The organism is Streptomyces sp. JLSY215 (assembly GCF_059682825.1).
In genome coordinates this window covers 110,460-159,512 of the sequence record NZ_JCASPU010000002.1, presented here as the reverse complement: position 1 = coordinate 159,512, position 49,053 = coordinate 110,460, and the positions used below count along the sequence as shown (strand labels likewise).

General features: G+C 69.5%; 47 protein-coding genes and 1 pseudogene (1 of these 48 cut by a window edge). 34 read left to right on the top strand and 14 right to left on the bottom strand.

All coding sequences use genetic code 11. The features are described 5' to 3' along the window. On the top strand, nt 1-493 hold a 493-nt coding region (locus tag AC5677_RS41675; protein WP_497197126.1), incomplete at its 5' end, for a hypothetical protein. 59 nt (nt 494-552) lie between these two features. After that, nucleotides 553-3,279 carry a helicase associated domain-containing protein gene (locus AC5677_RS41670; RefSeq protein ID WP_497197125.1) on the top strand — a complete coding sequence of 909 codons (2,727 nt, stop codon included), beginning with the start codon at nt 553-555 and terminating at the stop codon, nt 3,277-3,279. Between the two features lie 27 nt (nt 3,280-3,306). On the opposite strand, the gene AC5677_RS41665 is transcribed toward AC5677_RS41670, so the two are convergent. Beyond that, the gene (locus tag AC5677_RS41665) at nt 3,307-3,573 is read right to left on the bottom strand and encodes a hypothetical protein (protein WP_497197124.1); all 267 of its coding nucleotides are present in this window, start codon (nt 3,571-3,573) and stop codon (nt 3,307-3,309) included. A 495-nt stretch (nt 3,574-4,068) separates the two neighbouring features. Here AC5677_RS41665 and AC5677_RS41660 point away from each other — a divergent pair, with 495 nt between their 5' ends. Next, nucleotides 4,069-4,407: a hypothetical protein gene (locus tag AC5677_RS41660; RefSeq protein ID WP_497197123.1), complete on the top strand. Its 339-nt coding sequence runs from the start codon at nt 4,069-4,071 to the stop codon at nt 4,405-4,407. A gap of 119 nt (nt 4,408-4,526) precedes the next feature. Here the strand turns inward: AC5677_RS41660 and AC5677_RS41655 are convergent, their stop codons facing one another. From AC5677_RS41655 to AC5677_RS41640, 4 genes and pseudogenes are all read right to left on the bottom strand, one after another. Then, a complete protein-coding gene (locus tag AC5677_RS41655; protein ID WP_497197122.1) occupies nt 4,527-4,991 on the bottom strand; it encodes a hypothetical protein in 465 nt (154 codons plus the stop codon). Nucleotides 4,992-5,069: 78 nt separating this feature from the next. Beyond that, the gene (locus AC5677_RS41650) at nt 5,070-6,734 is read right to left on the bottom strand and encodes an alpha/beta hydrolase (RefSeq protein WP_497197121.1); all 1,665 of its coding nucleotides are present in this window, start codon (nt 6,732-6,734) and stop codon (nt 5,070-5,072) included. Nucleotides 6,735-6,781: 47 nt separating this feature from the next. Next, nucleotides 6,782-7,474 carry a hypothetical protein gene (locus tag AC5677_RS41645; protein ID WP_497197120.1) on the bottom strand — a complete coding sequence of 231 codons (693 nt, stop codon included), beginning with the start codon at nt 7,472-7,474 and terminating at the stop codon, nt 6,782-6,784. 443 nt (nt 7,475-7,917) lie between these two features. Beyond that, a pseudogene (locus AC5677_RS41640) lies at nt 7,918-8,286 on the bottom strand (DUF6009 family protein); the annotation flags it as partial. A gap of 764 nt (nt 8,287-9,050) precedes the next feature. Here AC5677_RS41640 and AC5677_RS41635 point away from each other — a divergent pair. After that, on the top strand, nt 9,051-9,278 hold the full coding sequence (locus tag AC5677_RS41635) for a hypothetical protein (RefSeq protein WP_497197119.1): 228 nt from the start codon (nt 9,051-9,053) through the stop codon (nt 9,276-9,278). A gap of 77 nt (nt 9,279-9,355) precedes the next feature. Here the strand turns inward: AC5677_RS41635 and AC5677_RS41630 are convergent, their stop codons facing one another. Continuing rightward, complete coding sequence (locus tag AC5677_RS41630) at nt 9,356-9,916, bottom strand: Tn3 family transposase (protein WP_497197118.1); 561 nt, start codon at nt 9,914-9,916, stop codon at nt 9,356-9,358. A gap of 707 nt (nt 9,917-10,623) precedes the next feature. After that, nucleotides 10,624-12,012, bottom strand: coding sequence for a replication-relaxation family protein (locus tag AC5677_RS41625; protein WP_497197117.1), 1,389 nt, complete (start codon nt 12,010-12,012; stop codon nt 10,624-10,626). 1,745 nt (nt 12,013-13,757) lie between these two features. Between AC5677_RS41625 and AC5677_RS41620 the strand changes: the two genes are divergently transcribed. The 10 genes from AC5677_RS41620 to AC5677_RS41575 all read left to right on the top strand — a co-directional run bounded on the left by AC5677_RS41620 (nt 13,758) and on the right by AC5677_RS41575 (nt 25,324). Further along, nucleotides 13,758-14,618, top strand: a complete 861-nt coding sequence (locus AC5677_RS41620) for an RNA polymerase sigma factor (RefSeq protein ID WP_497197116.1) — start codon at nt 13,758-13,760, stop codon at nt 14,616-14,618. 109 nt (nt 14,619-14,727) lie between these two features. Continuing rightward, nucleotides 14,728-15,009: a hypothetical protein gene (locus AC5677_RS41615; protein WP_497197115.1), complete on the top strand. Its 282-nt coding sequence runs from the start codon at nt 14,728-14,730 to the stop codon at nt 15,007-15,009. Nucleotides 15,010-15,163: 154 nt separating this feature from the next. Further along, entirely contained in the window at nt 15,164-16,204 is a 1,041-nt protein-coding gene (locus AC5677_RS41610; RefSeq protein ID WP_497197114.1) for a conjugal transfer protein, read from the top strand. Continuing rightward, nucleotides 16,201-16,521 carry a hypothetical protein gene (locus AC5677_RS41605; RefSeq protein ID WP_497197113.1) on the top strand — a complete coding sequence of 107 codons (321 nt, stop codon included), beginning with the start codon at nt 16,201-16,203 and terminating at the stop codon, nt 16,519-16,521. Before AC5677_RS41610 ends, AC5677_RS41605 begins: the two co-directional genes overlap by 4 nt. Then, the gene (locus AC5677_RS41600) at nt 16,518-17,150 is read left to right on the top strand and encodes a hypothetical protein (protein ID WP_497197112.1); all 633 of its coding nucleotides are present in this window, start codon (nt 16,518-16,520) and stop codon (nt 17,148-17,150) included. Before AC5677_RS41605 ends, AC5677_RS41600 begins: the two co-directional genes overlap by 4 nt. A 74-nt stretch (nt 17,151-17,224) precedes the next feature. Continuing rightward, nucleotides 17,225-19,687, top strand: a complete 2,463-nt coding sequence (locus AC5677_RS41595; protein WP_497197111.1) for an ATP-binding protein — start codon at nt 17,225-17,227, stop codon at nt 19,685-19,687. Next, a complete protein-coding gene (locus AC5677_RS41590; protein ID WP_497197110.1) occupies nt 19,684-22,128 on the top strand; it encodes a hypothetical protein in 2,445 nt (814 codons plus the stop codon). Before AC5677_RS41595 ends, AC5677_RS41590 begins: the two co-directional genes overlap by 4 nt. Continuing rightward, nucleotides 22,125-23,093, top strand: coding sequence for a C40 family peptidase (locus AC5677_RS41585; protein ID WP_497197109.1), 969 nt, complete (start codon nt 22,125-22,127; stop codon nt 23,091-23,093). Before AC5677_RS41590 ends, AC5677_RS41585 begins: the two co-directional genes overlap by 4 nt. 421 nt (nt 23,094-23,514) lie before the next feature. After that, nucleotides 23,515-23,934: an effector-associated constant component EACC1 gene (locus AC5677_RS41580; protein ID WP_497197108.1), complete on the top strand. Its 420-nt coding sequence runs from the start codon at nt 23,515-23,517 to the stop codon at nt 23,932-23,934. Further along, nucleotides 23,927-25,324 carry a caspase family protein gene (locus AC5677_RS41575; protein ID WP_497197107.1) on the top strand — a complete coding sequence of 466 codons (1,398 nt, stop codon included), beginning with the start codon at nt 23,927-23,929 and terminating at the stop codon, nt 25,322-25,324. Before AC5677_RS41580 ends, AC5677_RS41575 begins: the two co-directional genes overlap by 8 nt. Nucleotides 25,325-25,501: 177 nt before the next feature. Here the strand turns inward: AC5677_RS41575 and AC5677_RS41570 are convergent, their stop codons facing one another. From AC5677_RS41570 to AC5677_RS41550, 5 genes are all read right to left on the bottom strand, one after another. Next, a complete protein-coding gene (locus tag AC5677_RS41570; RefSeq protein WP_497197106.1) occupies nt 25,502-27,325 on the bottom strand; it encodes an ABC transporter ATP-binding protein in 1,824 nt (607 codons plus the stop codon). Between the two features lie 262 nt (nt 27,326-27,587). Continuing rightward, on the bottom strand, nt 27,588-28,016 hold the full coding sequence (locus tag AC5677_RS41565) for a lasso peptide biosynthesis B2 protein (RefSeq protein WP_497197105.1): 429 nt from the start codon (nt 28,014-28,016) through the stop codon (nt 27,588-27,590). After that, nucleotides 28,013-28,321 carry a PqqD family protein gene (locus AC5677_RS41560; protein WP_497197104.1) on the bottom strand — a complete coding sequence of 103 codons (309 nt, stop codon included), beginning with the start codon at nt 28,319-28,321 and terminating at the stop codon, nt 28,013-28,015. The genes AC5677_RS41565 and AC5677_RS41560 overlap by 4 nt, the downstream gene beginning before the upstream one ends. Beyond that, nucleotides 28,315-30,072: an asparagine synthase-related protein gene (locus AC5677_RS41555; RefSeq protein WP_497197103.1), complete on the bottom strand. Its 1,758-nt coding sequence runs from the start codon at nt 30,070-30,072 to the stop codon at nt 28,315-28,317. The genes AC5677_RS41560 and AC5677_RS41555 overlap by 7 nt, the downstream gene beginning before the upstream one ends. 96 nt (nt 30,073-30,168) lie before the next feature. Continuing rightward, nucleotides 30,169-30,339 carry a hypothetical protein gene (locus AC5677_RS41550; protein ID WP_497197102.1) on the bottom strand — a complete coding sequence of 57 codons (171 nt, stop codon included), beginning with the start codon at nt 30,337-30,339 and terminating at the stop codon, nt 30,169-30,171. Nucleotides 30,340-30,577: 238 nt separating this feature from the next. Between AC5677_RS41550 and AC5677_RS41545 the strand changes: the two genes are divergently transcribed. From AC5677_RS41545 to AC5677_RS41530, 4 genes are all read left to right on the top strand, one after another. Beyond that, the gene (locus AC5677_RS41545; protein WP_497197101.1) at nt 30,578-31,996 is read left to right on the top strand and encodes an NsdA family TPR-like regulatory protein; all 1,419 of its coding nucleotides are present in this window, start codon (nt 30,578-30,580) and stop codon (nt 31,994-31,996) included. A 255-nt stretch (nt 31,997-32,251) separates the two neighbouring features. After that, nucleotides 32,252-33,304, top strand: coding sequence for an NsdA family TPR-like regulatory protein (locus tag AC5677_RS41540; protein ID WP_497197100.1), 1,053 nt, complete (start codon nt 32,252-32,254; stop codon nt 33,302-33,304). 645 nt (nt 33,305-33,949) lie between these two features. Beyond that, the gene (locus tag AC5677_RS41535) at nt 33,950-35,380 is read left to right on the top strand and encodes a hypothetical protein (RefSeq protein ID WP_497197099.1); all 1,431 of its coding nucleotides are present in this window, start codon (nt 33,950-33,952) and stop codon (nt 35,378-35,380) included. A 42-nt stretch (nt 35,381-35,422) separates the two neighbouring features. Then, the gene (locus AC5677_RS41530) at nt 35,423-35,614 is read left to right on the top strand and encodes a hypothetical protein (protein WP_497197098.1); all 192 of its coding nucleotides are present in this window, start codon (nt 35,423-35,425) and stop codon (nt 35,612-35,614) included. 72 nt (nt 35,615-35,686) lie between these two features. Here the strand turns inward: AC5677_RS41530 and AC5677_RS41525 are convergent, their stop codons facing one another. After that, the gene (locus tag AC5677_RS41525) at nt 35,687-36,154 is read right to left on the bottom strand and encodes a type II toxin-antitoxin system VapC family toxin (protein WP_497197097.1); all 468 of its coding nucleotides are present in this window, start codon (nt 36,152-36,154) and stop codon (nt 35,687-35,689) included. Continuing rightward, the gene (locus tag AC5677_RS41520) at nt 36,151-36,429 is read right to left on the bottom strand and encodes a hypothetical protein (protein ID WP_497197096.1); all 279 of its coding nucleotides are present in this window, start codon (nt 36,427-36,429) and stop codon (nt 36,151-36,153) included. Before AC5677_RS41520 ends, AC5677_RS41525 begins: the two co-directional genes overlap by 4 nt. Before the next feature lie 238 nt (nt 36,430-36,667). On the opposite strand from AC5677_RS41520, the gene AC5677_RS41515 reads away from it, so the two are divergent. The 16 genes from AC5677_RS41515 to AC5677_RS41440 all read left to right on the top strand — a co-directional run. Then, nucleotides 36,668-37,159 carry a hypothetical protein gene (locus tag AC5677_RS41515; protein WP_497197095.1) on the top strand — a complete coding sequence of 164 codons (492 nt, stop codon included), beginning with the start codon at nt 36,668-36,670 and terminating at the stop codon, nt 37,157-37,159. Continuing rightward, nucleotides 37,156-39,426, top strand: a complete 2,271-nt coding sequence (locus tag AC5677_RS41510) for a type IV secretory system conjugative DNA transfer family protein (protein WP_497197094.1) — start codon at nt 37,156-37,158, stop codon at nt 39,424-39,426. The genes AC5677_RS41515 and AC5677_RS41510 overlap by 4 nt, the downstream gene beginning before the upstream one ends. 45 nt (nt 39,427-39,471) lie before the next feature. Continuing rightward, a complete protein-coding gene (locus tag AC5677_RS41505) occupies nt 39,472-40,212 on the top strand; it encodes a hypothetical protein (RefSeq protein ID WP_497197093.1) in 741 nt (246 codons plus the stop codon). Beyond that, nucleotides 40,202-40,831 carry a hypothetical protein gene (locus tag AC5677_RS41500; protein WP_497197092.1) on the top strand — a complete coding sequence of 210 codons (630 nt, stop codon included), beginning with the start codon at nt 40,202-40,204 and terminating at the stop codon, nt 40,829-40,831. Before AC5677_RS41505 ends, AC5677_RS41500 begins: the two co-directional genes overlap by 11 nt. Next, nucleotides 40,821-41,096: a hypothetical protein gene (locus AC5677_RS41495; RefSeq protein ID WP_497197091.1), complete on the top strand. Its 276-nt coding sequence runs from the start codon at nt 40,821-40,823 to the stop codon at nt 41,094-41,096. The genes AC5677_RS41500 and AC5677_RS41495 overlap by 11 nt, the downstream gene beginning before the upstream one ends. A gap of 471 nt (nt 41,097-41,567) precedes the next feature. After that, on the top strand, nt 41,568-41,942 hold the full coding sequence (locus AC5677_RS41490; protein ID WP_497197090.1) for a hypothetical protein: 375 nt from the start codon (nt 41,568-41,570) through the stop codon (nt 41,940-41,942). Beyond that, nucleotides 41,936-42,916 (top strand): ATP/GTP-binding protein, encoded by a 981-nt coding sequence (locus AC5677_RS41485; RefSeq protein WP_497197089.1) that lies wholly within the window; start codon nt 41,936-41,938, stop codon nt 42,914-42,916. The genes AC5677_RS41490 and AC5677_RS41485 overlap by 7 nt, the downstream gene beginning before the upstream one ends. A gap of 35 nt (nt 42,917-42,951) precedes the next feature. Then, nucleotides 42,952-43,632 (top strand): SAF domain-containing protein, encoded by a 681-nt coding sequence (locus AC5677_RS41480; protein WP_497197088.1) that lies wholly within the window; start codon nt 42,952-42,954, stop codon nt 43,630-43,632. A 5-nt stretch (nt 43,633-43,637) separates the two neighbouring features. Further along, on the top strand, nt 43,638-44,507 hold the full coding sequence (locus AC5677_RS41475) for a P-loop NTPase family protein (protein WP_497197087.1): 870 nt from the start codon (nt 43,638-43,640) through the stop codon (nt 44,505-44,507). Continuing rightward, a complete protein-coding gene (locus AC5677_RS41470; RefSeq protein WP_497197086.1) occupies nt 44,500-46,062 on the top strand; it encodes a TadA family conjugal transfer-associated ATPase in 1,563 nt (520 codons plus the stop codon). The genes AC5677_RS41475 and AC5677_RS41470 overlap by 8 nt, the downstream gene beginning before the upstream one ends. Further along, nucleotides 46,059-46,982, top strand: a complete 924-nt coding sequence (locus AC5677_RS41465) for a type II secretion system F family protein (protein WP_497197085.1) — start codon at nt 46,059-46,061, stop codon at nt 46,980-46,982. Before AC5677_RS41470 ends, AC5677_RS41465 begins: the two co-directional genes overlap by 4 nt. Before the next feature lie 5 nt (nt 46,983-46,987). Next, on the top strand, nt 46,988-47,878 hold the full coding sequence (locus AC5677_RS41460; RefSeq protein ID WP_497197084.1) for a type II secretion system F family protein: 891 nt from the start codon (nt 46,988-46,990) through the stop codon (nt 47,876-47,878). 51 nt (nt 47,879-47,929) lie between these two features. Then, nucleotides 47,930-48,142, top strand: a complete 213-nt coding sequence (locus AC5677_RS41455) for a hypothetical protein (protein ID WP_497197083.1) — start codon at nt 47,930-47,932, stop codon at nt 48,140-48,142. Nucleotides 48,143-48,188: 46 nt separating this feature from the next. Next, the gene (locus tag AC5677_RS41450) at nt 48,189-48,560 is read left to right on the top strand and encodes a TadE family protein (RefSeq protein WP_497197082.1); all 372 of its coding nucleotides are present in this window, start codon (nt 48,189-48,191) and stop codon (nt 48,558-48,560) included. After that, entirely contained in the window at nt 48,557-49,006 is a 450-nt protein-coding gene (locus AC5677_RS41445) for a hypothetical protein (RefSeq protein ID WP_497197081.1), read from the top strand. The genes AC5677_RS41450 and AC5677_RS41445 overlap by 4 nt, the downstream gene beginning before the upstream one ends. Nucleotides 49,007-49,008: 2 nt before the next feature. After that, a protein-coding gene (locus AC5677_RS41440; protein WP_497197080.1) for a TadE/TadG family type IV pilus assembly protein crosses the window boundary here: on the top strand, nt 49,009-49,053 show its 5' portion. Its footprint extends 414 nt past the window's final position; 45 of the gene's 459 nt are visible here — the first part of the coding sequence; the start codon lies at nt 49,009-49,011; its stop codon lies beyond the right edge, outside the window.

Below are 49,053 nucleotides of genomic sequence, written 5' to 3'. Positions count from 1 at the left end.
TGCGGGGATGCCGGCGGCGCGGGTTGCTGAGGCGGTTGCTGAGGCGGCGGTGCGGGAGCGTGAGACGGCCGAGGAGCTGCGGTCTCCGGGGCCGGTGGAGCGCGGTCTGGTCGCGTCGGATCCGGAGGAGCTCGCCGCGATGTGGGCGGCGCGGCATGCGGAGTGGCGGCGGGTGCAGGCGCTGATGGAGGCGTCGGGCTGGGCGGTGTACGAGCCGGAGCGGGACAGCGCCGGCTCGGCGTGGGCCGCTGAACGGCAGGCCCGGCGGGAGCGGGCCATCGCCGCGCGTACCGCGTACCAGGAGCGGCGCCGTGAGGCTGCGGACGAGGTGCGGGGCGAGGTGTGGTTGGCCGCGGAGCCGGGCCGGCTGCTGCGGCAGGCCGCGTCCCGTGCCGGGCTGACCCCGCACGAGGTACTGGCTCAGCTGGCGTCGCGGGTGGTTGTCGGTGAGAACGGTGCGGTGTCCGTCGAGCCTTTTATCCCGTCGCGCTGATTTCTGGCGGAGTTGCGGATTTGTTGAATTTCTGGATTGTGGAATCGGAGGGTCTGGGAGTGAGTAGCAAGACGGGTGAGATTCCGCTCTTTCCGCATCAGGTGGAGTTTGTTGATGCGGTTATCCGGGGTCTTTCGGGGCCGCTGGACGGGGTGATGCCTGCCCGGGGGTTGCGCGGGACGGTGGTGTCGGCGACCGGCACGGGCAAGACGATCTCGGCGGCCACGGCGGCGTTGCGGATGGTGCCCAAGGGGCTGGTGGGGGTGTTGGTGCCGACGCTGGATCTGTTGACGCAGACGGTGGAGGCGTGGCGGGCAGTGGGGCACAAGGGGCCTGCGGTGGCGGTGTGTTCGTTGGGGGCCGACCCGCTGCTGGAGGCGTTGGACGTGCGGTGCACGACCAATCCGACGCAGCTGGCGCTGTGGGCCGGTCAGGGACCGATGCTGGTGTTCGCGACGTACGCCAGCCTGGTGTCGCAGGGCTTGGAGGACGACCAGGACGGCGACGGGGAAGGTGCGGCCGACTGTGGGCGGGCGGGGGCGCCGGGGTGCCTGGAGCAGGCGCTGCGTGGCTCGTTTGGTCAGCAAATGGGCCCGTTTGACCTGTTGGTGGTTGATGAGGCGCACCGAACAAGTGGGGCAATTGGTAAGGCCTGGGCGGCGATTCACGATCAGGAGCGGATCCCGGCGGCGCGGCGGCTGTACATGACGGCCACACCGCGGCTGTGGGCGCCTGCTGTAGCGTCCCCCGGCGGATCGAGCCCGGAGGGCGCTGAGAGCGGCTCTGAGGGTGGTTCAGGGGCGCTGGGCGGGCGTTTGGTGGCGTCGATGGATGACGTCGAGTTGTACGGGCCCGTCCTCTACGAGCTCGGACTGATGGAGAGTATTGAGCGGGGCATCCTTGCCTCGTTCGAGGTGGATGTCCTGGAGATCCGCGACCCCGAGGCCCTGGGCGAGGGCGCCGATGCCGAGGAGGTGCGGGGCCGGCGCCTTGCCGCTCTGCAGGCGGCGCTGCTCAAGCACGCGGATGCCACCGGTGCGCGGAATCTGATGACGTTCCACTGGCGCACGATCGAGGCGATGGCGTTCGCGCGGGCGCTGCCGGAGACGGCCGCGGAGCTGTACGAGACGGACCCGGCGGTCTACCCGAAGCGCGTGGGGGCGGAGTGGCTGTGCGGGGAGCACCCGGCGGCGCACCGGCGGGTGGTGCTGGACCGGTTTGCGGACGGCCTGGACGCTGAAGGCTGGGTGACCGACCTGGGCATCCTGGCCTCTTGCCAGGTACTGGGCGAGGGTGTCGACATCCGCGGCAAACGCGGTGTCGATGGCGTGGTGTTCGCGGATACTCGCTCCTCGCCGGTGCAGATCGTGCAGATCACCGGGCGGGGCCTGCGCCAGGCGCCGGATGAGGGGAAGGTGGCGCGGCTGGTCGTGCCGGTCTTCCTGGGGGCCGGTGAGGACCCCGAGGACATGATGGCCTCCGCCAGTTACCGGCCTCTTGTAGCTGTTTTGCAGGGGCTGCGTGCACACGATTCCCGGCTCATCGAGCGCATGGTCCTGCGAGCGGCCACGTCTCGCGGGAAGGCCACCTCCGTCGTTGCCCTCGACCCTGTGCGCGAGGAGGACGAGGAGCAGCTGGCCGCCGACGAGGACAGGACGGACGGTGAGGCCGGCGAGGAGCAGGTCCAGGCGGCCGAGGAGCAGGGCGAGAGGGTTGAGCCCGCGGCCACCGGGAGCGCCAGCCTCGGTGGCGAGGACGAGGTAGACGGGGGCGAGGGTGTGCCGTTGCTGCGGTTCTCCCTGCCGCGCAACCCCAACGTCATCGCCGCGTTCCTGCGCACGCGGGTGCTTCGGCCGGACTCCGAGGTGTGGCTGTCCGGGCTCAACGCCCTGCGCAAGTGGGTTGAGGACGAAGGCCATGCCCAGGTGCCGATGGACACGGTCGTGCCGATCTCGGCGACCGAGAGCAATGGCGAGGGCGGCAACGGCGGCACCTACGCGTTGGGGGCGTGGGTCAGCGAGCAGCGCCGGGCGTTCCGCGCAGGGACGTTGAAGGCGTGGCGGGCGGAGCTGCTGGATGAGTTGGGCATGGTCTGGTCGGTCGTCGACGCCCGCTTCTACAAGAACCTGTCCGCGGCCCGGGACTACTTCGCGGTACACCGCACTCTGGCCGCGCCCAAAGACGCGGTGATCGACGGGGTGGCGGTGGGCCAGTGGCTCGCGAATCTCCGGAAGACGGGTGGCCTGGGCAAGGACGAGGAGCGCGCGACGGAGCGCCGGCAGGCGCTGGAACGAATCGACCCCTTCTGGAATCCGTCCTGGCCGTTCGAGTGGCAGCAGCGGTATGCCGCGCTCGCCGCGGTCCTGGCCGACGGAGCCACGCTCGCGGAGATCCTGCCCGGCGTCATCGTCAACGGCCAGGACATCGGCGCCTGGCTGCACGCCCAGCGCGTCGGCTGGGAGCAGCTGGGCGAGGGGCAGCGCGAGCGCCTGGCCGACCTCGGCATTGAGCCGCTGCCCGCCGCCGAGGAGACGCCGGTGAAGGAGGTGAAGGCCCGTAAGGGGGTCTCGGCGGCCTTCGAGCGGGGCGTCGCGGCCCTGACCCAGTACAAGGACCGCGAGGGACATCTGAAGGTCTCCAGGGGGCACGAAGAGGCCGTTGTGGTCGACGGTCAGGAGCACCTGGTGAAGCTGGGCGTATTTCTCTCGAACGCAAAATCGAGGCGCGGCAAGCTCACCACGGACGCGCTCCGGCAGCTGGCAGAACTTGGGCTGGAGTGGGCGTAGCCGGGCCGGGCGTAGACCGAAGGCGGTCTACGCCCGGTAGGTGGCATCGGCGTGGTCGATGTACGCGGCGGCCATGAGCGCGACGCCCTGGGCAGGGACGCCGCGTACCAAAAGCTCCACTCTCTGCTTGTTGACACTGATGCGGACCAGCCCGGATCCCCATAGCGACATGGCGTCACCTTCCTGGATGGGTCCGATCTTGGTCTGGATGATGCCGTCGTCGTGGAGGGGGCAGCGAGTCCGTGCCGTGTGGATGTGCAGTCGGCGTCCGGTGTCCTCTTCCAACTCCTGCATCGAGTACCAGGGACCTCCTTCGAACCCCGTCTTGACTGCGACTTCATCAAGTGCCGCAGCGACCTCCGACAGCCACGCCCGTGGGGGCGGGACCAGATCCAGATGCGGTTCCCAGGAGCAAGGGCGCCGGGGCGTACGTGTAGTCATGCTCGGAGATTGTGCCCAGCGCGGTGACCCAGGTCCGGCAGACTCTCCGCGGTGGATCTGGGCTGGTGGGCCAGTGCGGTGTCGAGCAGGATGCGGTCGACGGTCTCGTGCGGGGTGCTGTCGGCAGCGATGTCGGTCTCGATTCCACCGGGCAGCAGATCGAGGGGGCGGTACCAGTCGGCGCATCTGCGCCTCGCCGTACTCGCTCGCCTGCGGCTTGGGTGGCGTGGCGGACGAGGGTCTCCTCGTTCGGTACGTCCAGGGTGGAGTGGGTGAAGGCTCTGCGCGCCCCGCTGTGGCGCTGAAAGGCTCGGTCCGTCGTGATCGCCGAGAGCCAACGGAGGACATGTGAGCCAGCCGGAACAGCCCTGGCAGCCGGGCCCGAACGACCTGCTCTTCACCACCCACCTGATCAACCCGCACGGCGACCGGCACCTCGGGTTCAACGACGCAGACGGCCGCTTCTACCGACTGTGGCAGCACCGCCGGCCCGAGCCGCTGCACACCGGAGACGCGATCCTGCTGCGCCCCAGCGACGTCGACCAGATCATCAAGTTCTCCATGCTCTGGGTGAAGAGCCACCCGGCCGACCCGCGCAGCGACGCCCTGGCCGATGAAGTCGCCGCCGGGGCCAAGGCCGTCGTGCTGCACTTCGCCCAGGCCGCCCAGGCGCCAGTGCAGCGTTAGACCGGCGTCCCGTCCGCCGTGCCCCAGCCTCCGAGGAAGTCGGCCAGGGCACGGTCGCGACGGCTTGCCGCCCTCCCAGGCGGCAAGCCGTCCCAGCACGGAAGTGTTCCCGCACTGACTTAGAACTTCTGCTGTTCGGCACCGGGGGGTAGGAAACAGCTGGTGCTGACTGCCAAGAGGAGCGTGTTCGCGGGCTTGATGGTGTTGTCGGCGGTGATCAGAAAGCGTTCCTTGCGGTTCTTGGCGTACAGCGTGACTGTCGGACGACCCGGATCCTCCGTGTAGTCGGAGACGTCCACCCCGTGCTTCTTCAGTTCGTCTCGTAGATTCCTGACCGCTGCGATGTGGTCATGGGCGGGGAGACGGGCGTAGGTGGCGTAGGTGAGGGTGAACCTTCCGTCGTCCGCTACCTCGTCACCCTTTCCGACGCAGTCCTCGAAGTGCGTTTGAGGTGCCGGGTCATCGGCGATGTCCACCTGTGCGTAGTGAGCCATGGTCGAGGTGTACTGCTTGGCCCAGGCCAGGGTGTCCGCACGGCTCTTGCGTGGCAACGGTACGTTGGGGTTGTCATCGGGCTGGGACATGCAGGCTCCCGTCAGCAATGTAGTCAGAGCTATCAGCGCGAAGGATCGAACTCGGTTCATGTGGTGGACCTTCATCGGCTACGGGTGCGGCCCCATCGGCACGTCAGGGACGTCGGGGTTGTCCACAGGCTTCTTCGGGGCCGGGGTTGGGGTGACTCCAGCAATGATCTTTCCCTGGTTGAGGAGACTCTGACTCGGCCCGTGGTCGGTCTCGTCCCAGTACCCGCTGTGTCCGTGGGTGTCCACCTTGAATCGGTGTCCGCCGAAATTCTCCTGCACCGGATCAGGGCCAAGAGTTGCACCGGCCGCCATCTTGATGCCGTCGTCTTCGGCGCGGCCGATATAGACATGGTCGGGGTCGATATTCAGGTCCGAGGCCTTGTCGACGGTCATCCCGGGACTGCCAACGACAGCAATGTTGTCCGCGTCCAGCCCGCCGTGCTCTGATGCCGCAGCCCCGACTACCGTTGAGCCGTAGCTGTGCCCGATGACACTGAGGTTGGCCGGCCCGCCTTCGTGCGAGGCCCGCAGCCCGTGCGTGAAGTTTCGCAGCGCGGGCGCTGCGTCCTCGGCACGGCCTGTGCCAGCGACATCCAGGTTGCCTGCCTGGGAGACGGGAATTTCGGGAGCGTCGTAGCCGAGCCAGTAGACCATGGACGTCTTGGCATCTCCGTCGGCGATCTTCGCGGCATTCTGCATGCTGTCGATCCGGCTAAGCTGTCCGCCGGTGGATTCCATGCTGGTCGAGGTACCGGGCACGTTCACTCCGACATTGTCGGCCGTATCCGGATTCCCCATGGCGACAATCGCTTTTCCGTCGCCTTCGGAGTCGAAGCCGAGAACATAGAGCTGCTTTTCCCCGGTCACGCCGTCGCGCTTGTCCAGTTGCTCCTGCAGCATTTGCAGGTTGCTGTACCGCTTGTTGTAGTCGTCCTCAGAGTACTTGTCGTGGTACTCGTAGTTCTCCATCGCGCTCAGCTCTTGCTCCAGGGCGAGGCGGTTGGCGTCGTCACGGGTGGTGGACGGTAGCCCGTCGGTTCGGCCAACGATCTCCGGGTGCAGAGCCGTGTACGACTCTCGCATGTCTTCCGGCAGGAGCTTCCACCACTCTGCGGCAGCCTTGGGATCACTCGGCGGGTGAGGCTTACCGATATCGGTGTGCAGGTCCTTAGAAACCTGCTTGACATCCTCGCGCGCCTCTCCCGCCCGATCGGAGATATCGCCCGACAGAATGTCACCGCTCAGGCGCCCCAACGCCTTGGCAGCCTCATCACTCGCCTCCCGCGCCCGGTTCACGCAACGATTGATCTCTTGCTGGTAAGACACTATCGTGCCGAACGACTCCGCCTTGTCATTCTCTCCTTTACCCGGGAATACAGGGCCCGGGGACTGGCGAACATAGCCCGTGTCGTCCACCCACAGGCCCTCGCTCTCGCATTCCTTGACGGTACTGCGCAAGTGAATCTGCGCAGCGAGCATCTCGGACGCCGCGTCTCTGATCGTTTCGGATATTGCCATCGCTTCAGTGCGGACGATACCGAACCGGCTTTCCAGGTCTTCCAGGTAGAAAAGCGCGCTGTCGGCGTCATCCCCGGACCAGTTCGCATGGAGTGGCCCGGTTACCTTTGTTCGGTGCCGGTTGTCGAGCTCGTCCATGTGCATGGACAGCCGATGCCACGCCGTCGTTGCTTCATCGCAGTCCGAGAAGTCCTGCTTCAGCAGTCGCAGATAATGACTGGTCAATTCTTTGATGCTCCCCCGTTGGAACAGTTGTCACCGTCAGTCGATTCTCACCCGAAGGGGGAGTCACCGGTCGGCGCCCTCATTGGCTTGGCGTTCTGCATCTCGTCGGCGGTCCATTCGGCGCCAGCATCGCGACCGGGATGCGAAGCGTCCCCACGGTCCACAAACGCGGGGTTTGCCACCGGTGATGTCCCTTCGGACCCGACTGCTCCAGGGCCACCGGCACCGGCTCCGTCCGAGAGGCTGTCGCGCAGCGACGAGGCACCAGGCATGGCGTGCCGGCCTTCGGACCCGACTGCTCCGGGACCGCCGATCGTGGAGTCCGGTTGGAGACTGTCGCGCAGCAACCCGGAACCCGGCATCGCGTGCTGCCCCTCCGACCCAATGCCCCCCGGTCCACCGAATGCGGACATGGTTTGCGGCGCCGACTGGGCCTGAACACCCGTCGTCTCAAAGTCCTTGGACGCCGCGGCGTCGTTCCATTCGTGGCTGTCGGCACAGATCCTGAGGTTGGAGGCGCCTGTTGCGGCACGCTGGCGCATACCGTCAAGCGACGGCCCCCAGGTGTCGGCCACAGTCTGCAATGCCTCCGACAACGACCAGCCCCTGAGCGACGCCCCCGCGTCCTTGGTGGTACTGATCGCCTTGCGATTCTTGTCCGTCATGTCCTGGGAGATCGAGTCCTCCGCGTGAGCCGCGGCACGCAATTCCCCCGGATCGACAGACGTCTTCGACGACACCCTCGCACTCTCCCCCCTGAGCCTGCTGTCACATCGACAGTATCAACATTGCGTTGACGCGAGGTGGCGCTGCGTGCCGCAGCCAGGACCCGCGCGGCATCCAGCGCTGATGGCGAACGTGCAGGTCACATAGGCGATGACTCTCGCAGTGCCTCTCACGATGCAGACCCGAGGCAACGACTCGGAGGCTGGCGATTCGGCCATTGATCAGCTGGATTCCGATCCCGCCAGCCGCTGGCCGAGGCGGGCCACCTCCTGGCGCCGCTGGGCGCCAGGAGGGCTACAGAGTGGGGACCTGGCTGAAGCACGCGCGGGCCCCACCCGCAAGGCCGACGTGAAAATCTGCAGGTCAGAGTGTTCTGTTGCAGCGATCAGGGACTGAAGCGTCTGAACTTCGGGATTGCGTTGAGCTTTGTGGCGCGGGTGTCAGCCTTTGGGCAGTGCTATACCCATTTCGCGCATTGCGTCGGAGGCGGGGCCGCCTTCGGAGCGTTCGGTCTTGTAGCCCTTGGTGCGGGGGGGGCGAGGGTCCGGGGGTCGATGACTTCGGAGGGTGCGCCGGTGGTGTAGAGGCCGTCGGGCGGCTGGTCGCGGTCCTGCTCGCCGAGCGCCAGCCACAGCCGCCCGTACAGGACGCACAGCCATCCGTACCCGTCATGGGAGACCTGCCGCGGCCGCGCCGGCGGCGCGTCGATGGCGGGCAGGACGTGCTTGTGGGCATGCAGGCCCCCGACGTACCGGGTCAGCGGTAGCACCGCCTTGCCGTTGCCGGAACGCTGCGGCACCGGAATGCGCGGTCCGGCCGCCGCGGCGGGTGTCGGCGGCGGCCATCTCGTGCAGGGAAGAGGCTCCGACGCTGCGTTCGGTGAAGTAGTACCGGCCGTCGGCGACACGGCCGCTGTCGACCTGTTCGGGAACCGGGTACCCGGCGCCGGCCAAGCGCCGAGTCAGCTCGGCTTCCTCGAGCAGCTCCGGACCGCCGGTGCGCTTGAACAGACAGCCGTCGCTGGAACGCCACACGGCACCACCGTCGGCGACAGTACGGGCCTTAACGAACTCCCACGTGCTCACAGCTGGCTTCCCCCTCAAAGAAACCGGGAACACCCGTGGTGTATCAGCGCACACGGGACGACCCCCGCGGCGCGGGCCGGTGGTTCGATACAGCCGGAGCCGCCGTTCACCGTTGGTTCCCAGCTGCCTTGCTCCCGCTCAGCAGTACAGCCGATGAGCGGGCTGCGGCCCACCTCCGTCCTGGTCAGTGCGCCGCAGCCCTCGCCAGCCGGAGAAGAAGGCCGCACAAGGAACCTAGCCGTACAGCCGCGCGGCGGCGCGGCAGCGGGGCCGTACGACTAGTGGCGCCCAGGGCACGCGAGGGGCAGCGCGACAGGGCCACGCCGGCCATGGACCGGAGACGACAGCAACGCCACGCCGCCCCACCCGTTGGCTCCGTTCACTTTAAGCAGCAGCGCGTGTCCATGACCTTCAGCAGCAGTTGCCGGTCCGCGAACTCGCGAATGTTCACGAGGAATGACGGCCGCGTAAGGTTGCGGCCGTCCCCCAGCACGATGGAAATAACATGACGCAGTCTGCCCCACCCCCGCCCGACGACCTCCAGCGCCACCAAGAGGCCCTGATGCGGCTGAAAGACCTGGGTGCCGACGTAACGGCTTGCCGGGGCACGGGCGTCAGCCCCGAGATGCTGGAGTTCATCGTCGAGCTGATCGAGAACCACGACCCCTCAGCGCCGAGACGTCACACCATCGCCCGCCCCGACCTCGCCAGTCCCTCGGTTGACCAGCAGTAACGGAGCACCCGGCCCGGACGTCATGGTCGTGTGCTCCCACCCGGGTGATCACAGGCACGCTCGACGCATCTGGCCCGCTACCCCGACGACGCTGCCGCGTGACGTCGGTCGGCGGCGTCTGCCGACGTTCGGGGACGGGGCGCGGTGGCAGTTGCCCCCAGGTCGAGGCGTTTGCTCATGTCCAAGCGGAAGGTGCCGTACGGGTTGATGTTGGACCAGAACAGCGCGGTCAGGCCGCGCTGATCCTCATCGGTGAGCTTCTTCGCCCACTTCGGATCGGCCAGGACTTGCTGGAGCACAGCGTGTTGATGTGTACGAGGCTGGACTGAAGCAGGTGTAGCGCGACCATTGATGTCTCCGCATGCTCCTTGGTACGGGCCGATCAGTGCGCCGTCCTTGCCGTAGTGGAGCACGGTGTTCGCGCTGTTCCAGTTCTCCACAACCTGGAGCCCACCGTGGATCTCGCGGCGCAGGCCGGGACTGGCCAGGTAGCCGCAAGCGAAGACTGTGCGCACCGCCCGGCCGAGTTCTTCGAGAGCCTGGCAGGTGGGGTGCTTGGGGCCGCCGCGGGTGAAGCGCCGCAGCACCTGCTCGGCCTCCGCCGTCCCCAGGCGGAGCGCGGTGGCGTACTTCACCATCTGGTCGTAAGACCCGGGTTGGGCCCGGCGGCTCGATCTTCCGAGCTCGGTATTCGACCAGCAGGGCCTCATGCCGCCGGTCCTCCACCAACTCGACCGGACAGACCTCCACAGCCAGCCACTCGGTCAGTGCCTTCTCGTCCGCGACCGTCGACGGCCGGAACCCCAGGGCCTGACGGATCTGCTTACGGTGGTACTCGGCGGTCCGGCCGACCAGCGTGTACTTCGCGACGGCGTGCGAAAGCGAGAGGGGTGGCCTCGCGGCCACCCCTCACAGCTCACGCCTCCCGGCTGTCGATCAAACGGAACAATCCCGGTGCCCGCACCCACGCTTCGCATACGTCGCAGTCGCAAGAGTGCATGCACCGCCCGCACGACAGCTCATCGCAGAACGGATCCGGTCCGTGCCACTGATGCGCGGGATCCGGGTCCGGGCACCCCCATGTGGCACAGCTGCGGTCCTTCGACCACGTGGGGTAGATAACGTGTTCGCGCTGCCCTTCGGCCCCGTGAGCCAGCGGCACACCGGGGCACTCGAACCGGGAGGCCTGGCCGCCCTCCCTCGTCAGGAAGGCGGCCCGGCACCGTGAGCACCGGTAACGCTGCTCCGGGCGCCTGATCAGGTCGTGAGTCACCGGACTACATCCTGCTGGGGCCGGGGGCCGGGACGTCGCGGCTGCAGCCGAGCCGCGCGGCGGCTGCGCTGGTCACGAGCGCAGGCGGGAGAGGAAGCCGCGGGGCTTGGGCACGTCTGCCGCGGCCGCAGCGTCCCGCTCTTCGAGGGCTTCGGCCTGGAGGCGGTCGGCTTCCAGAGCTTGGGCCTTGCAGCCCTCGCACAGCTGCTGGTGCCTGTGTGCGCCGTGCCACTGTGCTGCCTCTTCGACGCTGCGCCACCGTTCATCGGTGAACTTCGTGCCGCAGTCGGCGCACACGGGCCGCCGCGCCTCCCGCTCCTGTTTCTTCTGCTCGGCCTCACGTTGTTTCCCGGCCCGGTACGCGGCCGCCTTGGCCTTCTCCTCGGCCTGGTAGCGGGCGTCGGCAGCGTCCCGGCGCGGATTGCCAATCGCCTCCAGGAGCGGCTGCATGTGGTCTCGGCCAAGGCGCAAGAACGCAGGCCCCGCCGGGCCGTGCTCCCGCAGCAACTGCAGGCCGGTCACCACGATCGGGATCTTCCCGTCATAGGTGTGATGGTCCCTGTGCGCCTGTCCCTGCCAGTGCTGGCGGGTAAGGTCGGCGAGCTGCTGAGCGGTGGTGTCCGGGTTGCGCGGGCCGAGCTTGTTGAACACCAACAGGACCGGTGGATGCACTACCTCCCCGTACTGGCCGGCGGGCGCCGACCAGCGGGTGCGCCACATCGCCTTCTCCCTGCCGTCGGTGTCCTTCACCTGTCGCCGGTAGAACCGCATGTACTTGTCGAACTTCTCGGCGATCTTCGCGGGCGTCTCGAAGCAGTTGTCGACTTCGATGAACAGCAGTGGCAGCCCGGCCTCCGGCGCGGTCAGGACGATGTCGGCCTGCACGCCGCCCTTTCCGGGGCTGGCCCAGGTGCCGCTCGAGGGCAGCGGCACCTCCGTCGCGTAGGAGGCGACCTGGCCGATCCCGGCCGGCGCCGCCACCGCCGCCTCGGCCGCGACCATCGCCTCGGCTGGCTCCCCGTTCAGCAGCGCCAGGTCCGGCTTGGGGCGGATCAGCGCGAGGATCGTCTCGTTGACCGCCATCGGATGCGGCGCACCCGCGCGTCCCGCGCCACGGGCGGTGCCGCCCATCTCGTCCATCGGCCGCCCCAGCTCATAGGAGGCGGCCTCCAGCCCGAGCGGCGTCAGGCTCCGCAGCACCTCCCCGCCCTTGGTACGCCCGCCGTCCAGCGTCAGGCCGTGCCCTCGCAGATCCGCGAGGGCACCACGGTGCGCGGCGGTCCGCGCCTCCTTGCGCTTGGCCTCCGTGTCCTTGGTCGTGTGCCGGTAGGTCAGGTGCGGAGACGAGGCACGCTGGATCTGTTCGGCGGTCGCGACCTTCAGCACGCCCAGCACCCGCAGCACGTCCGCGCGCAGCGGATTCGACGACCCGCCCGGGTTCGTCTTCCTCTTCCCAGCCATCAGCCCTGCCCCTCCCGTATCCGTTCCGGCATGGCCGGCGTGGAGGCGTCCGCCCCCCGGAACCCGATGGTCTCCTCTCCAACTGACAAAGAGAGGAGAGAAGAGGGTTATGACGGCGCCGGTCAGGCCCAAAAGTAGACGCTGACCAGGAGAAATGTAAGACATCCGCAAGCCGGGCACGGAAGTGGGTACGGCAGTAGGAACGGAAGCGCTCCCGGCAGGAGACCTGGACGGCTTACCCCGGCCCTCCCCGCCCCTGTCAGCCTCCGCGGGGCCACCACGGTCGCCGTGGACTGGGCGACGGTGGTGCCTCTCCGCCGGCCGTCGATCGGTCATCTCCCCACATACGTCAGCCCCGGGGCAAGATGGCGGCCGTCGGGGCTGACGTGCGTCACGCAGGGGACGCGAAACTGCATCTGCCTCCGGGGCGGCGAGCGCCCCGCCTCGATGTCATGGCCGCCAGCCGCACGGAGTCGACGGTGATCGGCGTAGCCAGGTGACCGGGTTGCGGCGCACCTCGGGGAGTGCGCCGCAACCCTCGCAAGCCGGGCTCGGCTGCACAGCGAACGTAGCGGTGCGGTTGTGCAGGTGCGAGGCAGTGAAGACCGGACGAGTGGGAAGCAAACTCAGCAGCGCATCGGTCACAGGGGCCGGTCACGGCGCATCGGCGAGGCACCTATCACAGCGGATACCCCCTCGCACCCGCCCCGGAGACCCTGGCGCCAACCCACAGCAGTTGGCCTGCCGTCGTGCGCTGCACCGTCGCCCGGCCATCGGTCATGGCCGACGAGCTGCATCGGCCATCGGCCATCGCCCATCGGCCACCACTGCGACGCACAACGTCTTGGCCGTCGGCCACCCCTCGTTGTTCGACGACGGCCGATTCGGCCGACGCCGACGTCGTTGCTCGCCCAGTGCCCGTGACCGGTGCGGTCGGAGCCGTCCGGCGAGCTGTCATGGTGCAGGCGGCCTCCTTAACACCTCAGGTCAGGCGCTGGGGTAAGCAATCGGGTATCCGGTTACCCAGCGCGCGGGAACAGCGGATACCCGCAAAGGATCGAAGATTCCGTGCGCACCGAACACGGGAGGCCATACTGCAGCAGCAGATTGGTCACCGGGCGTCCGCTGCTGTCGGCGACGGCCGTGGCCGACTGCTGGCACTGGCCACCGCACCAGACCGGCCATGACCATCGCCGAGAGCAGCGGCGCGCACTGCTGACGGGGGGACTCGAACCCCGAACTGCGGGCGCCGTCATCCAGGCTGTCCGCCGGCCACTCGCCCCGTGGCCCCTGGCGTCGCCTTGGCCGACCGGTTGGCATCAGCCAATGGCACCGGACCAGTCATGACCGATGGACAGCGGCCACGACGCTCTTCGATGTCCGAACGGCCATCGGCCGCGAGAGAAGTCCGTCCACGGGGCGTACCGCCGGGGCAGCGTCCTGAACGCGGGCGACCTGACGGACGCCACACACCCTGCCCTGCATCGGCCCGATCCGCTGTGGAAACGGTGGTGACCAGCACCGCAGGCGCGAGGGGCCCCTGTGTCGACCGCAGCGCCAACAGGTTGCCAGCCGCCCTCCGGAAGGTGCCCCGTGGGCAGATACCCGCGCCGGGCGGTGCGGATACCCCACCGGTTACCCCACCGCATACCCCGATTGACCTGCTCTTTTGTCCACTCGGGGTAAGCAGTTTGGCAAGGGGTGGTGAGCAGAGTTCACGGCAGTCGATCCGAAAGGAGCCTGCCGTGGATGCCGTACAGCCGACGCTGGTCACACGCCTGAATGCTGAGTGGGAGTGGCTGTGCGCCGGCCGTGGCGGCGCCGAACGCGTGCGTTCCTGGATGCTCACCGCCGGCGTGCTGGACGCAGACCAGGCCCCCGCTGATCTGGATGAGCTGTGTGTCCTGCTGCGGGAGCGGGCCGAGAGCGACGGGCCGGAATTCAGCGACGCCTGGATGGGCGTCCTGCTGCACCGGGTGAGCGCGGGCGACGGGCCGGATGCCCAGTTGGCCGCCCGCGTCCTGGTCCAGGCGATGCTCCCGTGCGCGCAGCGCATGCTGCGCCGCTGCCTGCGCGACGGCGAGTGCGTCGAGGACGTGGCGCAGTTGGTGATCGCCTCGCTGTGGGAGGTGGTGCGCCGCTACCCGGTCGCACGGCGCCCGCGGCAGCTGGCGCGGGGCCTGCGCATGGAGCTGTGGCATCGCGTCTCGCGGGAGCTCAAGAAGGAGCTGGCGCCCTCCACGCTGTGGGACGAGGAGTTGTTGGCGGACTACCCCAGTGGCGACGAGACATGGCGCGCTGCTGCGCCGGCGCTGTTGGCGCGAGCCGCCGAGGAAGCAGGCCTGAAGGCCGCGGCGGGTGCGGTGGAGGAGCTGGAGGGAGTGCGCGGCGAAATGGTCGCGCTCCTGGTGTGGGCACTGGACCGCGAGGTGCTCACCACGGAGGCGGCTTGTGGGATCTGCGATCACTACCGCGAGGGCGCGCCGCAGGACGTCGCCGCAGCGCAGGCGTTGGGCGTGAGCCCGGCCGCGCTGCGGCAGCGGCGCAGCCGGGCGGTAGCGCGTCTGCGCCAGGCGGCGGCGCCGCAGTGGGTGGAGGCCGCGTGAGCAGGTCAGCAGAAGTTTTTCGGCTCCGGTGTCACATCAGGGCCGATCCGGTTCCCCTCTCTGTGGTGTGCGGGGATTCCGCGCACCGAGCGCAGCGGAGGGAGCCGTCGTGACGGAGGGGCTGGGACATGAGGGGGATGCGGTGGAGCTGAAGGAAGAGGAGCTGCGGCTGGTGGCGATCCGCCGGCGGGCGACGCAGCTGGCGGTCGCGTTGGTGACGGAGCCGTTCTCGGCCGACACCCACGAGCAGTTGCGGTCGTACGTGGAGCGGGACGCCGATGAGGCGCAGGTCCTGGTGCGGGAGGTGCTGGCGCTTCCGCCGGCGCGACTGCGCGAGCGGATCGCCGAGCTGACCCGGACCAAGACCGGGCAGAGCGGGGTGACCGCGTGAAGGCGACGTTCGGCCCTGCGGGCCACGGAAAGAGCGCGCTGATGAAGGCGGCCCTCGAGAGCCAGCTGGCTGCCGCTCACCGCGACGGCCGACGTGTCTGGGTTCTGGACCCGACCGGCACGTGGGGACATCTGCTCCGGAAGGGGCCGCGGTCATGAAGTGGCGCCGCAAGGAAGAGCAGGCGCCCCCGGCGGAGGAATCTGCGGTGCCGGACACCGGATGGGCCACCACGTCGATGTCGACCGGCGCCATGGCGAACTGGACGGCTGTAGTGCGGTGGAGCGCCTGGGGGCTGCTGCTGTCCGGTCCGCTGCTCGGCGGGTGGGCCCTGGCCTCCACCCCCCAGCCGGTAGCCGTGTCCACACGAGCGGAGGCGCCGCATGCGCAGCCGGCGTCGTCGGATGCGGTGGCACCGGCAGGCTTTGCCGAGCTGTACGTCGCCGCCTACGTGAAGGCCGGCGACAGCGACGCGGCAGCGGAGGAGCTCGCCGCGTTCTACCCGGCGGCCCGCTCCATGACGTGGACAGCCGGGGACGGGGCGGAGCGCGCGGAGTCGGCGTCGGCGGTGCAGGTGCGGCAGATCTCCGTCGGCTACTGGTCGGTGACCGTGGCCGCACGGATCACCGGAACGGCGAAGGAGAGCGAAGGCCACATCCGGTACTTCCAGGTGCCGGTGCGTGCCACAACCGGGACCAAGGGCGCGGCCTCGGGATGGGTCGCGGCCGCGCTGCCCGCCGAGGTAGCCGCCCCGACCGGCGGCAAGGGCGCAGCGCCTGAGCTGTCGTACGGATCGGCGCATGCGCCGTTGGCATCCGACCCGGCGGTCCAGACGGTCAACGGCTTCCTGGCCGCGTACCTGACGGGCCGGGGTGAGTTGGACCGCTACCTCTCCCCCGGTACGACGCTGCATGCGGTGCGGCCAGCTCCGTACATGGCGGTGACCGTCACGCAGATCGCCGACCACGGGCCGGGCCCGGCCGAAGGTGCCGAAGCCCAAACACCGCCCGACGGTGTCCAGCGTCGGCTCCTGGTCGACGTCGAGGGCGAAGGCCAGCACACGAGCGGCCGCCCGATGACGTACGCCATCGAACTGCGCGCTCGAGACGGCCGGTGGGAAGTCGCCTCGCTCGAGGCCGCACCGGCCCTGACGACGCCCGACAACAACTCTTCAAATCAGGAAGGACAGGGCTCATGAACGGGCTCATGCAGATGGCAGGGGCCATCTCCGACGCCAACAGCCTCGTTGGCCAGCTCAAGAACTTTTTCCTCGTGGGCGTGCTGGGGCTGATGTATGTCGTCTCAATCGCCGTGGTATGGGGCCAGACCAAGAGCGTGATGAAGGCCGGAGTAGCGGCGCTCGGCGGGGCGGTGGTCCTGGCCATCGTCGTCAACATGACCTCGGTCCGAGACAAGATCGGCGAGGACATCAAGAACCCCTCCGGCAAGACGAACGCTGCCGCTGCGGTCCGCGTCATCGACCACATCGACCCGCTGGACGGTGGCCGGCGATGAGCACCACCGCTGCTGCGCCGGAACCGCTGATCGGCCGCTGCTACACGAAGGCCCGCCGGCACCAGAACGTCGTCGGCAACTGGCCCGGCGGCGGCCGCATCTGGGGCGGCCCCTACACCTGGCCGCAGATCGTCGTCGCAGCCACTGCCCTCGCGGGGCTGCTGCTGACCGCCGGCCTGTGGGCGCACCATGGCCTGCTCGACGTCTTGGTGCTGGTCGGTGTGCCCTACGCCCTGGCGCTGGTCGTGGGACGCATCCACATCGACGGTCGCAACCCGCTGGCCGTTGCGGCCAGCGCCCTCGGCCTGGCTGTGAGCGGAAACTCCGGCCGGATGGACGGCCGCCCTGTACGTCAGCCCCGGCGTGGCGCCGCGATGGGTCTTTGCACGCTGACCTGGCAGCCGACAACCGGGACGGGCATCACGACCGCCCGGCAGGCGGCCGGACCCGCTCTCACTAAGCCGATGCGCGCTGTTCCCCCAGTTGATGACCCCAAGATCCCGTCGGCCATCAGCCGCCCGGTGGGCAGTGCTCCTGCGGTGCGGGTGACGTCGGGTGTTGGGGCTCTGCTCGCCGCCCGCGCCACCGGCCAGGCCACCGCCACGGACACGAGCGAGCGGGGGCAGTAATGCGGATTCCTGTACGGCACATCGCCGGGAACGTCATCTGGACCCGGCACGGCACTTGTTGGGCACTGTGGCGGGTGGAGGGCAGCGGTCACGCGCAGTCCTCCCGCACCGTCAAGGAACGCCGTCTGCGGGCCCTGGAATCTCTGGTCAAGCAGCTGCACGGCGAGTCGATGCTCCTGTCCCTGTGCCCGCAGGTCGACCCGGCCGAGGTGGTGCGCAAGATGACCGACGACGTCGACCTGGCCGCATCCGAGCGGTATGAGCAGTTGGCGACGCGGGTGTGGGACCAGCTGGAGCGCATGGAGCTGACCAGCCGCGTGGACTGGCTGGCCGTCCCGCTGCCCGCTGGCAGCAAGAAGCAGGCGGCCGGCATGGCGTTCGATGCGACTCGCGCGGAAATCGCCCTGCAGCTGGGCCTGCTGCCTGCACCGGTCAGCGCACGCGAAGAGGAGCGCCGGCTGAAGCAGGCGCGCTCACTCGCCGGGACCTGGCCCTCCACGATCGCTCTGCGGGCCGCGACCGAGGCGGAAATCCTGTGGATCTACGGACACAGCGCGCGGCGTGGAGTGCTGGAGCCTCTGCTGCCCGAACCGGACCAGGGCACCGGGCGGGGCCGCGGCCGTGGAGCTGCGGCCCTGGGTCAGGTCATCCTTGCGGAGGGCGCCGCTCCGGCCGCCGAGGCCGGTAAGGAAGACGACGCGCACACCAAGGGTCGGTTCGGACGGCGCTGGCTGCAGGTTTCCACCGAGTGGGGAGACTCCTACCAGACGTTCCTGTCCCTTGCCGAGATGCCGGAGCGGTTCGTCTTCCCCGGCTCCGAATACCTCGCCGCGCTGGACGAGTTCGCCTTTCCGGTGGACTGGGTGATGCGCCTCAAGGTCACCCCCGGTGCCGTCGCCAACGCCAAGGCCCGCCGGCAGGCCAATGAGCTGGCGAACCAGCCTGGTGAGTACGAGGGGGAGGTCTCCGGTGTGCCATCGCACGTGCACGAGGCCGCCGACGACATGGCGGACTTCCGCAGCGCGGTGACCCGGTCGAAGTCCGAGGTCGAGGTCCAGGCCATGGGCACGCTGTGTGTCTGGGGCACGAGCCCGGCCGAGGCCGAGGCCCGCGCCGCAGACCTGAAGACCCACTTCGGGGAGAACGACTACACCTTCATCCGCCCCGTCGGGGAGCAGGAGCACCTGTTCTACGGAATGCTGCCGGGCGCCCGCACACCCAAGATCATGCTCAGCTATGCCCAGGTGCTCCTCGCGAGGGACTTCGCGATGGCCGGGGCCTTCGCCGGATCGGCGCTGGGGGATGCCAAGGGGCCCTTGTACGGGCTGCAGCTGTCCGGCGGCGGAACCCGGCCCGTGCTGACTGACTGGTCGCTGGGCCCACAGAAGTCCGCGTCCGCAAGTGCGGCGTACGTCGGTGAACTCGGCGGCGGCAAGAGCGTCGCGATGAAGTCCGCCGTCTACGCCATCCTCGCCGCCGGCCGCAAGGCGGGACAGCCGGGCAGCCGCGGCCGGGCGGTCATCGTCGACCGCACCCCGCAGCAGGAATGGGTCCGCTTCGCCACGGCGTGCCCCGGCACCACCCAGGTCATCACCATCGACGACCACGCGCAGGTTTCCCTCGACCCGCTGCGCACCATCCGCGACGCCGGCCAGGCGCAGCGCCGTACGGAGTCGTTCCTGACACTGTTGCTGGGCATCGGCCCGATGAGCGAGCAGGGCATCGCGTTGTCGGAGGCGATCGAGGCGACGCTGGCCGGGCCGGCGCCGTCCATGGCTGCGCTGGTGGGCGAACTGCAGGCGCGCGGCAAGCACGATGCGACCTCGAACGCCGTGGCGCGCAAGCTCACCTCGGTGGCCCGCAAGGACCTGGCCCGCACCATCTTCGACCCCACGCTGCCGGTGGTGGACACCACGCGGGCCGATTCGATCGTGTTCGCCACCGCCAACCTGGCCCTGCCCAAGGAACACGAGCTGGCCGCCGACCGGCTGTCGACGCTGGAGTTCGAGAAGGTCTTCGGCCGGGCGGCGCTGTATCTCATCGCGGCGCTGTGCCGGGAAGTGTCCTTTGCCAATCCTCGTGAGTTCTGCGTGGCGGTGTGGGACGAGTGCTGGTGGCTGACCTCCTCCCCCGAAGGCATGTCCCTGCTTCTGGAGCTTGTCCGCGACGGCCGCAAGCACAACGCCGGCTGCCTGGTCGGATCGCACGACGGCGAGGACATCGGCCCGGAGGGCTCGGCCACCGGTCAGGTCATCCGCGGGCTGTTTCCCAGGAAGTTCTTGTTCCGGCAGACCGACGTCGCCCTCGCCAAGCGCGGCCTCGCCTTCCTCGACCTCGACCCGGACGACGCGGACCTGGTGGAGCTGGTCACCACCGGCCTGTCCCCCATGGACGTGGCCGACGAGGTCCGCGCTCAGCGGGCCGGCGAGTGCCTGCACCGCGACCTGTATGCGCGGATCGGCGGGATGCAGGTCATCATCCCCGCCGACCCCGAGGCTGCTGCCGCCATTCACTCCGACCCGGCGCTCGCGGCATGAGGTGGCTGCGCCTGGCCGGGCAGACGGCGAGCATAGGGCGGCGCGGGGCCTGGCGGCTGGTGCTGGTGCTGTGCGCCGCGGGGGCCCTCACCATGGGGGTGGCTGCGCACGCCGCCGCGGCTCCCGAGCCCAAGCCCTCCGCGTCGATCAGCGCGCAGCCCACCCCCTCCGATTCCTCCAAGCACACAGCGGATAGCCAGCGGCCGACGCCGGACGGGCGCATGGGCGTGGCCTATGAGGACACCGCACAGGGCAAGACGGCCGCGAAGAAGGCGCTGCGGGAGCAGAAGGAGAGCCTGCGTAAGAAGCTGAAGCGGATGGGGATCGGCAAGGACGACCTCCTCGACTCCTTCCATGTCACTGATGAGCACGGCATCCCTGTCAGCGCGTTCAAGGTGGATTCCGAGAGCGGCGGGTGGTCGGACTGGGATCTGAAGGTCGAAGAGTGGCTGACCAGCCTGCTGTTCATGTGCACCAAGTGGCTGGTGGCCTTCGCCTGCTGGCTGCTCACCTGGGCCCTCGGCTTCAAGCTGGCCTCGCTGCTCCTGAAGCCGGCTCTGGCGGTATCGGACTCCCTCTATAACAGCGTCCTGCTTCAGCTCGGCTTGCCCGGCCTGTTCCTCGCCTTCAGCGGCACCGTCGCGGCGTGGCACTTCTTCTTCGGTGACCGCTCCCGCGGCTGGGGCGAGCTCACCGCGTCCCTTTTGATCTCCGCGCTCGCGGTCACCAGCCTTGCCTCGCCGCCGCAGACGCTGCTCGGCCCCGACGGCGCGGTGGGCAAGGCGCGCGATCTGGGGGTCGCCGTGGCGGCCATCGTCATGGGCAACGAGGACCCCACCGGACGTTCGGCGACAGACTCTGTTGCCGGCATCACCACGCCGATCACCGACCAACTCGTCAACGCGTTCGTGGTACAGCCCTCACAGGTGCTCACCTACGGCCAGACGTTCACCGACGACAAGCACAAATGCGCCTCGCGGTTCACGACCTCCCGGATCGAGACGGCCTTCGTCAACCAGCAGATCGCCCAGCAGACCAAGCAGCTCCGGAAGATGCCGGGCGTTGGCGACATCCTCCTGCCAGGGGTCGGCGGGAAGATCGAGGACTTCGTCCGGGACAAGGCAGCGCAGTGGGGCACGGATACCTTCGGGCCCAAGCCCGACGCCGAGTTCGAGAAGGCCTGCGTCAGCGGCAACGCCAAGGAGGCGAAGAAGGCCTCCGTGGACAAGCTGGCCGGAGCCTTCTTCATGCTCCTGGCAGCACTGCTGGTCTGCGTGCTGATCATCGGGCTCGCCGGCGGCTACCTGGCCGCCCAGGTCTGGCTCGCCGCCGAGGCGATGCTGCTGCGCTGCGCGCTTATCGTCGGCACCCTGCCCGGACCGGGCAGGGCATGGCTGTGGTCGCGCGGCGCAGCCATCGCCCGCGGCCTAGCCCTGCTGATTCTTCTCGTGCTGGGCCTCGCCGTATTCACAGTGGCCGTGACCGCCGTGGTCTCGGCCGCGCCGAAGGACATCCCTGATGGCATCGTCGTCCGGTTCGTCATGGTCGACATTCTGTGCGTCGGAGCGATCCTCTTCCGCAAGCGCCTGACCCGCGCCTCGCACCAGATGGCGGCTCGCCTCAAGGGACGCGTCGGAGCCTCCAAACTCGGCGGCGCGGCCGCCCCCTCCGACCTCGGCTCCGGTGGCGGCGGTGGCCGGCGCGGCACCCTGGGCAAGATCGGTGGGGCCGCGCTGATGCTCGGCATGATGGCCGCCACCGGCGGCACCGCCGGCGCGGTCGGCGGCCTGGGCCGAGCCGGCAGTGCCCGTGCGCTGACCGGGCGCCTGGCCAAGGGCGTCGGAAGTCTCGCGCGCGGCGCCGAGAAGACCGTGCGGGCCGGAGGACGGGCCGGCGTGCGCATGGCAGGCTTCGGGCTGCGCTCGACAGTTGGACTGCCGGTGTACGGGCCACGCGCCGTACGTCGCACCGCCGCCGCGGCACAGGCCATCCCCGGTCAGGTCGCCTCCGCGGCCACCCAGCTCAAGGACCGCCTCGATGTCGCGCGCGAGACCTATGAGCCGCAGGTGTACAACTTCGCCGACGAGTACTGGCGCAGCATCGGCGGCCGCTGGGCCAGTAACCGGATCCGCGCTCGTCGCGGTCTGCCTCCCGTGCTCTCCTCCCACTGGAGGCGCAGTCCGACCACCCCGGCACCAAGCCGCACTGCGGGCCGGCCGTTCACCCCGCCGCCCGTTGCCGCACCACGGCGCAGCCGACGGACGCAGATGGTCCCGCAGCGCCCCCTGACGCCGCCGGCCTCCAGCCAGCAAGCGAACCTGCAGCAGCGGTTGCACCGCATCCGCAACCGCGCCGCCGCCAACCGACCAATCACCCCGTCCGTGCCGACCCGCCGTCAGCCCACGCCGCCCCGGCCCACCCGGCCCAGGAGGCGCTCGTGAAGAAAACCGTCATCGCCGCCACCACCTTCGGCGCTGGGGCGGTCGCACTGATCGGGGTCCTGGTGCTGTTCGTTGCTGCTGTGGCCAACGGCGCCGCCGGCCACCAGGAGAAGGAGGAAACGACCGGCTCGCAGATATCGGCGCAAGGGGGCCAGGTTGGCGACATCCCCTCGGGAATGCTGGCTCTCTACCAGGAGGCGGCGCCGGCTGCGTGCCGCGGGCTGGACTGGTCGGTGCTCGCCGCGATCGGCAAGGTCGAGACGGACCACGCCCGCCACCCCACCATGCGCAGTTCGGCCGGCGCGGTCGGGCCGATGCAGTTCCTGCCGTCGACGTTCAAGGGGTACGCGTATCCGGTGCCGCCCGGCGGCGCCAAGCCGCCCAGCCCGTGGGACCCCACCGACGCGGTCTATGCCGCGGCACGGATGCTGTGCGCCAACGGCGCCAAAACCGGCACCAGCAAAGGCTTGTACAAGGCGATCTACTCCTACAACCACGCCGACTGGTACGTGAAGAAGGTCCTCGCCCAAGCCAAGACGTACGCAGCCGCGCAGCCAAGCGGGGCCGACTCGAACGCTGACGTTGCCTCCAACGCGATCGTCAAAGCCGCCTACACCCAGCTCGGCGTCCCCTACATGTGGGGCGGCGGCACCATCGACGGAAAATCCGGCGGAGGGTTCGACTGCTCCGGGCTGACCTCGTACGCCGTCTATCAAGGCACCGGTCACAAGGTGAAACTGCCACGCACCTCACAGGAGCAGCGCCACGTCGGGACATCCGTCCCACGCGATCAGATGCAGCCGGGCGACCTCATCGTCTTCAACAAACACAACTGGGGCCACGTGGGGATCTACGCCGGCGGAAACCGCATGGTCGACGCCCCCAGGCCCGGCAAATCAGTCGAGATCATCAGCCTGGCCGGGTACTGGGAGCAGTACGAGTGGGACATCCGGCGCGTCGGATAAATGCTCGGTTTTGACTGGCTTCCGGTCTTCGCTCCGCCAGAATTCGTCGCAGAGCTTCAACGCCTCCGCGGAAGGCTACCCGTGCCTGGGCCCGACACGCCGTGCTTCGACCGTCCCGCCGTTGTAGGTTCCCTGTTTTTGTGCGCGCTGTTTCCTGCGAGAGCATCGGAATCCGAGCTTGATGCGCAGCGCTGATGTCGGCCGAGGGTGCGCAATCTTCGTCTAGGAGGTCGCTTGGAGGCCACCCTGAGTAAGTGACACCGGCTTGTCTCGGGCGTGACGTTGCTGTCTAGGGCTCTTATGGTCGGGGGGGCCGCTCCAGTCTGGCGTCTTGCGCCGTCGCCGAGCGGTATGGGGCTGTCAGGTGGCGCGCACCTCGTGTACAAACGGCGTGGGACCGGAACACGGGGAGGGCGGAACCATGCCCGAGGTTCACTTAGAGGCTCGGAGCGACCGCTTCGACGAAGACGACGACCGCTGGCGAAGCCAAGTACTTCTCCTGCATACGGCACTGGAAGAGGCTGCGGGTCCATTGGAGCGTCGCTCCGAACCGGTCCCGGGAACCAAAGGCACCCTCTCCGATGTGATTCTCCACCTCACCGGCCCTGGGATCGTCGCGGGCGTCGTGGCAGGGCTCACCGCATGGCTCAAGCGCGATCGAGGGCGCAGTGTGCGTCTCACCTGGACTGTGGACGGCCGCCGCGGCGAGTTCACCGTAACCACCAGCACCAGTGACAACGAGACCGTGCGCAGTGCGCTGGAGCACGGCCTGCGCGCGGCAGCGGGCGATGCTACGGCTGTCGATGAGCTAGCCGATCCGAACGGTGTACCGGGTGAGTGAGTCGGGGAGGGCCTACCGGGCGCTTCTGATCGGCAATTCCGAGTTCCCCGGTGACCCCGAGCATCTGCGAACCCTCCTGGGGCCACCGACGGATGTCCCCCTCCTGGCCGCGGCTCTGACGGACCCTGACACCGGCCTGCACCAGGCCGACGCCGTGAGGACGGTCCTGGAGGAGACCACCCAGAGCATCAGGGACGAACTGGCGGAGTTCTTCGATAGCGCGCTGCCGCACGAACAGCTCTTCCTCTACTACAGCGGGCACGGCCTCCTCGACCTCCGCAACAGGCTGCGCTTGTGTGCGCGCGACACCACGGTCGGACGTCTTCAGGCACGTTCCGTCGAGCTTGAGTTCATCGACGGTCTGATCGCAGGGTGCGCGTCACGGTCGATCGTTGTCGTCCTGGACTGCTGCTTCAGCGGCGCTGCCGCCGTGAAGGGGGACGATCCGGTCGCCAAGTTGGAGGGGGACGGCCGGTTCGTGATGACGAGCTCCAGCCACGGGGACACCTCAGCCGACGCCGAGGCGGCGGGTGTGGCCAGCCCCTTCACCCGGCATCTGGTCACGGGGCTGAGATCCGGTGCCCCTGGCCGGGACGGCCTTGTCACGACGTATGACATCTACCGGTATATCCATGGCCAACTGCGGGCCTCTGGGCAGGTTCCGCACATGAAGATGGACGCCGGCGTCGGCGCCATTCCGCTCGCGCGACGCCCGCCGCGGCCGGCCGAAACGGCTGCGACGGACGATCCGGCCCGCGTCGGTGATGACGCCGCTCCCTTCGACGCGCGCCCCGTCTTGAGCCCCGCACCCGAGGAGTACAAAGCCGACAGCGGCTACCGGCGCCTCCGGCGGGCTGCCTTGCGGGTTCCGCTGTGGTTGTCGACTCTCGTCCCCGAGACGTTGGCGCAGGGCGCTCTGACCGGTCCGACGTGGTACGAACGCGTCGGCACCGGAACCTTCACGCTGGCCTTGGGCGTCTCAGTGATCTTAGCGCTCTGGGCGCTCGGGGACGTCTGGACGTTCCTCAGAATACGCAGCATGCTGCGAAGCTCTGGGCTGTACGCCATCTCGATGGTGATGGAGACGGGGATGGTGGAGGAGGCCATCGTCAGCAGCTTCGATTTCACGTCTGACTCCGGACCGTGGGCGTGGCTGCGGTACGAAGACACGTCCCTGGTGCCGCCACCCACGCAGGATGAACTCAGCGGAGTCCCGCTGGAGGAGGAAGGGGTCAAGCGACCAGAACTCTCGGTACCGCTCCAGCACTTCCACCGCGGGAACATCGCTCAGTGGGCACACGTCAAGGTCATCGGCACCCCGAGACCCGGGTGCTGGGTGGTCATCCACACCGCGAATGGCATGCTCTGGCCGCGCGCCAGGGCCCGGTGAGGTGCTCCTGGTGAGGACAGTACGGAGCACGGGCAGCGCACGCCCAGAGAAGAACGACAGCTACGGGCCCTAATAAATGCGCACCAGTCCCGAGATTTGCGCATTCACTGCGCATCCTCAACCGACATTGCGCATCGACTCGCGGATCCTAGAGCCGAACGCGGTGTATGTCCGAATTTACTCCTGGAGCTGGTGAAGCTCGGCGAACAGCCCTCCGGCGTTCAGCAGCTCGGAGTAGGTTCCGGCTTCTACGACACTCCCCTCCCGCATGACCAGTACCCGGTCGGCAGAGCGGGTACTGGCGAGCCGGTGGGTGATGAACAGGGCGGTGCGTTCCCCGCTGGCTAGTTCTCGGAGCCGGCTGAGGACCCGATGCTCGCCACGGGCGTCGAGGGCTGAGGTCGGTTCGTCCAGCACGACGACAGGTGCGTCGCGGTGGAACGCGCGGGCGAGGGCGATGCGCTGCCACTGGCCCCCCGAGAGGTCGTGTCCGCCCCACCAGGAGCGGGCGAGGGAGGTGTCGAGCCCGTCGGGCAGGGTCCCCAGGACGGTGTCGGCGCCGGCCTGCTCGGCCGCGGCGTGCACTGCCAGGTCCCCTCCCGGCCGGGGCTGGCCGAGGGTGATGTTCTCGCGGGCGGCCAGGGGCCAGCGGGTGTAGTCCTGCGGCACCATCGCCGTGGCCCGCCACACGCTCTGCGGGTCGAGGTCGCAGAGCGGCACGCCGTTCCACGTGACCGTGCCGCCCGTGGGCAGGTAAAGGCCAGTGAGCAGCTTGGCGAGGGTGGTCTTGCCTGAGCCGTTCTCCCCGACCAGCGCGACGATCTCCCCGCGCCGGATCGTCAGGTCCACCCCGCGCACCGACGGGTACTCCTTGCCGGGGTACGTGTAGCTCAGGTCCTGGGCGTGGATGACCTCCGGGCCGGCGGCCGGGGCCGCCTTGCCGCCCCGGCGCATGGCCCACGCGCCAGCGCCGTCGATGAACTTCGCCCAGTCGGCGACGTAGAGGCTGGTGGCGAACAGGCGGGCGGAGGCCCGGACGCTGCCGGCGAGGGCGGCGTTGGCGGTGCGGACGACCAGGACGGTGGTGGCCGCGGTGGCCACCGGCATCCGGCCGGTGAGGGTCAGGAAGAGGACCCCGGCCCAGACCGCGGCGAGCGCCACGGTGGCCAGCAGGTCCCCTGCGCCCTGGGTGAGGGCGGCGCGCCGGGCGGCTGTGAGCTGTTCGCGCTCCAGGCGGCCGGAGATGACCCTGTACTGCTCCAGCAGGAAGGCGCCCATGGTGCCGGCGCGCAGCTCGGCGGCGGTGCCCCGGTCGGTGGTGTACTGCGCCAGGACCCGGCGCAGGCGGGTGTCGGCGGCGCCCCGGTGCGCGGTTTCGTGGTCCAGGCGGGCGGCGTGTACCGCCCCCCACACCCGGGGGAAGACGGCGAGGAGCAGCAGGGGCAGCAGGAGGGCGTTGAGGGTGGCGACGACGATGACGGCGGCCAGGAGCTGGGCGGCGGAGGCGATCAGGGTCTGGGCGCCAGTGATGAGCTCCGGCATCTTCTCCGCACCCTTGGTGGCGTTGAACCGCCCGTCCTCGAACGCGCTGTTCTCGTACGCGCCGAGTTCGGCACCGACGCTGGCGCTGATGACGGCGAGATCGGCTTCCCGGTTGACCTGCGGGGCGAGCCGCTCGGCGGCCAGGCGGGCGCCGGCGTCGGCGAGGTAGCCGCCGCAGGCGGTGACGGCGACCAGGATGAGGGCGGGCAGAGCCTGGTCCAGGCGGTGGGTGGCGCTACCCGCCCCGAGGAGGGCCGCGAGGAGGGTGGCGGTGGCCCGCAGGGCGGTGGCGGTCAGCGCGGCGCAGGCCAGGGTGCAGGCCGCGAGGGTGAGGACGGCGGCGCGGTCGGCTCGCCAGCTCAGGCGGAACGCCCGCTGGAGGGTGGCGGGCAGGCGGGCGGCGATCGCCCGAGTGCTGATCCGCGTCTCGGCGTGCTCGTCTTCCGTCAGTCGCATCATCGGCGGCGCCCCGGGGGCCGGGGACGTCGCTGGCGTGGTGACGGGTGGCGGGGTGGCGGCCGGAACCGCGGCGGTGGTGGTCGGGGGAATCACCCGACCCATTGGCGGGGAGCAGGGCGGGGGCGAGCAACCGCATTGGTGATGCTGCGGCATGTCGCGGCTGTTCACGCCCCCGTGAGGTCAACTCGCGATAGTGCGGCTTCACTCGTTTGGGTGATTCGGGGGCGGGCGGGGAGGCTCAAGCGTGCCCGCCCCCGGCGGTTCAGGGGGTGGTGTAGACCGGTGTCCAGGGGTGATCGTGCCCGCCGGCCTCCTCGTCTCCGATCGACGTGCCGTCGGCGGCAGCGACCCAGGCGTGGAACGCGGCCGGCAGGCTACGTGCCCCAAGGACGAGGTGGCAGCGGCGCCCGGTCAGGGCGGTGGCCAGGACGGTAGCCAGGGCCCGTTCCTTGCAGTCGATCTGGCCGCGCCACCAGAGCGGTTGGCAGGCGATGACCGCCTGGTAAAGCTCGCGCACGTCGTGCGAGGCGGCGGCCGGGAGCGGGCGGGTGCAGCTCACCAGGGCGAGGCGGGCCCGCATCCGCCGGGCCTCGGGCAGCGCCTTCACGCACAGGGCCGCAGTCATCGCGAGGTGGGCGGGGAGCCGGCGGCGCCACGGCGGGCGGGCGGGGGCGTAGATCATGTCGGTCATCGCCGCCACCGCCGCTTCCGAGGACGGGTGGGGCGGGTGGGGCGGGTGGCCGCAGTCAGCAGGCCCATGCCCAACAGGGACATCACATAGGTCTCAACCGCGTTGCGGGTGGTGCCGAGGTCGTAGCCGTACGGAATCGCGATCTCCTCGGCCAGCCCATCCACCCCGCCGCGCAGGGTGATGGCGTCCCAGATCCGTGCGCCGGTGCCGCTGAACATGTGCCACGTCCCGGTCCGCAGGTCGAGCACCGCGGTGCCGCCGTCGTCGCAGCGGGCCCAGTGGACGTGGCCCGGGACGCTCAACACGTCTGCGCCATCTGCGGCATGGTGCCGGCGGCGAGCCAGTGGCAGGACATCACCAGCCGCTGGAGGTCATAGAGCGCCGGGGCCTGTGTCCCGCCGACGGCTGCCAGGGCGGTGAGGGCCAGCTCCGGATCCAGCAGCCCGGCGGTGACCAGGGGGCTGGTGCGGATTAACTCGGCCAGCGGGCCGCGGTGGTGCAGCATCCCGGCGGTCAACTGCCGCGAGAAGGACCCCTTGGAGTGCCGGGAGGTGAGCCAGGTGGGCAGGGACGGCACGGCGGCCGGCAGCAGCGGCTTGAAGGAGCTGACGCCATGCCGCTCGATCGGGCTGATCGCGAACGCCGCCCGGACGACTTGGTTGTCCAGGTAGGGGTGCACCTGCCGGATGCGCCAGGGGGCGGTGAGCGGGATGGTGTCGCGCGCGTCGGCCCCGACCAGCCGCAGAGAGGACCGCTGCTCGACCAGGTCCGCCCGCGCGTCGGGCTCTGCCGCACCGGCGGCCTCCCGCAGGAGGGCGGCCACCGCCGCACGGCCGGGCTGGGTCAGCCACGCCCCGAACTGCCCGAGGTGGCACCAGGACCACACCCCTGAGCGCTGCGTCGCGAAGTCCCCGCGTTCGACGCGGTCAGCGGCCTTCTCCAGCGCCCCGGCGTGGCCGGTGCCGGCCGCGGCGGTCACCGCTCGCCACAGCGCCCGCGGGGAACGGTTGCGGGCCCGGGCCCAGCCCGTGACCTGCCGGTGGGCCGACCGCCGGTCCCCGCACTGAACCCGGCCGATCCACGCCGCGCTGCACGAGTCCAGCACCACGTCCCCGCCGTTGCCCGTGAAGTGCAGCGGCAGGCCCGCGGCCGGGCCCAGGTAGAGGGCGTGCTGCGCGGTGGTCAGGCTCACCGCGGCCGGCTGATCGGTGAGCGGCTGGTCCGCTCGCCACCTGAAAGGTAGTTGCTCCCGCCCCCCGGTGCCGACCTCCAGCTCCACGCCCATGTGCTGCGCGGCCCGGCGGGCGTAGCGCAGGTCCTCGGCGGAGGTGTAGGCGTCTGCGTAGGTGAGGGCCCGGACTTCACCGTGGTGGGCGGCGAGGATGGCTAGGGTGGAGGAGTCCAGGCCGCCGGAGACATCGGCGCTCGCCAGGCCTCCGGCCGCCCGCATCCGCCACCGCACCGCCCGCTCCAGCGCCTCCCTGAAGGCCGGAGCGCCCTGCGCCAGCGTGGCCACCGGCTCGATCCCGCTGACCTCGACCATCTCGGGCCGCTCGCCGCCCAGCAGGAGTCCGAAGCCCGGTGGCACGGCGCGGATCCGGTCGTAGACGGTTCGCTGCGGCCAGTGCTCCGGGCCGGCAGCGATCCGGGCCGCCACCATCGCCAGGTCCGGCGCCGCGCCGCACTGCTCTGCCAGTCGCCGGGCCCCGGTCGCCCACACGGTGTGCGGGCCCTGCTCGGCGTGAAAGACGGTGCGGAAGCCGGAGAGGTCTCCGCACACGAAGCGGGACCGCTCGCTCTGGGCGACCACCCAGTACGAGCCGGGCAGGTGCGTCAGTTCCGCCCACCGTCCGGCCGCCGCCGCCTCCAGCAGCGTGCGTTCCTCCCGGCGCTCCAGGCAGAAGTCGCCCACCAGGGCGACCCGGGCCCGGTCATCGGACATCACTCGGGCCCGGCTGTCGGGCCCGACCCGTACTCCCGGCATGCCCGCCACCTGTTGCCCTGTGCTCCAGGACGGGGCCGCGGTGCTGCCGCCGGTGATCCACTCCTCGTTCATGAGCCTCCCCTTCGAAACGGGCCGGGGGCCGGCAGAGCCGGCCCCCGGGGTTACCGTGCGACTGTGGCTACGCGAGCCACATGCGCCCGACTGTGGTTACTCGAACCACATCGCGCCGGAATTGTCCCCGTCGTTGCTCGACTGGCGGCCGAGGGTGACGCCCTCGACGGGGAAGTCCTCCGGCAGGGCGATGGCCGGAGCGACGGCCGGCGCCTCGACGGTCTCGATGTTCTCGACATGCTTGGCGCTGAGGATCGTGGAACGCATCGGTACCTCCGTGATGGTGGATCCGGATGGTGCTGCCGCGGCCTGTCGCCGTGGCATGACCAGATCACCACCCCGGCCACGCCTCCGGCACCCGCCGAGAACCGCCGATTCCGCTCGTTCGCCCCGCCGCGCGCCCGCCCGGCCCCTCGCCGAATACCGCCGAAGAATTCGCCCAGCTACCTCGCCTCGAACTCCCGCTCTAGGGTGGGAAGTTCGACGGCACGGCACTGGAGGACGCATGGCAGCAGGTAGGCCCCGGACCGTGAAGAAGCCGAACGGTGAATTGGCCTTCTGGCTCACGAGGGCCGGCGTCTCCAACGCGGCACTGGCGCGGGAAATCGCCCGGCGCGCACATGCCGCCGGAGAGCGGGGTATCAATCCCAGCGAAGGGCGGGTGAGAGCGTGGCGAGCAGGCGAGGTGCCGAATCACCCCGTACCGCAGCTCATCGCCGACCACCTTGGCGCATGCACGGGACTCCCGCTCACGCCGACGGACCTCGGTATGCCGGACCGCTCGGTGCAGGTGTCGGCGGGGCCCGAGATGGCGTGGCAGGCAGCCACCACCATCGCCGCGATCACACACCTCACCCGGAGCGAGATGATGGTCCCTCACAGCCGTGACACCGACGATGCCCATGCCGTCCACGTCGGAGAAGACCTTCTCGGCCCACTGCACCGCTGGGCCACCGCCACCCCCTCCGCACTCGTAGAGCGGGGCGGCGGCCGACTCGGCGCCTCGGACGTCGCCGGCATCCGCGCGGTGACCGCGATGTTCCGCGACACCGACAACCGCCACGGCGGCATCCTCTCCCGCAGAGCCGTGGTCGCGCAGATGGCCGACGCCAATGCGCTCCTGGAGACCGCCTCGTACGACGAGGCTACCGGCCGGGCCCTCTTCGCCGCCGTCGCCGACCTGGGCTCGGTCGCCGGATGGATGACCTTTGACGCCGGGGCGCACCGCCGGGCCCAGACCATCTTCATCGCTGCTCTGCACGCGGCGAGCGAAGCCGGCGACAAGGCACTCGGCGCGCACATCCTCCAGTGCATGGCCCGGCAGATGTCCCACCTGGAGCACTACGAGGAGGCCCTGGACCTGGTCAACCTCGCGCAGTACGGGGCTCGCCGGCACGCCACCCCCGCGACGCGGTCCATGCTCGCCGCCCTCGAAGCCCGCTTCCACGCCATCCTCGGCCAGGTCGCGGAGAGTGAGCGTGCCGCCGGAACGGCCGAGGAGCTGTTCGCCACCGTCGACCCGCATTCCGAACCCGAGCACATGGCCTTTTACGACGAGGCGGAGCTGTCCGCGACCATCGGCGTCGCCCACCAGATCGCCACCAAGCACGACCAGGGCCCCGGCCGCTCCCGGCGAGCTGAGAAGTCCCTCACGCTGCTCGGGCGGGCCCTACAACTCCGCCCGGACCACCGGGTCAGAAGCAAGGCATTCGACCACCTGGGCCTTGCCCGCACGCACCTCGTCGTCGGCGAAGTCACCGGAGCTCACCAGGAGACTCAGACCGCACTCGCGCTGTTCGGGACGATCGGCAGCACGCGGGTGGGGGACCGGCTCGCCGAGCTGCACGACGAAGCCGAGCCCTACGCAACCGCGCCTGAGGCGGCGGAGCTTCGGGAGCAGATCCACGTCGCGGTCACGGGATGACTTCAAGATCATCGCGCCTACAGAACACCTCGCCGCCAATCCGTCCAGGCAAGGGCCAGCCCAGGCCGCGGCTTGCGAGGTGCGGAGGGAGTCAACTTCCAAACGGCAAGCCGTCTGAGGGCCCTCCCGGAGCGAGGAAGCGGGCGCCCATGTTGTCCATCGGGCTGAAGAAAACCATCGCCGTGATGCGCACGCCAAACCAGCAGCTCAGAGAGCTCGTCGCCGAGTCCGGCCTGAATCTACGCCCTGCTGCCGATGTGGAGGTTCGAGTTGGACCGGCGCCATTTCCTCACCACCTCCGCATACTCGGTGGCCGCCGCTGCCCTTCCCTTGAACTACGTGCAGGAGATCGCCGACCGCACCGCCGCGGCCCGCACCGGCCGCACCCTCGGGATGGCCGAGGTCGCCGCCGTACGCGACATGGTGCGCGTCTTCTCCGAGATGGACGAACGCCACGGGGGCCAACACGGCCGCAGTGCACTGGTGCAGTACCTGCGCGACGACGTCGCGCCCCTGTGCCGGGGGCACTTCCGCACGGGTGAAATCCGCCAGCACATGCTCTCCGCCGCCTCCCGCGGCGTGCACCTGCTGGGCTGGAAGTCCTACGACGCAGGCCAACAAGGCGCAGCACAGCGCTACTACCTGCAGTCCTACGCGCTCGCCGTCGAATCCGGCGTCACCGGTCACGACGGATTCGTGATGCGCACGATGGCCATGCAGGGGCTCAAGCTGCACCGGCCCGAACACTGCCTCGGCCTGGCAGAGACGGGACTGAACCGCGCCAAGGGCAAAGTCGACGCCCAGACTGAATCCCTCTTCCGTGCCGTCCACGCCCACACCCTGGCCAAGGCCGGACAGCGCACAGCCGCCCTCGCCGAAGCCGAACGGGCGAGCGCCCTGCTGACCGCCGGCCCCGGCGACGAAGTGCCGTTCTGGGCTCTGGCCTGGGGCCCTCCGGCCGCCTCGGTGTACTCGCGGAACGCGAAGGTCTACGAAACGCTCGGCGACCACCGGACCGCTGCCGAGCAATACGGCCACGCCGCCGGCGCCCGCCCCGCAGGCACCTACGCCCGCATCGTCGCCCTGGACCTGGTCGCGGGAGCCGAAATGCAGCTCAAGCGCGGCCAGATCGAGCAGGCGTGCGCCACCTGGGACCGGGCGCTGGACCACATGGACGGCGTACGGTCCGTCCGCACCCGCAAGGCCATCGCCCGGATGCGCGCCGACCTCGCCCGCTTCCGTGCCCGCGGCGTACGCTGCGCGGCCGAACTGGACGAACGCGCCATGGGCTTCCTCGCCAGCGCCTGACGGCCTGGTCGCTGCATCGCGACCAGGCCGTCGGGTAGGAGAGTTCCTGGCCAGGTAGCCGCCCGGCCAGCCTCCTGCTGACTACTGCGAAGACCGCAAGGCCACCGCCGACGAGATGCCCGCAGCGGCGAGCGCTGCGAGCGGACCGGCGTAGAGCGGTAGTCCGATAACAAGCGTGACCACAGTGCCGGCGGCGGCGATGACCGCAAATGCCCCTGCGGCACTCTGGCCACAGACGCGGAGACGTCGGCGCCTCCGAGCTCGCTTCGCGGTGCGGGCTGCACAGTCCGCACATGCCGCTGGCTCGGCAACTTCAGGCGCAGTACGTGGTTCCGTGGGAATGTTGGACATTGGGCGTCCTTTCTGACTGGTTGCCCCGCGCCCGCTGCCCGGGAGGCCAATCCAAGGAGCAGCGGGCGCATCAGCAGGTGTGGGAGACGTGCCAAGTGGCACGACGTCAGTTTGGCCCGTGTCCAGGGGCAATATGACGGTCCGGCTGTCTGGAGATTGTCTGGAATGGCAGCCAGCAGCCGTGCGCTGGTGGGCCGACAGCGAACGGGAGGGCAAGGGATGGGAACACCGAGCGGCAACGGCACCCGCCGGGGAGAGGGATCTCGGGCACCGATCAAGGCAGAGCCCGGTCCGGTGCGTGATCTGATCCAGCGGATGCGGGATTTGAAGGAGGCAGCCGGGAACCCCAGCCTCGCCGAGATCGAGAAGGCGATCCCCTTCGCCCGACCGACCATCGGGGCGGTGTTCACCGGGCCAGAGCTGAGCAGCCGCGAGGTCACCGTGGCTGTTGCGGGGTACCTGGGCGGGGACGCGGAGGACGTCGAGGAGGAGTGGGTCGCTGCTCGGGCCTGGGTGGACGCCCGCCGACGGTGGGCTTCAGAGAACCCGTTGCTGGCCTCCTGGCCCAAGGACGAGGCGGGGCTGCCTCAGCCCCCGCAGCTGCGGCAGACGGTGAAGGGGCTGAACGAGAAACCCGCGGGTCGAGCGACCTCTAACCCGGTTCGCGACCGCATCCTGGAGATGCAAGCCGAGATCGACCAGTATCTGAGAGCCGTGGTCCAGGCTTGCGGGCTGGATTCCGCGATGGAGCCACGCGACGTCTTCCGCCAGTTTGCAGAGGATGCAGCATTTCCTGCCGACATCTACCGCTTCCGCCGCCTGGCCTCCATGATCGACGATTTTGGCGCGGTAACCACGAGCCTGCTTCATGACCTCAAGGCGAAGCGGATCGCGGTGCTCGCAATGGTCTTCCAGTCCTATCTCTCCCTGTCGGAGCACTTCGTCGAGGCCATGGACTCGAATCTCCGCAACCTGGTCGAGAGCAGAGCCCTCCGCGAGCGCCAGGTACGTCTCGGCGTCCGCAGCGTGATGCGGGGGGAGCCGCGCCTGAAGGCCAAACGGTTTGAGGACTACCTGGCCTCCCTGATGCTCACCCGCCATCCCGAGGCACGGCCTCCCCTGCCGGCTGATGAACAGCAAGCGGCCGACCAGACCTTCGAGGAGCTCTTGGACAACCACGGGATCATGCTCCAGTGGAACAACCAACAGCTCTACCGGCTCAAGGACGAGATCGAAGCCGAGGAGGCCAAGGGAGCAAGCCGCCAAGAAGCCGAAGGCGTGGTCCGTGGCCGTATGAACGGCCTCATCCGCCGACGCGCGCTCCAGCCAGATCTTCTGAGGGCCGAAACCACGCCGCTTGATGACGGCCACGATTTCGCCAAGCGCTTTGTGGAAGCAACCAACTTCGATGATCTCTCGACCGACCCGGCCCCACCCGCGCCGCCCGGGGTGCGCGATGTGAATTTCGATCTGTCGTCCCTAGGACTGTGGCGGGCTACCGTTCCCGGCCCTGAAGGTCAAGAAGAGATCATCCAGGATCCCTCCCTCATTACTGCCTGGGGCCGGGCGCTACAGGCGGCGGAGCGTCTGTGGTCCGACGAAGAGCCACCGCTGCGGTACACCTATCGAGGCCAATCGGGTGTCGTCCTGCTCGGCGCGATGTTCGACGAGGCACAGCGGAGCGTGCTTGAGCGGTGGGAGAGAGTCGAACGCCCGCCGACCTGACGTACAGGGGCGGCCCCGGCAGCGACCCGTCGTGTGGTGTACGTGCCTGTCGAGAGGGACGAGTTGCTGCGCCGGCGGAACGAGCGCAATCGGCGCGCGGGTGATGCGAACTCGCTGACCTTCTTCCCCGAGGCGCTGGCTGACTTCTTCGCCCGCTTCGAGCCTCCCGGCGACGACGAGGGAGCGGTCGTCTACACCGGCGACGTGGACGCGGTGTACGCACCGGCCCGCTAATGACCCATCGAGCTCCGGACGCCCGGCAGGGAGCGTGACGGCCCCTGCCGGGCGTCCGGCCTGGTCACGGGCTCAACGACCACGGTGCGACGATGGGCCGGGGATGACTTCAAGTCGGGGTTCACTGCGGGTGCGCGGCGCAAGAACGTCCGTGTAGTGATGGTCCATGGTCAGGATGACTGGACGGTGCAGCCGCCAGGCCAGAGCAGCGTTGATGCAGTCGGTGAGTCCGAGTTTGTGCCCCATGTACGTGCGCATCAGCTGCTCGGCCTCGCCGAGCAGCCTGCCGTCAACGGTGGGGATTTGGAGTGATCCTGTACGGGCGAGCGCGCCAAGTCGGGTGACTGCCTCGACGGCGATGCGTTCGCCGGCGCGGCCGTTGAGCAGGTGGTCGAGTTCGTCCAGGACGAGCGGGGATGCGATCAAGATGCGTGGGGTGGCGAGTGCTGCCACTGCGGCGTGGTGATGGTGGTCTTTCCGGTTGTAGGCAGCAAGCCAGACGCAGGTGTCGACCACCGCGATGGCCGGTGCAGTGGTCACCGGCCCAGCTCCTCACGCAGATGTTCGTGAGTGTGGGCCGAGAGGTCGGTTGGTCCGTCGAACAGCCCCCAGTGATCGGGGGGCACGGTCTCTCCGACCGGGGCCGTCGGGATGTGCAGTGCTCCTGCGGCCCATTCGATGGCGAGGGCCTCGGGGGTCCGGCCGAGGACGGCCGCGAGATCACGCAACAGTGCGGCCTGGCTCCCGGTGACGGTGACGCTCGCGGTGATCTCTGCGTCGGCGGCGGGCGGGGTCTCGGCCGGCTGATCGCTCATGATGACGGGTCTCCTCGGTGCGCTTGCTCCCATGGTGCCCGGTTCCAGGCCCCGTGGGACAGCGCGGCGATCCTGCCGGGCCGGTGCTCCCGAGAAGAAAAATAAAAAAAGTTGGGCCGCCCGGTCACATCAGCGCGGATCCGCCTCCCCTCTCTGTCCTGAGGCGGCACAGTGCCGCCCTCGATGAGGAGGCGCAGATGAATTCGCACAAGGTCAGCACGACCGGGCGGGGGCAGCGATGACGGGGATCCTGCCGCGCACGTCGGAGATCGGGCACTGGCTGGGGACGCTGCTGCAAGCCGGCCTGGCGCACCTGTGGTGGATTGCCCTGGCGGCGCTGGTCGCCGTGGTCGTGTGGGTAGCGGCTGCGGTGTGGTGGCGGCGGTGGGCGGTGCGCGAGCTGGCCGGCCGTACGCGGGTGGAGCTGGTGCCAGCGGCCACGTTCGATCCGGATTTGCTCGAGGTGGGTCGTGTGGCGGGGCGGCTGGCCAGTGTGCGCGCGGCCGGCGGGATGCTTCCCCGGCGCGCGGCCGCGGTCCGGGTACGGGTCGCAGCTGGCGACGAGGGGCACCTGCACTACTGGTGGGAGGGCCCGCAGCGGGCAGCGGGAGTGTTGCGGCTGTCGGGGTACCGGCGGGTCGAAGTCGTCGCCCCTCGCACCCGTTCCGAGCGCAAGCGGCGTATCCGGTTCGCTGACGCTGCACCCCTGAAGCGGGGTGGTTCGTGGTGAGCACCATAGACCTGACCAAGCCCGCCGACACCTGTGGCGATCAGGGCGTTGAGCTGGAGAAGGAGCCGCTGACTGAGGACGGCGGCGTCCGGGGCGGGCCGCGCTACGTTGCGCGGGCCGAGCTGGTGCTGGCTGGGCCGGATCACCGTCCGCTGGGGAAGGCTGCGCTGGACCCTGACCCCTTGGAGCATCTGGCGGCGGTCTTCGCCCAGGTGCGCACCGAGGCCGGTGAGGAGGCCGAGCTGGTCGTCGACCTGGTCCCGGTGCCGGGCCGGAAGGTTGCCCGACGGCGCCGGGCCCTGATGCGGCGCGCTGCCCGCCGGGGGCCGTCCGCGTACGGCGAGCAGCTCGGTTCGGGGGGCCGTGGTGGTGGGGTGATGGAAATCCTGCGCGACGGCCTGGGCATCTCTGGAGGCGCAGGCGTCAAGCGGGGCTTGGTGCGGGTGCCGCGGCAGAGCGACCTGTCGGAGGGGGTGGGGAAGTTCGTCCCTGGTGCGGAGGTGTTCGCCGTCCAGGTGCTGGTGCGGTGTGTGGCCCGTCATCCGCAGCAGGCGCAGGCTCGTCTGCATCAGGTGATGGCGGCGATGGAGGCGTTCAGCGGCGAGAACCGGTTCGTGCCGGTCGGCCCGAAGTGGGGGCCGTGGCGCGGGTATTCGAGTGCGTGGTGGCTGCGGAGCCGTTTTGACCGGCGGCTGGTGCGGGGGGACTTCGCGCCGGCCCGTCGGCAGTGGGTGACGTGGCAGGAGATCGCCGGGCTGCTCAAGCCGCCCACGGTCCGCTGTGACGCGCCGAATGTGGCGCGGTGTGGTGGTGTCGTCCCGCCGGCTCCGGCTGCGCTGCCGACGTGGACCGGGCAGCGCGATGTCCTGCCGCTGGGGCGGGTGATCGGTCCCGACGGCACCGAGCGGCTGGCGGGCGCCCGCACTGCGGATGTCCTCTTCGGCGCCTTCTACGGAAAGTCCGGGTTCGGGAAGACCGAGATGGGCCTGGTGCAGTGCCTGGCCCGCGCGTACGCCGGGGACGGGACCTGGTTCCTCGACCCGCACGGTGCGGCGTGGCAGCGGGCCCGCCCCTACCTGGCGCACCCTGCGGTCGCGGGCCGGGTGTGGGAGATCAACCTGGCCCGGCCGGCCATGGACGACCGGATGGCGTGCTGGAACCCGTTGTCCATGGAGGGCCGGTCCCTCGAGGAGGTGCAGGACGTCGTCGGCTCGGTGGTGGGTGCGATCGCCTCCGCCCATTCCTGGGGGGAGAACGCCACCCGAGCGCGGACGATCCTGTCCAGTGCCGCGCGCACACTCGCCCATCTCTCCCACCACCTGGTGAGTACCGGGCATCCGGAGCTGCAGCCGACCGTCTTCCAGCTGCGCACGCTGCTGGAGGACGAAGGGTGGCGCGAAGCGGTGCTGGCGGTCCTGGACCCGGCCGAAGCTACCTTCTGGCGCAAGTCCTTCCCCGACCTGGAAGCCGCCGCGCGTAACCCGGTGACCAACGCCCTCTACCGGATGGACAACTCGCTGTCCCTCAGGGCGTTTCTGGGTTCGCCCCGCTCGGCGTATGACGTGCGCCGGGCGATGGACGAGCGGCAGATCGTCTTCGTGTGCCCGTCCGGCACCGGGGAGAGCGATGACCTGGTCACGGCGCTGCTGCTGTTCGACCTGTTCAGGGCTGGGATGTCGCGCATCGACACCGCGGTGGAGGACCTGGCGCCGTTTTGGACCTGGGCGGACGAGCTGACCGCGGTCGACGGAGCCTCCCACGGCTACATCGCCAAGATCTTGGAGCAGCTGCGGAAGTTCGAGGTGAGGTTCATGGGGATGACGCAGATGGCGATGCGGCTGTCCAACGAGACCCGGGCCGCCCTCATGCAGAACCAGAGCTTGTTGTCGGCGACGGCCGCGGACTTCGACGAGGCCGGCTTCGTCGCCAAGCGCCTGCCGGGGATCGATCCGGAGACGGTGCTGGGTTTGGACAAGTACGAGTACATCCAGTCGGTCATGCTCCGAGGCAAGCGGACCACGCCCTTCCGGGTCCGCGGCGTTCCGGTTGATGAAGTCTTCGCCGACTACCGCAACGACGAGGGCCTGCCGGCGCTGGATGAGGCCATCGACCAGAATCTGGGCCGTCTCACGGTCGGCGAGATCCTCACCACCCAGCGCGGCCTGGACGACGCGATCCGCCACCACGTCTCCAGCAGCCGGCCGCATAGGCCCCGCCCCGCCAGGACCGGATCCGGCAATGCGGTCCGCCCGCTCCGCCTGACCTGACCCCCTACAGAAGTGCCGCGTGTGCGGCCTGAACCTGGGAGAGACATGTTCAACTTGCTTCGCCGTGCGCGCCGCAACGTGCCGGCCGAACCTTCCATCGCCGTTGTCGACGTCAGCGCCTTCCCGGACCGGCACACCGAGCGGTGTGCGGATTTCGCCGTGGTCTCTCAGCCGCTGGGGCCGTTGGTGACCGAGATGATCGCCTTGCACACGCACACGCGGCATCTGTCGTGGCTGTCCGAGCGGGAGCAATGCCCGGACTCCTACCGGTTGCTGGCCCGCTCGATCGTCCGTGAGGTGCTGGCCGGCTGGCACCACCAGACCGACGGCCGCGGCACGATTGGCGATCTCCTGACCGACGACGCCCACCGCGCCCGCCCTAGCCGCGTGCCGGAGCATCAGGATGCGCGGGCATCGGAGCCTGCTGCCTCTCGCCGTGCTCCGGATCCTGAGGATTCGGTGCCGGGGCAGCCGGCACCTGCGCAGTGGTGGTCGCAACGGACGTTCGAGGGAGAAGTCGAGGCCAAGACGCCGGCGCCGCCAATGTCGGATTCCGGCCCCGTCTCCCACGGGCCTGATCTTGGAGTGTCTGAGCTGGCACAATCGGCGCCCCGGCAGGGCGTGGCGCCCTGGTGGTCGCACGCGAGGGGGCAGCAGTGGGAAGGCTGGGTGGATCGTTGTCGGGACGGTGGCGGGGCTGGTGACGGGGTGCGCCGGCGGCCCTCCCGCGAAGCAGCGTCCCGCCGGCGACAGCAAGCCCAAGGCGTCGCAGAAGGTGAAGCGTGAGCTGCCCGAGGGCATGCACAAGCTCGGTGAGGGCGTGACCACGGAGGAAGGGACCTGGAGACTGACGCCCTCTGCGCTGACCCAAGTGACGCCGACCTCCAAGGTCAAGGGTCTGCCGCGGGGGTGGCGTGCGGCAAAGATGACCTGGACGCTCACCAACAAGGCCAGCGAGATTCAGCAGCTGCTGGACCTCTCCCCCACCGTCCGGTACGGGGCGATGGGGAAGCCCGCCGCTCTATTCACCGACACCGGCATCGACGGGATTCCCGACGCGATCAGCGACGATCCGCCGCGCGTAAAGCCCGGCGGGGCCTACACCCTGACGGTGGGTGTCGCGGTACCGGCCGACGCGGCCGGAGAGCCGGTCACCATCACCACGCGGCCATCGACGATGTTCGGGGACACCGGCGACGTCGACTTCTTCGAGGGCCCCTTCCCCGGGGCAGCTGCCCGCAGGGACTCCGTCCTCCACCCGCGGCCGGTACCGGACACCCGCAAGGCGCTGGCCTTTGGGCAGTGGAAGGCGGATCCGCAGGTGACCGTCGATCACGTCCGGCCTGCGGGCACAGACGCCGGGGGGGCGGCCCACGTTCACCGGGGAATTGACCGTGCGCAATGACGCGACCGTGGCTGATCTGCCCTATACGCCGATGAACAAGACGGTGCGGGTCTATTACGGCAACGACCTCAAGGAGGCAGACCTCATCCGAGGCGGCCTTGGTATGAGCAGCGCCGGATTCATCGCCCCACAGCGGGCCGCGACCCACGAATTTCGATTCGCGCTTCCGAAGGGATCCAACGCGGCGTCCGTGACGGTAGAAGTCACCGATCTCGGTGACACCGTGGCCACCTTCGAAGGAAAGATCACGAACCGGGCGAAGTGAATGCCTCGGGGCGATTCTCGTCACATGGCAACGGACTCTGCAGGAAAGCGGGTTACCGCTCCGCACCGAAATGCCGGAGATGCCGCGCACATTCCCGAAAACATACTTCAGGGTCTGCAAAGCGGGCGGTAGGGTACAGGTCCAGCCACTCCGATGGCGCAATACCGCCCCGCGGCGAGTGATCAAGAACTGCATTACAACATCACAGCATGACCAAGAAGACCTGGTGATCATGCCATCGGGGAGGGAGCACCAATGCGAACAGCACGGGCCAGGAGCCGCCGCTGGAGCCCGGCCAGGAACAGCACAGTCGCGCTGTTTATCGCCGGATGCGTAGCGCTGACAGCGACCGCGTGCAGCAGCTCGCCCAAGGAGCCGGACTCCAAATCCACGCCTACGCGGCATACAAGCCCGAAGCCGACACCGGCAGACGCGGGCGCCCGTAAGCAGGTTCTGGCCGTCTATTCCGGAATGCGTGCCGAGCAGGTCAAGGCCTACGCCACGGGCGACGCCAACGGAACCAAACTGGAGAAGTACGCCGCCGACAAGGCTCTTGCCACGGTTGAAGGCAACCTCTTCCGCTATCGCCAGGGCGGCATCGTCTTCAAGGGAAAGCCGAAGAGTTCGGCGAAGGTAACCGCGCTCAGCCTCACCACGAAGCCCAAGACGGCGACCGTCACCGAGTGCCTGGACACCACGCACTGGACGCCGGTGGTGAAGTCCAGCGGCAAGAAGGCGGCCAGCGGCAATCAACCACGCCGCTACACCGTGACCGGCACTGTGCGCACCATCGGAGACACCTGGATGGTCGTCGGCCTCACTGTCCACAAGGACCACCCGTGCTGAAGGCACCGGCCGCCGCTGCCGTGACGCTCGGCATTCTGGCCGCATCAGCATCTTCCGCCTACGCGGACGGCACTCCGCCCGAGGACTGCGGCGGCCTGGAGGTATGCGTTGGCGCATACGACCCGGGCAGCCCCGCCCACAAGAGCAGCGGCTCCCCGCATCACGCCGCCCGCAGCAAGGCCAAGGGCAAGAAGCCGGTCTGCAAGGTGTGGGGCGACGGCCAGGACACCAACATTTCCGGTGGCCGCCTCACCGATGACGACAGTGCGGCCAACGTCGAGGTCCCCTGTCAGGATTCCAACCTCGGCTCGTTCTCCGGCGGCTGCTACTACAAGCCCGCCCCCGCCCCGCCCGCGGATGACCCCGTGTGGAAAGGCCACAAGCCGGGCGACGGCGCGATCTACCAGAAGACCTGCCCCCTCGCCTCCAACAGCGACCCGTTCAACACCAATAGCAGCGGGCTGGTGTGGATGGCCAAAGCTCCCGGTCGCGGCGCAGTCGATCCTGCCGAGCTGGCCCGTAAGGCTGTCGACAAGATGACGCTGCGCGGTGCGCAAATCGGCATCGTGCCCAAGCCCGGCAGCAAGGGCCTGGTCGGCCTTCCGGTATGGATGTGGACGCAGAAGACCCGCGAGGCGTACGGGCCGAATACGGCTTCGGCTTCGGCGGGCGCGGTCACGGTGTCGGCAACGGCCCACGTATCGAAGATCGTATGGGATATGGGCGATGGCCAGAAGGTCACCTGCACCACGGCCGGCACCCCGTACAAGCCGTCCTACGGCAAGAGGCGTTCACCGGACTGCGGCTACCTCTACCAGCACTCCTCCAAGGACCAGCCCGGCCAGAAGTACCGCATCACCGCTACGTCGACCTGGACGATCGACTGGAACGGGGCCGGCCAGTCCGGTCAGCTCACCCAGACCCGCCAGTCCCAGACCCAGCTCACCATCGGTCAGCTCAAGGTCCTCAACTAGCCCCCGGGCCAGCACGTTACGGAAAGTCGGGCGCGATGAAGAACAGCACCTCCCAGATCCCTGCCCCCACCACGGCGCCGCCGATGCGGCCCGAGACACCCATCGGGGCCGGCCCTGTCCCCCGGCACCGCAAACGCTCGATGCTGGTGCTCGGCGTGCTCATCACTCTGGTCGGCGTGCTGGGTACCAGCATGCTGGTGCGCAGCGCCGGGGACCGCGAGGACGTGCTGGCGGTCGCCCGGGATGTACCGGCCGGCCAGGAAATCACCGCGGAGGATCTGACCACCGCCGCCCTGCCCAACGACCCTGCCCTGAGGCCCGTGAAAGCGAGCGAGAAGTCGAGCGTGATCGGCCGACGCGCCACGGCGCCGCTGCACCGTGGGGAGCTGCTGGCCACCTCACAGTTCCACGGCGGCAAGGTGCTCCCCGACGGCCAGGAGCTGGTGGCCGTTGAGGTGCAGCGTGGAGCTGCTCCCGTCGATGCGCTCGCGCCGGGCGACCAGGTCAAAATTGTTTCCACGCCGGGCAAGGACGAGCAGATCTCGAAGAATGCTCCTGCTCCGCAGGAGATCGAGGCGCAGATCGTGAAGGTCGGTGCCCCCAACGCCTCCGGTGCGGTCGTCGTGCAGGTCTCCGTCGCGGGTACGGACAGCTCGCTGCTGGCCGCACGGGCGGCCACCGGACGGGTGGCGATCGTGCTGGCATCGAAGGGCTGAGCACGGTGTCTGTGATCGCGCTGACCTCGGCGCACGCGAGCGGTGTGACCGTCTCCTCCCTGGCCATGGCACTTTCCGGACCGCGACCGTCGCTGCTGGCGGAGGCGGACGCCAAAGGTGGCAGCATCCGTACCGGCTACCGCATGGGCGAGTGGGGCGGCGAAGTCGGCCTGTGGCACCTGGCTCAGGCCGACCGCGAAGGCACGCTGGCGGAAGCCTTCGAAGCACACCTGCGGCGCCTGGACGCCTCCGGCAGCCGGCTGTGGCTGCCGGGCCTGACCGATCCACTGCAGGCCGCGGCCCTGGCCCAGACCTGGGAGCCGCTGAGTCTGCTACTGCAGGCCATGGACCAGCACGCCGGATACGACGTCGTCATCGACGCTGGCCGCGTCGTCCTCGAACCAGGCGGCGTCCACCCCTCTTTGTACCCGCGGCCACTGCTGCACCGCGCCGACCTGGTCCTGCTGGTCATGCGCAACACCATGACGTCCGTCGCGCAGACGCTGCCCGTGGCCCGGTCCCTCCAGAAGGAGCTGGCGGAGCGCGGCACGGGCTCCGATGCCCTGCGGCTGCTGCTGGTGCAGGAGGGCGACGTCTCGAGCCATGACATCGCCAACCGGCTGCAGATCCCGGTCATCGGCACACTGCCGTGGGAGGAGAAGACCGCCCGCGTCCTCACCCACGGCACGACCCGGCAGGTGAAGCCATCCGCGATGCTCAAGCACGCACGCGAAGCGGCCCGCGCCGCCGAGATCGACGCCAGCACGCGCCGGCTGCGGATGCAGCTGCCCCCACCGCCCGTGACCTCGCCGGTGGTTGCTGGTGTGGTGCAGCGGCTGACCGCCCCGCGCCAGGAGGTGACGATCCGTGGATAACCGCAACGGCACCCCGGTGAACGGGGTGGGCACTCCCCTGTCCGGGATGCTCAAGGATGTGCTCGCGCAGCGCCAGATGGTCGGCACCTCCGCGCCGACGCCCCCAGCAGGCCCCGCGTCGCAGTCGCCAGCCCCGGCAGTACAGCTCGGCAAGGACGGCCCTTCCGGTCCAGGCCACCTGACAGACCTTCCTGGTGTGCTGCCGGTCTCGCGGACCGTGATCCGGGAACTGCAGGACGCGGTCTCGCAGGACCTGGTGGAGCAGGAACGCAACAGCGAGAAGCGGCTCAGCCCCGACGACCAGCTGGAACTTGCCCGCTCCCTGGTCGCCAAGCGCGTCTCGGCCTGGGCCGTCGAGCACGCCCGCACAGCACGGCCGCTGTCCAACCCCCAGCTGGAAACCGTCCGGCAGGCCATCATCAATGCGCTGTTCAAGGCCGGCCCGCTCCAGCAGTACCTGGAGGACGAGAGCGTCGAGAACATCGTCGTGGACGGTGACCAGGTCCTCGTCGACTACTTCGACCGGCCCACCCAGCGCGTCGACCCGGTGGCCGACGACGACGAAAGCCTGGTCGCGCTCATCAACCGGCTCGCCGCACGCTCCGGGCACGGCGACCGCGTCCTGAACCCCGCCACCCCCATGGTCAATTTCCGGCTGCCTGACCGCTCCCGCGTCGCCGCGACGCTGCTGACCACGCGGCCCACCATGGCCATCCGGCGTCACCGCGTCATGAGCGCCTCCCTTGAAGACCTCGTCGAATGGGGCACGCTCAGCCCCGCGCTCAGCGCGTTCCTGCAGGGCCTGGTCGCGGCGCGGCAGACGATGCTGGTCGCCGGGGACATGGGCGTGGGCAAGACGTCGCTGCTGCGGGCGCTGGTGCGCAAGGTAGGTGCCGGTGAGCGCATCGTGACGCTGGAGACCGACCGTGAACTCTTCCTGGACGAGGACCCGGACGTTGCCGCGCATGTGATGGCGATGGAGGAGCGCGCTTCCAACGGCGAGGTCGGCAAGGACGGGCGGGAGACCGGGCGGATCACCATCGCCGACATGTACCCGCACACCCTGCGGATGCTGTCCACCCGCGTGGTCGTCGGTGAGGTCCGCTCCACCGAGGTCGTGCCGATGCTCGATGCGATGAGCTCCGGCGGCCGCGGCTCGATGTGCACCCTGCACGCCGCCTACCCGCGTCTGGTCCTGCCCCGCCTGGTGCAGCTGTGCCAGAGCGCCGGCAAGGACGTCGACTCCACCCACCAGCTCGTCGCCAACGCCGTGAACTTCGTGATCTTCATCCGGCAGACCGACCAGACGCAGATCGGCGGCCGCCGTCACCGCTACGTCTCCGACGTCCTCCAGGTCACCCCCGGGGAAGGCGGCCAGCCGGCCTTCAGCCGCATCTTCGCGCCGGCCGGTGACGGAGACCCGCGAGGGGTGCCACAGGACCTGCCGACCGGCGAGGTGCTGCAGGAGCTGGAAGACATCGGCTTCGACAAACGCTGGCTGACTGAAGAGCAGTACGGACGCTGGCCCAAGCCGATGGGGCTGGTGCGGCGATGAGTCTGGGACAGCTCGGGATGCTCGGCGCGCTGTGCGGCCTGCTGATGGCGGCCGGCATCGTCCTTGCCGTACGGTCCTTCAGCCCTCCGGCCGAAGCTAAGCAGGGGCGCCCGAAGCGGGCCTCTCTGTGGCAGCGGGTGTGCGAGTCGCTGCCCGGCGCATGGGCCGAGCGCTACCGGTGGATCGTGGTCGCCGCCGGCGCCGTTGCGGTGGGGGTGTGGGTCTGGACGGCCCGGCCCGTCCAGGGTCTGCTGGCCGCCGCGGTGGTCGCCGGTTTCCCCTGGATCTGGCATCCGTCGGTCACCTCCACCCGCCGCATCGTGCGGCTGGAGGCGCTCTCGCGATGGCTGCAGCACCTTGCTGGCGCGCACGTCGTCGGGCACACCCTGGAGGCCGCGATCAGCGGCGCGATGCGCCAGGTCCCCGCGGACATTCACGCACCCGTACGCACCCTGGAGGCCCGTCTGCGGATGGGCGTCGACCCGGAAGCCGCTTACCGTGCATTCGCTGACGACTTCGATGACGGCGCGGTCGACAACGTGGTGCTGGTGTTCATCACCCACATCCGCGACCGCGGCCGCGGCATGGTCGAGACGCTGCAGACCCTCTCCGACCTGACGGCCGAAGAGGCGGCCTCGCTGCGGACGGTGGACGCGGACCGCCAGAAGGTGCGCACACAGACCCGGTGGGTGGCGATCATCGTGCTGGCCATGGGCTTCACCATGGGCAGCAGCTTCGGCCCCGCCTACAACAGCGCAGGCGGCCAGATGTGGCTGCTGCTCATGGGCGCCGCCTTCGTGGGGGCCATGGTGTGGCTGCGGCGCCTGTGCGCGGTCAAGCCCTCGCCGCGGCTGCTGCAGCCGCGTCCGGCCCAGGAAACGAAGCAGGCCGCGATGGCCGGGCCGGGAGGCGTTGGATGATGTCGATGGCAGGCGCCGTATATGGCGCGATGATCGGCGGCGGTGTCTTCCTGGTGGTCCGGGAACTGCTGCCGTCCCGCCCGGACCTGGGCGCTGTCCTGGATCGTCTGGAGAACACCACCGCGGCCGCGAAGACGCAGCATGCGCCGGGTACTTCCCGGAGCCTGATCTTGACCGAGCAGATCGGCGAACGCGTCCTGGGGTCCTTCGGCGAGCGGGTGGGCGTCCCGCGCAAGGACCTGGATCTGCTAGGCATCTCTCCCGCCAGACACGCCGGCGACAAGGTCATCGGCGCCATCGGCGGCTTCGCGATGCCGCAGATGGCCATGGCCATGGCCGCGCTGCTTGGCCTGCAGCTGCCGTTCGTGGTGCCCTTGTTCGTCAGCTTCCTCTTCGCGGCGATCATGTGGCTCTCCGCTGACACCAACGTGCGGTCCAAGGCGACGAAGCTGCGGCTGGAGTACCGCTACGCGGTGGCCTCGCTGATGGAGCGGGCCCGGCTGCAGCGCGGTGCGCACTCCGGTGCCGAGCGGGCCCTGTACGAGACCGCAGCCGTGGGCGACGGGCGCGTCTATATGCGGATCCGGGCCGCGCTGGACCAGGCCCGGCTCTCGGGCACCCCGCCCTGGGATGCGCTCAAGGCGCTCTCCGAGCAGTTGGACGTCCCCGAGCTGGCCGGCCCGGCGGATACGTTCGCGCACGCCGGCGGGGAGGGTGCCTCGATCATCGCGGCGCTGGAGACGCAGGCCAAGGCCCTGCGCAAGCGGCTGCAGACCGATGTCCAGGCCGAGGCCAACGCCGACTCGGAGAAGTCGGTGGTGCCGGGCACGGTGCTGTTCGTCGTGCTGTTCGCCACCCTCGGCTACCCGCTCTTCCAGACCCTGATCAGTACCTGACCGCTCCGGCGGCCACCACCAGACCTGTTCACCACCGAAGGGGGAGATCCCATGAAGCACACCACCCGCACGCTGCGATCCCGACTGGCAGACCGCTGGCTGACCTGCGTGGCTCGTATGACGACCACGCGAAACGACGCCGGCCTGGAAACCTTGGAAAAGCTCATCATCGGCGCCGTCCTCATCGTCGCCGCCACCGCCTTCGGCGTTGCATTCAACGGCAAGTTCGACAGCCTGATGAACACCTTCAAGAGCTCGTTCTGACATGTGGCGGAGCGGGAGGCTGCGGTGGCGTGCATGGCGCGCGGGCATGGGGGGTGATGAGGGGATGGGGACGCTGGAGTTCACCATCATCGCCCCGGTCGTCATGCTGATCCTGTGCGCCGGGCTGCAGCTGGGCATGTGGTACCTCGCGCAGGAGGCCGCGCTCACCGCTGCCCGCAAGGCCGCCACGGTCGGCGCCGCCTACCAGGCATCCCCCGCTGACGGCACCGCCCGTGCCCGCAACTGGCTCGCCGGGGTCCACCTCATCAAGGGCGCCTCCGTCTCCTCGGCCGGCTCGACCGCCGACCGAGTCCGTGTGACTGTGACCGGCACCAGCCTCTCGCTCGTGCCGGGCTGGACCCCGCACGTCACCAAGAGCGCCGAGGTACCGGTCGAGCGCTGGAACGTGGGGCCATGATGACGATGCTGCGCCGCCTTCACTGGCGGGACGACCGGGGCACCTACACCCTGGAAACCGTCATCTGCGTGACGTTTCTGCTGCCCTTCCTGGGGCTGCTCGCCGCGTACGGCCTGGCCGGCGTCTTCGACTCCAGCGTCGACAACGCCGCCAACTCAGCGGCCCGCGCTGCCTCGCAGGCCACCGATGCGGACACCGCTCAGGCCCGCGGCCGCGCCGCGGCTGCCGCGGCCCTGCGCCAGGACGACCGCAACTGCACCAGCCAGACCGTCCGCATCGACACCGGCTCCTTCAACGCGCCGCTCGGACAGGCCGCGAGCGTGACCGCCACCGTCACCTGCACCATCCCGCTCTCCCAGCTGACGGTCCCGGGCCTGCCCGGCTCCAAGACGCTCACCGCCACCGCCACGAGCGCGCTGGACCAGTACGCCGACCGCGGGAAGTGACCATGCTGCCCCTCTACGCTGCCACCCGCCGGTTTCTCCGACGCCGC

Bases quoted from the DNA above. Each gene is read 5' to 3' on its own strand.
- AC5677_RS41545 (WP_497197101.1), top strand. From the start codon at position 30,578: ATGGCAGCAGGTAGGCCCCGGACCGTGAAGAAGCCGAACGGTGAATTG.
- AC5677_RS41555 (WP_497197103.1), bottom strand. From the start codon at position 30,072: ATGAACGAGGAGTGGATCACCGGCGGCAGCACCGCGGCCCCGTCCTGG.
- AC5677_RS41635 (WP_497197119.1), top strand. From the start codon at position 9,051: ATGACGCAGTCTGCCCCACCCCCGCCCGACGACCTCCAGCGCCACCAA.
- AC5677_RS41665 (WP_497197124.1), bottom strand. From the start codon at position 3,573: ATGCAGGAGTTGGAAGAGGACACCGGACGCCGACTGCACATCCACACG.
- AC5677_RS41445 (WP_497197081.1), top strand. From the start codon at position 48,557: ATGATGACGATGCTGCGCCGCCTTCACTGGCGGGACGACCGGGGCACC.
- AC5677_RS41605 (WP_497197113.1), top strand. From the start codon at position 16,201: ATGAACGGGCTCATGCAGATGGCAGGGGCCATCTCCGACGCCAACAGC.
- AC5677_RS41540 (WP_497197100.1), top strand. From the start codon at position 32,252: ATGTGGAGGTTCGAGTTGGACCGGCGCCATTTCCTCACCACCTCCGCA.
- AC5677_RS41520 (WP_497197096.1), bottom strand. From the start codon at position 36,429: ATGAGCGATCAGCCGGCCGAGACCCCGCCCGCCGCCGACGCAGAGATC.
- AC5677_RS41570 (WP_497197106.1), bottom strand. From the start codon at position 27,325: ATGATGCGACTGACGGAAGACGAGCACGCCGAGACGCGGATCAGCACT.
- AC5677_RS41515 (WP_497197095.1), top strand. From the start codon at position 36,668: ATGACGGGGATCCTGCCGCGCACGTCGGAGATCGGGCACTGGCTGGGG.
- AC5677_RS41630 (WP_497197118.1), bottom strand. From the start codon at position 9,916: ATGGTGAAGTACGCCACCGCGCTCCGCCTGGGGACGGCGGAGGCCGAG.
- AC5677_RS41460 (WP_497197084.1), top strand. From the start codon at position 46,988: ATGGCAGGCGCCGTATATGGCGCGATGATCGGCGGCGGTGTCTTCCTG.
- AC5677_RS41580 (WP_497197108.1), top strand. From the start codon at position 23,515: ATGCCCGAGGTTCACTTAGAGGCTCGGAGCGACCGCTTCGACGAAGAC.
- AC5677_RS41450 (WP_497197082.1), top strand. From the start codon at position 48,189: ATGGGGGGTGATGAGGGGATGGGGACGCTGGAGTTCACCATCATCGCC.
- AC5677_RS41455 (WP_497197083.1), top strand. From the start codon at position 47,930: ATGAAGCACACCACCCGCACGCTGCGATCCCGACTGGCAGACCGCTGG.
- AC5677_RS41590 (WP_497197110.1), top strand. From the start codon at position 19,684: ATGAGGTGGCTGCGCCTGGCCGGGCAGACGGCGAGCATAGGGCGGCGC.
- AC5677_RS41480 (WP_497197088.1), top strand. From the start codon at position 42,952: ATGAAGAACAGCACCTCCCAGATCCCTGCCCCCACCACGGCGCCGCCG.
- AC5677_RS41490 (WP_497197090.1), top strand. From the start codon at position 41,568: ATGCGTGCCGAGCAGGTCAAGGCCTACGCCACGGGCGACGCCAACGGA.
- AC5677_RS41610 (WP_497197114.1), top strand. From the start codon at position 15,164: ATGAAGTGGCGCCGCAAGGAAGAGCAGGCGCCCCCGGCGGAGGAATCT.
- AC5677_RS41505 (WP_497197093.1), top strand. From the start codon at position 39,472: ATGTTCAACTTGCTTCGCCGTGCGCGCCGCAACGTGCCGGCCGAACCT.
- AC5677_RS41600 (WP_497197112.1), top strand. From the start codon at position 16,518: ATGAGCACCACCGCTGCTGCGCCGGAACCGCTGATCGGCCGCTGCTAC.
- AC5677_RS41625 (WP_497197117.1), bottom strand. From the start codon at position 12,012: ATGGCTGGGAAGAGGAAGACGAACCCGGGCGGGTCGTCGAATCCGCTG.
- AC5677_RS41465 (WP_497197085.1), top strand. From the start codon at position 46,059: ATGAGTCTGGGACAGCTCGGGATGCTCGGCGCGCTGTGCGGCCTGCTG.
- AC5677_RS41565 (WP_497197105.1), bottom strand. From the start codon at position 28,016: ATGACCGACATGATCTACGCCCCCGCCCGCCCGCCGTGGCGCCGCCGG.
- AC5677_RS41655 (WP_497197122.1), bottom strand. From the start codon at position 4,991: ATGTCCCAGCCCGATGACAACCCCAACGTACCGTTGCCACGCAAGAGC.
- AC5677_RS41550 (WP_497197102.1), bottom strand. From the start codon at position 30,339: ATGCGTTCCACGATCCTCAGCGCCAAGCATGTCGAGAACATCGAGACC.